The organism is Streptosporangium sp. NPDC000095 (genome assembly GCF_042899335.1).
GTDB lineage: Bacteria > Actinomycetota > Actinomycetes > Streptosporangiales > Streptosporangiaceae > Streptosporangium.
The window spans coordinates 414,725-472,395 of record NZ_JBIAZS010000005.1 but is presented as its reverse complement, the minus strand read 5'-3'; the positions used below and the strand labels follow the sequence as shown (position 1 = coordinate 472,395).

Here is a 57,671-nt window from a genome sequence, read left to right as displayed (position 1 = left end):
CACCCATCCAGAAGACGAACCAGTTGGGGCCCAGACAGAGAGCGACCCCCGCGACGGTGAAGCCCAGCAGGATCACGGTCACCGCGAGCCAGGACGACGCCCTTCCCCCGTGGCCCCCCGAGCCCTTGTGGAGCGCGGGACCGCCGTCGCCCCCCTGACCCTCGTGGGTCCCGCCACCTGCCGGACGTGTGTCCTCCGCCATCACGACTCCTCCTCCCAGGCAGTGACCAGGCATGGCGACGCGCCCGCGCGAATCCCTCGCGGACGCGGCAAAGAGCGACATACCCTATGAAGCTGGTCGTACTCTCTCAAAGAAGCGGGCAAGGAACTCCCAGGGCCACAAGAGCGTCTTTGAGGGTGGCTGTGTCTGGTGGCGGAACCGCCTACGATGGCAGCGGAGAACCATGTCTCGTCCTCAGCCGGGCCGGTCCGGCCGCGGAAGACCTGCGAGGAGCTTTACCTAAAGTGCCAGCCTTTCTCGATAGAATTCTTCGCGCCGGCGAAGGCAAGCTTCTGCGTAAGCTCAAGCGGATCGCCGACCAGGTCAACTCCATCGAAGACGACTTCACGAGCTTGACCGACGCCGAATTGCGCGCGCTCACCGACGACTACAAGCAGCGTTACGCCGAGGGTGAATCCCTTGACGACCTGCTTCCCGAGGCGTTCGCCACCGTTCGTGAGGCGTCCAGGCGGGTTCTGGGCAAGCGTCACTTCGACGTGCAGATCATGGGCGGGGCCAACCTGCACATGGGCAACATCTCGGAGATGCGCACCGGTGAGGGCAAGACCCTCACCTGTACGCTGCCCACCTACCTCAACGCCATCTCGGGCAAGGGCGTCCACGTCATCACGGTCAACGACTACCTGGCCAAGCGTGACGGCGACGAGATGGGCCGTATCCACCGCTTCCTCGGCCTCGAAGTCGGCGTGATCCTGGCCAACATGCCGGCCGACGAGCGTCGCAAGCAGTACAACGCCGACATCACGTACGGCACGAACAACGAGTTCGGCTTCGACTACCTGCGCGACAACATGGCGTGGTCGCTCGAGGAGTGCGTCCAGCGCGGCCACCACTTCGCCGTCGTCGACGAGGTCGACTCCATCCTCATCGACGAGGCCAGGACGCCGCTGATCATCTCCGGCCCCGGCGAGCAGTCCGGCAAGTGGTACGCCGAGTTCGCCAAGATCGTCCCCCGGCTCCGCAGGGGCACCGAGGGCAAGGACGGCGAGGAGAACACCGGCGACTACGCCGTCGACGAGAAGAAGCGCACGGTCGGCATCTTCGAGTCCGGCGTGGAGAAGGTCGAAGACTGGCTCGGCATCGAAAACCTCTACAAGCCCGAGCACACCCACCTGGTCGGCTTCCTCAACAACGCGTTGAAGGCCAAGGAGCTCTACAAGAAGGACAAGGACTACATCGTCGTCGACGGCGAGGTCCTGATCGTCGACGAGTTCACCGGTCGAGTCCTGCACGGACGCCGCTACAACGAGGGCATGCACCAGGCCATCGAGGCGAAGGAAGGCGTCAAGATCAAGGACGAGAACCAGACTCTCGCCACGATCACGCTGCAGAACTACTTCCGCCTCTACGAGACCCTCTCCGGCATGACCGGCACCGCGGCGACCGAGGCCAACGAGTTCCACCAGACCTACAAGCTCGGCGTCGTCCCGATCCCGACGAACCGGCCGATGATCCGCAAGGACCAGGCCGACGTGGTCTACAAGACCGAGGACGCCAAGTTCCTGGCGAGCGTCGAGGACATCAAGGAGCGCTACGAGCGGGGCCAGCCGGTGCTGGTCGGCACCACGAGCGTCGCCAAGTCCGAGCGCCTCGCCAAGGAGCTCAAGCGCAAGGGCGTCAAGCACGAGGTCCTCAACGCCAAGAACCACGCCCGTGAGGCGGCCATCATCGCCGAGGCGGGCCGCAAGCACGCCGTCACCGTGGCGACCAACATGGCCGGTCGAGGCACCGACATCATGCTCGGCGGCAACCCCGACTTCCGCGCCGACCTGGAGCTGCGCAGCCGGGGTCTCGACCCGGTCGAGACCCCGGAGGAGTACGACAAGGCCTGGGGCGAGGCGCTGGAGAAGGCCAAGGCGGCCGTGCAGGCCGAGCACGACGAGGTCACCGAGCTCGGCGGCCTCTACGTCCTGGGCACCGAGCGGCACGAGTCGCGGCGCATCGACAACCAGCTCCGCGGCCGTTCCGGCCGTCAGGGCGACCCGGGCGAGTCGCGTTTCTACCTCTCGCTCGAAGACGACCTCATGCGCCTGTTCAACTCGGCGAGGGTCGAGATGATCATGACGCGTCTCAACATCCCCGACGACGTCCCGATCGAGTCCGGCATCGTCTCCAAGGCCATCGCCTCCGCCCAGCACCAGGTCGAGCAGCAGAACTTCGAGATCCGTAAGAACGTTCTGAAGTACGACGAGGTCATGAACCGGCAGCGCAAGGTGATCTACGCCGAGCGTCACCGGGTGCTGGAGGGCGCGGACCTGCACGAGCAGATCCGCGGCTTCGTCAACGACGTGATCGACGAGTACATCGCGGGCGCCACCGCCGAGGGCTTCGCCGAGGAGTGGGACCTCGACAAGCTGTGGAAGGCCCTCGGCCAGCTGTACCCCATCAGCATCACCGCCGAGCAGCTCATCGAGGAGGCCGGGGGACGCGAGGAGCTGACCGCCCAGTTCCTCGACGAGCGGATCAAGGCCGACGCGATGGCCGCCTACGACCGTCGCGAAGAGGAGATCAACGCCCAGGCCATGGACCCGGAGGCGATGCGGGTGCTGGAGCGCCGCGTCATCCTGTCGGTCCTCGACCGCAAGTGGCGCGAGCACCTCTACGAGATGGACTATCTCCAGGAGGGCATCGGCCTGCGGGCGATGGCCCAGCGCGACCCGCTGATCGAGTATCAGCGTGAGGGCTTCGAGATGTTCTCCCAGATGCTTGAGGGCATCAAGGAGGAGTCGGTCGGCTACCTGTTCAACCTTGAGGTCGAGGTCCAGAGCAACCCGATCGTCGAGGAGCACGACCACTCCGAGGACGCCGCGCTCGCGGAGACCCGCTCGATCATCGCCCGTGGCCTGCGCGGCCCGCAGCGTCCCGCCGAGCTGGAGTACACGGCTCCCGGCGAGAGTGGCGAGGTGGAGCACACCCGGGTCAGCACCAAGGCACAGCGCGACGCGTACGGCAACGTGGAGCGCAACGCCCCGTGCCCCTGCGGCTCCGGCAAGAAGTACAAGCGCTGTCACGGAGACCCCAAGAACGTCGAGGTCTGACCGTCGCCGGAGGGCCCGCACCACCACGGTGCGGGCCCTCCGGCGCGTCCGGATCTCCTCCGTTCCGGCGCTCTGGGCGGAGCGCGGCGGGCCGGGGGCGGTGGCCGCACGGATTCCGGCAACGAGCGGTCACGGGCGTGGCGGGCTCCGCGTGGGAGCGGCCGGCCACGATTTCCTGGAACGAGCGACGCGTGCGGCGGACTCTGTCGCGAGCGGGCCGGTCAGGGGGTCGTCGGCTTCACGGCCTTCACGGCCTTCGGGGACGAGCTGCGGACGCGGCGGTGGGCCTGGGCGTCGCGGGCCCTCGGCGCGGGACGCGGTCGGGGGCCGTCTCGAACTCGGTGCACAGCCAGCGCACGCCCCTGCGTTCCAGCCGCAACGCCAGGACGCGCGAGCGGTCGCCGCAGTCGACCACGACGCACATCTCCACGATCCCGTCCTCGGGCTGGGAGACGTGGACCCTGCCGACCCGGGGCGGGCGCGCACTGTCGATGACCTTCCCACTCCTGGCCAGCTCGGCCTGGACCCTGCCGGTCAGGTGACAGGAGACGCTCGCCGGAGGGCGCCTTCCGGACAGGATCTCGGCGACGGCCTGCGCGAGGGCCCGCAGTCTCCGCTCGTCGGGGACCGCGCCGGGCGGGCCCCAGACCAGCGGTTTCCCGGTCGAGGAGCCAGGCTCTCGGGGATCGAGGGCGAGAGCGAGAGTGCCCTGCACGTACGGCGGTACGGCCGGGGCGTTCCCGGTGGGGCGGTCGTCGTCGTAGGGCGGTTCCGCGGCGGGGGAGGGGGCGATTCTGGGGAGTGCTGCCGGGCGTCGTGGGGGCGGCATGAGGGCTCCGATGTGCTGGTCCGGGGGCGGGGAAATCAACACATCAGGGAGTTTTCGGCCCGCTGTGCAGATACGCGGCCCGCCAACTTCCCGGAAATCGCGGTCGCTTCGTCCTGTTGGGCGGAGAAGGTCGCCTCAGGTTGGAGCGGTCGTTTCCGGTTGAGGCGGGTTGTGGCCAGAGCCGTGATCGCCGACGGACGGCCGAAACCACTCGGCGCACCTCTCAGGAGAGGGGCGGTCCGCTCTCCGCGTCTCCCCGGGCCCGGCCGGTGTTCGTGTTTTCCTGAGCCCGGTCGGTGTCCGCGTTTCCCCGTGCCGGATCGTCATCCGCCCGGCTTCGCGCCCGGCCGGTGTTCGTGTCTCCCAGCGTCCGGCCACCGTCCGCGCCTCCCCGCACCGGGGCGGAGGACTCCCCGGAGTCGACGTCGGGTTCGGGCTCGCGGCCGGGGGTCATGATGTTCAGTCTTCTGATCAGGAAGGTGAAAACGGTGTAGTAGATCACCGCGTAGAACAGCCCCATCACGATGATGATCGGTATCCCCCGGGCGTTGGGCGCGGTCCCGTAAAGACCGAGGTCGATCAATCCGGAGGAGAAGCTGAAGGCGAGTTTGGCGCCCAGGGCGGAGGCGACGGCCATGGAGATGCCGGTGAGTACGATATGGATCACGAACAGGACCGGCGCCACGAAGATGAAGGCGAACTCGATCGGTTCGGTGATCCCGGTGAGGAACGCGGTGAGCGCCGCGGAGATCATGATCGAGCCGACCGCGGTGCGGCGGTGCGGTGGCGCGGCCCGCCAGATGGCGATCGCGGCGGCGGGCAGGCCGAACATGAGGACCGGGTAGAAGCCGGCCTCGAAGCCGCCGTAGCCGACGGCGCCGTTGTTGAAGCAGATCAGGTCCCCGGCGAGCTTCTTGCCGTCGACCACGCACTCGGGCACCTGGGTCCAGATCACGTTGTTGACGATGTGGTGCATGCCGAGGGGGAGCAGGGCGCGGTTGATCATGCCGTAGATCCCGGCGCCGAGCTCGCTGTTGGAGGCGAGCCAGGCCCCCGAGGCGCGGACCCAGCCGCCCAGCAACGGCCAGACGAAGCCGAAGAGCACGCCGATCACGAGCCCGGCGAAGGCGGTGAGGATCGGCACCAGGCGACGCCCGCCGAAGAAGGCGAGCCAGGTCGGCAGCTTGGTGCGGTAGTAGCGCTGCCAGAGCAGGGCCGAGACCAGGCCCATCACGATCCCCCCGAGCACCCGGGTCGGGTTCTGCGCGCCGAGGTTCAGCACCGTGTCGGGGACGCCGGGGTCGCTCCTGTCGAACACCTCCGTGGTGATGGGCCCCCGCAGATCGGCGTCGAAGAGGATGAAGAACATGTTCATGCTCACGGCGTGGAAGACCAGGTAGCCGACGAGTGCCGCCAGGGCGGTGGAGCCGTCGGCCTTGCGGGCGAACCCGATGGCGACGCCGATCGCGAACAGGATGGGCAGGTTGTCGAACAGGGCGCCGCCCGCGGTGCCGACGACCCGGGCCACGTCGTCGAGCAGCGCGCTGTCGGTCCGGCCGAGGAGGTCGTCCTGCCCGAGCCTGAACAGCAGACCCGCGGCCGGCAGGACCGCGATCGGCAGCATCAGGGACCGTCCCAGGCGCTGGAGCACGCTCATCGCCGCGGACCCGCGCGGGTGGGCGGCGGGCGGACCCGCGTCCGCCGGGAGAGGGCTCATCGGGCTTTCCTCCAGAGGCTGGAAGGGAGGAGGGCGGCGAAGGGGCGGTGGGCGGGGGGTGACGGTGGCGGTACGGGCACGGCGGATGGGACGTTGTCGGAGGGCGAGGTCGGCGGTGGACGGGACGTGCGCGGGAAGTCGAGGCCGGTAACCGGTCTCGGATGTGGCCGAGAAGCGGGATCGGTGGCGGGTCTCGGCTGTGGCCGAGAAGCGTGGTCAGCTGCGGCGGGTCGGTATCTCCAGGATCGTACGGAGCTGGTAGCGGTCGGCGCGATAGGTGGACACCCCGAGTTCCGCGCAGACACCTCCCGCGAAGGAGCGTCGCTGGAGTAGCAGCACGGCCCCGCCGCGCGGCAGCTTCAGCAGGTCGGCGTCACCGGGATCGGCGATGCCGCCGTCGATGGTGAGCTCTCCGGCGTCGAGCACCAGGCCGTAGCGGGTCTCCAGAAGGGCGTAGAGGGAGCGGCCCGTCAGGTCGTGGGTGTCGAGGTCGGGCGCGAGGGAGACGGGAATGTGGGCCCGCTCGATGCACATGGGCTCGTCGGCCGCGGTCCGCAGCCGTTCGATGAAGTGAACCTCGTCGCCCGGCTGGATGCCGAGTTCCCGCGCCAGGTGCGCGCTCGCCCTGACCACCCGCCGGTCCAGGTCGCGGGAGCCGGGTTCCATGCCCCTGGCGCGCATCTCGTCGCTGAAGGAGGTGAGCCGCAGGGACATCTCGATCTTGGGGCGGGCCACGAAGGTGCCCTTGCCCGCCACCCGCTGCAGCCTGCCCTCGGAGACGAGGTGGTCCACGGCCTGCCGCACGGTCATGCGGGACAGTCCGAAGCGCTGGCAGAGCTCGCGTTCCGACGGGATCGCCGTGCCGATCGCCAGCTCGTTGTTCTCGATGAGATCGAGCAGGATCTCCCGGAGCTGGAAGTATTTGGGCACCGGGCTGTCCGGATCGATCCGGGCCACAGGATCCTCCCCCCTCGATCTGAGATGCCTCATGAGTTATGGTTCGTACTGGTCTAGTCCGGACTAGACCACAGGCCGGAAAAGGGTGTCAACGTACGGACCGGAGACGGATCGGTAACGGCCCGGTCTCGTCCGTCCGAACCGAAGGATGAGCGCGAGATGACGACCAAGATGCGCAGCGAGATCGCCGAGCAGCCCGCCGCGCTGCGAGCCACGCTCGACGCACTTCTCCCCAGGGTCGGGGAGGTGGAGCGGCTCGCCGGGCAGACCCGCCAGCTGCTGTTCATCGCCCGCGGCACCTCCGACAACGCCGCGGTCTACGGCCGCTATCTCGCCGAGACGCACACGGGCAGGCTCTCCACGCTCGCCGCTCCCTCGATCGCCACGACCTACCGGCGCAGGCTGGACCTCGACGGTGTGCTGGCCGTCGCCCTCTCCCAGTCGGGCAGGACCGAGGAGATCGTCGAGACCCTCGCCTGGGCGAAGGACTGCGGCGCCAGGACCGTGGCCATCACCAACGGCGGCGAGCAGACCCCCCTCGCGCAGGCCGCCGACCTCGCCCTGTGCACGGTCGCGGGCGAGGAGAAGGCCGTCCCCGCCACCAAGACCTACACCACCGCGCTCGCCGCGCTCGCCGTGCTCGCCCTCGGGCTCGGCGCGGACGTCGACGCCGCCGATCTGCGGCGGGTTCCGGACGCGGTCGAGAAGCTGATCGGTGACCCGGGCGACCTGGAGGCGATCGTCGAGGGCCTGGCAGACAAGCCGGGTGTCGTGGTCTCCGGCCGGGGTCTGGCCTTCTCCACCGCGCTGGAGGTGGCGCTCAAGCTCAAGGAGGCCTGCTACCTGCACGCGATGGGCCTGTCGTACGCCGACCTTCTGCACGGCCCGATCGCCGTGGTCGACTCCGACACCCCGGCCATCCTGGTCGCGGCGGGCGAGGGCCCGACCCTGGCGGGCACCGTGGCGCTCGCGGAGAGGGTGACCGGCGCGGGCGCCTCGGCGTACACGGTCGGCGGCGGCAATGCGCTCTCCTCGGTCGCCACCGCCGCGCTGAACGGCCCCGACCTTCCCGAGTGGGTCGCGCCGCTGGGCCTCATCGTCCCAGGTCAGCTGCTCACCGAGGCGCTCGCGCGCAGGCTGGGGATCGACCCCGACTCCCCCCGAGGTCTCAACAAGGTGACCCAGACCGACTGATCGTGACATGTCCTTTAGCCTGGTCATAGCCTTGGGGACAGGGTGATCACATCTGGAGGCGACATGGCGGCCGACGCCGACGCGATCATCGCTGGACTCGGTGGGGCGGACAACATCATCGAGATCGAACCGTGCATCACCCGGCTCCGCACCGAGGTGCGCGACGCCTCCAGGGTCGACCAGGCCGCCCTGCGGGCGGCCGGCGTGCACGGTGTGATGGCGGCGGGCAACGTCGTCCAGGTGGTGGTGGGCCCCGAGGCCGACACGATCGCCAGCGACATCGAGGACATCATCGGCTGAACACGACCGACATGGACATGGGCACGAGCCGATCAGGGCAGGGGAGGACGCTCTCACGGCGGGGGTGTGCCCGAACGGCCCGAGTGGTACGGGCGACGCGGGTGGCAGGGGCGGCAGGGTCAGGGATGGGCCGCCCTCGCGGGCGGCGGCAGGCCGAGGGGGGAACGGTGACCACAGTTCTGGCACCGGTCGCGGGGGTGGCCGTGCGGCTCGGCTCGGTGCCCGACCCGGTTTTCTCCGAAGGACTGGTCGGGCCCGGTGTGGCGATCGAGCCGGACAGGGTGCCCGGCAGGGTGCTCTCTCCCATCGCGGGCACCATCGTCAAGCTGCACCCGCACGCGTTCGTGGTCGTCGGCGACGACGGCCGGGGGGTCCTCGTCCACCTCGGCATCGACACGGTCGAACTCAGGGGCGAGGGCTTCGAGACACTGGCCGCCGAGGGTGACCGGGTGAGCGCGGGGCAGCCGGTGGTGGCGTGGGATCCGGCCGGGATCGAGGCCGGCGGGCGCTGCCCGATCTGCCCGGTCGTGGCGCTCGACGCCGCCGCGAGTGCCGTCACCGGCCTCGTCACGGGGGCCGTCGACGCCGGGGACGACCTTTTCGAGTGGGACGATCCGGTCTGAGAGCTCGCGGAAGCGACCACGAGACACTGGCCGTGCGACACCGGGCGAAGCCGAGAGTGGGGACGAGAAGTGGCGACGACAGCGAGACCGCCCGTGAAGGCGGCACTCTTCGATCTCGACGGAACGCTGATCAACACCGAGCGGCGGAGCATGGCGATGTGGTCGATGCTGCTCGACAGCCACGGGGTGGTCCACGACGAGATCGTGCTGCGCGGATTCATGGGACGGCGTGGGCGCGACGTCCTGACGGAGCGCGCCCATCTCTTCCCCGGTAAGCGGATCGACGACCTGATCGAGGAGGTCTTCTCCTTCCAGGACCATCCCGGCCTGCCCGGCATCGTGCCGGTGCCCGGCGCCGCCGAACTGGTCCGCAGGGTCGCGGCGCACGGTTCGCCGGTCGCGGTCGTCACCTCCGCCGACCGTGACTGGGCGGAGGAACGGCTCGCGCAGGTCGGTGTCCGCGACCTGCTGGAGACGATCGTGTCCGCCCACGACGTGATCGTGGGCAAGCCCGACCCCGAGGGATTCCTCCTGGCCGCCGCACGCCTGTCGGTCGATCCGGCACACTGTGTGGCGTTCGAGGATTCCATTGCCGGGATCACGGCGGCGAAGGCGGCGGGCATGGCGTGCGTGGGCATAGCGACCACGCACGCGGGCACCGAGCTGGCCGGGGCCGATCTCGTGGTCACCGACCTGACGGGGGTCGCCTGGCCCCTGTCGCCCAACGATCTCGCGGTCTAGACCGCGAGAGGACTCTCGGGAGGAACACGTGGCCGAGCGCCAAGTCATCGTCAAGTCGGAGGTCGGCCTGCACGCCAGACCCGCCGCGACGTTCGTCCAGACGGCCGCCAAGGCGTCCCTGGACGTCACCGTCGCCAAGGGGGGCGGCGAGCCGGTGAACGCGAAGAGCATCCTGGGGGTCCTCTCGCTCGACGTCAGGGAGGGCGACACCGTGGTGATCAGGGCGGAGGGTGAGGGGGCCGACGAGCTCGTCGACCGGCTGGCCGACATCGCGTCGGCGCCGTGAGCACACTCACCGGGGTGGGGGTCAGCCCCGGGGTCGGTGTCGGCCCCGCCCACGTGCTCGCGTACGAGGCGACCGTCCCCGCCCCTGACTCCCGGCACGGCGGGGACGCCGGGGACGCCGAGGCGGAGCTGGCCAGGGCCGGGCGGGCGCTGGAGCGGGTCGCCGCCGACCTGGAGGAGCGGGGGGTCCGCGTCGGAGGCGAGGCGAGGGAGATCCTCCAGGCGCAGGCCATGATGGCGCGCGACCCCGGCCTGGCCGACGGGGTGGCGAGGCTGGTCGAGGCGGGTACCTCCGCGGCCCGCGCGGTCTACGAGGCGTTCGGCCACTATCGCGACCTGCTCGCCGCGGCCGGGGGATACCTCGGCGCGCGCGTCGCGGACCTGGACGACATCAGGGACCGTGTCGTCGCGGTGATCGAGGGCAGGTCGATGCCCGGCGTGCCCACCGGCACCGGGCAGCCGTACGTCCTCGTCGCCCGTGACCTGGCGCCCGCCGACACGGCGCTGCTGTCTCCCGACGTGGTGGCGGCCTTCGTCACCGAGCAGGGCGGACCCACCGGCCACACCGCGATCCTCGCCCGCGCCCTGGGGGTGCCGGCCGTGGTGGCCTGCCAGGGGGTGACCTCGATCGTTCCGGGGACGCCGCTGCTGGTCGACGGTGCCTCGGGCCTCGTACGGCCCGAGCCCTCCGACGACGAGGTCCTCCGGGCGCGCGAGGCCGCCGCCGCGCGGAAGGCGGGACAGGCGTCCGCCAAGGGGCCGGGCAGGACCGCCGACGGGCACGCCGTGCCGCTGCTCGCCAACATCGGCGGGCCGCGCGACGTGGCCGCCGCGCTGGAGCACGGGGCCGAGGGGGTCGGACTGTACCGGACCGAGTTCCTCTTCCTCGACCGGGCCGAGGCGCCCTCAGAGCAGGAGCAGGAGGCCGCCTACCTGGAGGTGCTGGACGCCTTCCCCGGCGGCGGGGTGGTCGTGCGGACCCTCGACGCGGGAGCCGACAAGCCCCTCGCCTTCCTGCCACCGGGAGCGCACGAGCCCAACCCGGCGCTGGGGGAGCGCGGGGTGCGGCTGTTCAGGACGCACCCGGAGATCATGGACACCCAGCTCGCCGCGCTGGCCGCGGCGGCCTCCCGTTCGTCGGCGAGGCTCCAGGTGATGGCGCCGATGGTGGCCACCGCCGAGGAGGCCGCCTGGTTCGCCGACGCCTGCGACGCGGCGGGGCTGCCGTCGGCGGGCGTGATGATCGAGATCCCGTCGGCGGCCCTGCGCGCCGCCGACCTGGCGGTCCGTGCTGCTTTCTTCTCCATCGGCACCAACGACCTCGCCCAGTACGCCCTCGCCGCCGATCGGCAGCTGGGCGCGCTGGCCGGGCTCCAGGAGGCATGGCAGCCCGCGCTGCTCGACCTGGTCGCCCTCGCCGCGGCGGGTGCCGCCGAGCGCGGGAGGCCGTGCGGGGTCTGCGGTGAGGCCGCGGCCGATCCCGCCCTCGCCTGTGTCTTCGTCGGGCTCGGGGTGACCTCGCTGTCGATGTCCGCCCCGTCGCTGCCCGCCGTGCGGGCCGCTCTGGCGCGCCACACGCGGCAACAGTGCCACCTCGCCGCCGTCGCGGCGCGGGCCGCCTCCTCCGCGGGCGAGGCGCGCGCCGAGGCGCGCTCGCACCTGCCCGGCCTCGCCGATCTCGGCCTCTGACGTGGGTGGATCCCCTTCACAGGTGGCGAGGACCCGGCGGGTGAGGGGCGTGGGGCCGGTGGTGACCGGGTGGATGCGGAGGCAGTGGTGCGCAAGCCCGGATAGCGTAAGCGGCATGGCTCGGTGGACACGTGTGGCGGGTATCGCAGTGATCGCGACGATGATGGCGGGATGCGCCGAGGCGGGGATGGCCGCTCCGCCCACCTCGGGTGCCACCCGGGCAGACGAGACCCCCGCGAACGCCGACGCGGCGGCACCCACCGGCACGACCGCTGTGACCCCCGGGGTACCCGAGACCGCTGTGACTCCCGATCCCTCCGCTCCCCCCGCGGCCTCCGCGACGGCGGAGGCGCCGGGCGTGGAGGGCGTGCTCGCCGCGATGAGCGTGGAGGAGAAGGTCGGCCAGCTGTTCATGCCCGTGCTCTACGGCCCGTCGGCCGACACGGCGTCGGGGGAGAACCAGGCGAGGTTCGGCGTGGACACCCCGGCGAAGATGGTCGCCCGCTATCGCCCCGGCGGGGTGATCCTCTTTCCCTGGGCGGGCAACGTGAAGAATGTGCGGCAGGTCGTGGCGTTGACCAACGGGCTGCAGAAGGCGTCCCCCGAGATCCCGCTCCTGATCGGCATCGACCAGGAGAACGGCAAGGTATCCCGCCTCGCCCCCCTGGTCACCCCCCTGCCCGGGGCCTCGGTCATCGGCGCGACCGGCGACGTCTCGCTGGCCCGCCGGGCCGCCAAGGTGACGGGCACCGAACTGCGCGCCCTGGGCGTGAACCTCGACTTCGCGCCCGTCGCCGACGTCAACCTCAACCCGCGCAACCCGGTGATCGGCCCGCGCGCGTACGGCTCCGACCCGAAGAAGGTGGCGCCGATGGTCGCCGCCGCCGTACAGGGCTTCCACGACGCGGGAATCGGGGCGACGGCGAAGCACTTTCCCGGTCACGGTGACACCGCCGTCGACAGCCACACCGGGCTGCCGGTGATCAAGCACTCCCGGTCCCAGTGGAACAGACTGGACGCTCCGCCGTTCGCCGCGGCGATCGGCAAGGACGTCGACGCGATCATGAGCGCGCACGTCGTGATGCCGAAGCTCGACCCCTCGGGGGACCCAGCCACCCTCTCCAAGCCGATCCTGACCGGGCTGCTCCGCGAGAAGCTCGGCTTCGACGGGGTCGTCTCGACCGACGCGCTGGACATGGCGGGGGTACGCAAGAAGTACCGCGACGGGGATGTCGCGGTACGGGCGATCCAGGCGGGGGTGGACCTGCTGCTCATGCCGCCGGACTACCGCGAGGCCCATCGGGCGCTGCTCGCGGCCGTGGCGTCCGGAAAGATCTCCGAGGCGCGGCTCGACCAGTCCGTCCGGCGACTGCTGAAGCTGAAGGCCGCTCGCGGCCTGCTGAACAAGGCGCCGGTCGCCGACCCCGCCAAGGCCGAGCGGGTGCTTCGCTCGGCCGAGCATCTCAAGGTCGCCCGGCTCATCGCCTCACGGGGCCGCTGAGCGGGACCCCGGGGCTCCGTGCCGTCAGGGGTGGATCAGGCGACCTGAAGGTTGCCGGTCCTGGCCAGCGAGACGACGAGCGACTGGATGATGCGCGTGAGCAGGGCCTCGATCAGCATGACGGCGGCCTTCGCGATCACGGTGGAGATGAATCCGGACATAGTAACCTCACAGGGAGAAAGGGGTCTTAAGGCGATAATTCATACCAAAGGAGTCTAAGTCACCAGTCACGAGGTTACCGTTTGGTGAACGTTCGGTGACGAACCCCGCCTCGACGCCTGGAAGGCCACCCCGGCCGCCGTCGTGGCGGCCGCGCTCCCCAGGGCGACCGTCCACCCCACCGGCCCCAGGTAGCGGCAGTCGAAGAACCGGCAGAGCCACGGGAGCGAGACCGACGCCCCCAGAACGCCGAGGGAGAGCAGCGAGGCGAGAACGACCATGCGATCCCGGCTGCCCATCGCCAGGGTCTGCAGCAGCTGCGACGCCACGAGCGCGACCAGCCCCATCGAGTTCGCCCGCCCGCGCGTACCGGTCACCCTGCCGATCGCCCAGGCCAGACCCGCCGCGCTCGCCGTGGTGGCGGCACGCAGGTAGATGTCGCGGGTCAGGGAGGCCCCCAGCGAGGCCTCGGGCCCCTCGTCGAGCAGCTTCTCCGGGCTGGTGGCCGTCGGCGGCCTGGAGGCCACCGCCATCGCGGGCAGCATGTCGGTGAGCAGGTTGACCAGCAGCAGCTGCCGGGCGTTCAGCACGTTTCCGCCGCTGACCAGGCTGGACCCGACCGCGAAGACGATCTCGCCGATGTTGCCGCCGAGCAGGATGCTCAGGGCGTCGCGGACCGAGCTCCACATCGCCCTGCCCTCGATGATCGCGTCGACGATCGTCTCGATGCGGTCGTCGGTCACCACGATGTCGGCCGCCGCCCGCGCCGCCGGGGTGGCGCGGGAGCCGAGGGCGATCCCCACGTCCGCGACCCGGATCGCGGGGGCGTCGTTGGCGCCGTCGCCGGTGACCGCGACCACCTTGCCGGTCCGGCGCAGGCAGCCGACGATCCGCGCCTTGTGCGCCGGAGTGGTCCTGGCGAAGACCGTCACCTCGGGCAGCGCCTCCACCAGGGCGTCGTCGTCCATCTCGTCCAGCTCGGGCCCCGTCATCACCTGCCCGCCGTTCAGCACGTTCAGCTCGACGCCGATCGCCTCGGCCGTGCTCGGATGATCGCCCGTGATCATGACAACGCGTACGCCCGCCCGGGTGAGGCGGCCGACGCTCTCCGCGGCCGTGGGCCGCACGGGGTCGGCGAGGCCGAGGAACCCGAGAAAGCACAGCTCCTGGATGCGGGACTCGTCGAGATCACGACGGCTGGAGGCGGGGCGCTCCGCGACCGCGAGCACCCGATAGCCCTGCCGGGCGAGCTGGTCGAGCTCTTTTTCGATCTCCGCCACGAGATGGTCCGCGAGGGGGACCACCTGGCCGTCACGAAGTATGGAGGTGCACCGGGTGATCATGATCTCCGGAGCGCCCTTGACGCTCAGCAGCGGGCCGGAGTCACCCTTGCCGAGTACGGCGTGGTAGCCGCGCCCCGGCTCGAAGGGGATCTCGTCGATCCGCTCCCAGCTCCCGGCCCCCTTCTCGGTCACGCCCAGCTGCTCGGCCCCCTTGAACACGGCACGGTCGGTGGGATGCGCGACGGAACGCCCCTCGCCATGCTTGGGGCAGGCGCGTACCCCCGCGGTCACGACGTACCTCAGCTCGGGCGTCAGGTCCTCCAGAGTGCGTGCCTCCTGCAGGTCGGAGACGCACCGCAGGCTGATGCGCCCCTCGGTGAGGGTTCCCGTCTTGTCGAAACACAGGACGTTCACCCGGCCGAGGGCCTCGATCGTGGAGGGATTGGGCACCAGGGTCCTGCGGGTCGACAGCCGCCGCGCGGAGGCGAGCTCCGCGACCGAGGCGACGAACGGCAGCCCTTCGGGTACGGCGGCGACGGCGAGGCTCACCGCCGGCGCGAGCGCCTGCGCCACGGGGCTGCCGCGCAACAGGTCGGTGGCGAGCAGGACGACGCCGGATCCGACCGCGACGGGAAGGACCCGCCGGCTCAGCTCCCGCAGCCGCAACCGCACGCCCGAGGCCGGGGGCTGCTCCGCGGCGAGCCTGGCGGTCCTCGCCGCCTCGGTCGACTCACCCGCGGCGACCACCACGGCGAGCCCGCTTCCGGCCGCCACCGTCGTCCCCTGGTAGACCATCGAGGTCCGGTCGGCGACGGCGGGCGCGTTGACGGGCTCCGGTGACTTGGTGACGAGCTGCGACTCGCCGGTCAGGGCGGCCTCGTCGATCTCCAGGCCCACCGCCTTGAGTACGCGGCAGTCGGCCGGCACGGTGTCACCCGCGCGCAGCTCGACCACATCGCCGGGTACGAGGTCCTCGACGGTCGCCTTCACCCGCTCGTGGGAGCGAGCGGCGCTCGCCTTCTCCTGAGGGCCGGGATCGGAAGGTGGAGCCGATCTCGCCCGCTTGCCCGGTGTGAGGTCCTTGGCGGTCACGTTCGCCTGATCCTGGGGGCGGCGCAGCCGTACGGGAATCGCCACCGTCTCGGTCAGGCGGTGCAGTGCCCGGTCGGCCCTGTATCGCTGGCTCCCTCCGATGAGAGCGTTGGCGAGCACGACCGTGCCGATCATCACCGAGTCGGAGACCGAGCCGACCATGGCCGACAGGCCCGCCCCGGCCGCCAGGACGGGGGTGAGCGGGTTGGCCAGCTCCTCGGCGGACACGTGGAGCAGCGAATCGGGGCCCTTCGGCTCTCCCGATCCCGTGGTCGACCTGCGCCGCCTGGCCTCGGCCTCACTGATCCCCTCGGCCGACGAGCCCAGCAGGGCCAGGACCTCCTTGGCGGGCATCGCGTGCCAGGGGGTCGTGTCGATCAGGACCGGCGGCTTCTCCCGTCCGGCCTGCCAGCCCGCCCACCCGCCCGCGACGAGGGCGGCCATTGACGTGCAACTGCTCGCGAACTGCGCCTTGCTCTGGGAGTTCTCCGCCGGTCCGAGGGTCGTCAGCACGCCTCCGGCGACGGTTCCCGCGGTGGTGAGCCACACGCAGCGTTCGCTCGTCCTCCTCGCGGGCCCCAGGCAACTCAGGAGCAGGTGAACCTCCTCAAGCTCGGCGATCACGTCCGCGTCCCAGGGCACCCGGCCCGAGCGGCGCAGCACACCGATCCCCAGGTCGGCCTGGGCGAGCGCGGCCATGCGGCGCTCCGACACCACGGCGACCCCGTGACCCGCCGCCTGGAGGGCGCGGACCGACCGGGCGAGCCGGGGACCGCCCGGCACGATCTCGTCGATGCCGAGCCGCAGGCCGAGTTCCGTGTCGTCTCCCGCGAGCGCCACGGCGCACGCACCCCCGGCCGCGGCGACGATCGCGTCGGCGAGCGGGTCGACCCGCGGCGCCATGCCGACAAGGGCGACGGGAACGCCCTTCCTCGTCACGTGAACGGCCCGGATCCCCCGGACCTCCCAGTCCCTGGCCTCCTCCGTGACGAGCCCGGCGGGACCCTCGAGGGGTTCGGCCTTCCACGTGTCGCGCTCCCTCCGCGCGCCGGGGTCGTCGACGTCGATCAGGGTGAGCAACCGCGCACGCAGCACGTCGAGCCCCTCGCCGTTCGCGGAGTCCGCGTCACCGAGGGGGATGATGCGGTCGATCTCCCACGAACCGGTGCCGAGCACGTCGGCGTCGAGGATGACCGTGTCGATGCCGTCCATGCGGCGCAGGGCGCGATTGTGGAGGACGACCGCGCCGCGTCTCGCCAGGGCGCGCCCGATCGCGACCGCGAAGAACTCGCGGCCCAGTTTCGCGGCCTTGGGCGTCGTCGCGGTGAGCATGGCGACGGCACGCGCGTGGCCGTCGCCGAGAAGGTACGTCAGCCCGGAGGCGCCGGCCGCCACCGGGCTTCCGACGCGTTCGAACCGATCCACCGGGCTGTGGGCCATGGGCGCGGGACGCCGCCTCCTCGCGGTGCGGATGTGGCGGTAGGAGCCCTTTCTCGACGCCAGTTCGTGCTGACGCGCCTCCCAGGCCCGCCGCGTGTCGCGCGCCTCGGCGTAGCGGCCCGCGGCGGTGATCGACTGGACGAGCATCTCCACCCGGCGCAGCGCCAGGGTGTGGGTGACGATGTTCGCCGTCGCGAACAGGTTGACGGTGGCCGGACCGCCGATGCGGCGTTCCACCTCGTGGCGGACTCTCGGGGTGGACTCGGCCAGACCCAGCAGGGCGGGAAAGATCGGCGGGATCGACGGTGCGCGCACCGCCTGCCCGGCGAACGCCACACCCGCCCCGATCAGGTTCGCGCCGAGCCGGATGCCGGCCCGGGTGTGCCGCTCCACCAGCCTGGCGGTATGGTGCTCCGCCAGCCTGGAGGCGACGAATTTCAGCGCCGGAGACGAGGTCTCGCCGGACTCGGTGTCCTCTTCCTCCTCTTCGGCTTCATCCTCTTCCTCTTCGGCTTCTTCGGCTTCCTCTTCCAGGTCGTCGGTCAGATCGTCGCCCGCACCCTCGTCGTCGAGGGCGTCGATGATCGCCATCAGCCTCTCCAGGTCGACCAGGCCCGTGTCACACCCCACGAAGACGGAGCCGAGGACACCGTTGACCTCCGCTCGCTCGACCCCCTCCAGCTTCAGCAGGGCCTTCTCCAGCCGCCGGGCCTTGGAGTCGCTCCCCGGAGCGCCGATCACACGCAGATCGACATGGAGCCCTCCGGAACAGACACGCCTCCCACGCGAATGTGGCAGGGCGTTTCTGACCGCGCCGGGTACGACCTTGATCGCACCGGGCACGACGCTCCAGAGGGTTTCCGCGGGAACGGACAGCAGGCGGGGCACGAACATTCAGATCTCCAGCAGACAAGATGACGGGGCCGATCAGGCCTTTGTTGACGCGTGGCCTGATCGGCCCCATCGCTGCGACTACTTGGACGACTTCCCGGAGGTCGACCCTTTCGAGCGAGAGGCGGACGGCGTCGCCCGGGACGCGGAGCTCGCGGTGCGAGAGGTGGACGCCGACGCGCGAGCCCGCGAAGTGGGCGTCGCGGCCCGTCGCGACGTGGACTTCGTGGTCCGCGACGCCGGCTTGGTGGTCCGCGACGCCGGCTTGGTGGTCCGCGACGCCGGCTTGGTGGTCCGTGCCGCGGGCTTCGCGGCCCGGGACGCGGGCTTCGCGGTCCGTGAGCGCGAGGTGGACGTGCCGGCCCGGGAAGCGCCGCTCGTGGTTCGTGAGGTGGTGCTTCCCGCACGGCTCGCGGTGGTGCGGGTCCGTGAGGTGGGGCTCGTGGCCCGGGACGCGGCGCCGGTCGCGCGGGACGCGGCGCCCGCCGCGCGTGAGGCGGCACCGGTCGCCCGTGAGGCGGCGGCGCCGGTCGCGCGGGTCGCGGCGCCCGCCGCGCGTGAGGTGGTGCTTTTCGCACGGGATGTGGGTTTCGTGGCCCGTGAGGCGGTGCCCCCTGTACGGCTCGCGGTGGTGCGGGTCCGTGAGGTGGGGCTCGTGGCCCGGGACGCGGCGCCCGCCGCGCGTGAGGCGGCGCCGGTCGCGCGTGAGGCGGCGCCGGTCGCCCGTGAGGCGGTGCGGGTCGCGCGTGAGGCGGCGGTGCCCGCCGCGCGGGTCGCGGTACCGGCTGCCCGGGACGCGGCGCTCGCGGTGCGCGACGCGGCGGTGCCCGCGGCTCGGGAGACGGTGCTCGCGGTCTTGGAGGCGGTGCGTGACGCGGACGCCGCCGTACGGGAGGGCGTGGTCCGTGCCGTGGGCTTCGCGGTCCGTGAACGTGAGGTGGACGTGCCGGCCCGTGTCCGGGACGTGGTGCCTCCCGTGCGAGAACGGGATGTGGCACCGGTGGTCCGGGTCCGGGATGTCGCCCTCGTCGTCGGGGACGTGGCGCCGCCGGGCGAGGCGGCGGATGTCGAGGGTCTGGAGACCGGGCTCGGCGCCCCGTTCTTCCTGCGTGCACGTTGCGCGATCAGCGTTCCGACCCCGATGGCCGCCGCTACCGGCCATTCGAGCAATCCAGCCACCGCGAGCGCGCCGAGCCCTCCGTAGTAGGCGATGCGCTCGGCCGGCGGGAGGAAGGACTTGGCCGTGTCCACGGCCTGTCCCGCCTCCTGCCTGCTGACATGCGGCAAGTGAACATGCGGAGGCCGCAGCTGCACGGTCATCATCGGAAGTTTGAGCGTTAACGATTTGCCGTCCTGTTTCCCGCCTGCCTTGGCATGCGTGGTGGACGGCGCGGATGTGGTCGGTCGCTGTGCCGTACGGGCGCGCGACCGGCTCGCCTGAGCTACTGCCATGATCCCTCCTCATGGGAACCGAGGGAAGCTGCAAATGGAGCCCGCAGGAGGTCGATCATGCCTTCTACGTGCGGTTATATGGCCTGAGTGCCATTCTCGTAATCTTCCTCGTATTGAGACCGTGAAACGCGTAACGGTCGTTGAATCGGATGTTAGGGGAGGAATCTCCGGACCGTCGGGTCGCGCCCTGTCTGTTTAGGGATGTTTTGGGAGGTATGCGACCCGGGCTCGCGGCAGGCCACGGTTCGTGAACCACGGGCGGATCGCCGAAGACGCGCGTCGCGTGGACCCACCCGTACACCGCCGAGAGCGAGACGTCGTCGGACGATCCCGTGCCACCACGGACCCGGACGGCGCGGTCGACGGCCTCGCGCGCCCTCCTCGGAGCGACGACCTCGACAGAGGCGGCCGCCCGTGTCCACCGGTCCGCGCCTAACCTGGAAACCGTTCCGGCAAGGAGGAAAGATGCTGAAGGGCGTGCTGATCGACTGGGGCGGTGTGCTCACCGTCGATCTCACCGAGGCGGTCGCCGAGTGGATCGTCGCGGAGAGACTCGACGAGGCCCACTACCGCGAGGTGATGCGTGAACTCATCGTCCACGCGTACGAGAACACGGAGAACGGCGAGAACACCATCCACGCCCTGGAGCGCGGAGAGATCTCCGGCCTGGACTTCGAACGTGACCTGGCGGCCAGACTGATCACGACGGACGGCGTGCCGCCGGCCGCCGAGGGGTTGCTGAACAGGATGTTCTCCCGCTTCCACCGGGTCGAGCCGATGTACGAGATGCTCCGTGAGGCCCGCGCGGCGGGGCTGCGCACCTGCCTGCTCTCCAACTCCTGGGCGAACGAGTATCCCCGCGAGGGCTGGGACGACTTCTTCGACGAGGTCGTCATCTCGGGGGAGATCGGCATGCGCAAGCCCGAGCCCAGGATCTTCGAGCACGCGCTCGGCAGGATCGGCCTGGCCGGGGAGGAGTGTGTGTTCGTCGACGACGTCAAGGCCAACATCGAGGCCGCCCGGCGGCTCGGCATCGTCGGCGTGCACCACCGCGACCCCGAGGTGACCATCGCCGAGTTGGAGACCCTGTTCCAGGTCTCGCTGCGCTGACCTGTCCCGCTCACCTCTCACCCTGTTCACCCTGTCACCCTGTCACCGTGCCCGATGCCGGGCCGTCGGTCGCCGCCCCCGGATCGTGCCGCTCCGCGCGGGTGGTAACACCGGGGGGCGCCGATGCTGGCACACTCGATGCGTGAATCGGCGCCGAACGGTGCCGATGTCGGAGAGACAGATCGAGGCATGGATGCGCGTCTATCTGCCGTGTACGCTTCCGGCGCTGGCCCGCGTGGTCACCGTGGGGGAGTTGGGTCCGGCCCCGCTGACCGGCTACGCGGTGACCCCCGCGTTGACCGAGTGGTACGCCTCGGGTGACACCGAGGAACTCGAGTACGTCGCCCTGACCGAGGCGGCCAGGCATTCCCTGCGGATGCTCGCCGCCGACCGCGCCGACGGGGTGGAGGTCGCCGCGCGGCGGGTGGTCGTCGCCGTCGACGTGCCGGAGGGCGACGTGAGCGCGAGCACCGACCTGGAGGAGCGCGCCCGGGTGCGGCTCGCCGCCGTGGTCCCGCTGAAGCTGGTCGCCGCGGTCCACGTGGACGACCTGCCCGCGGTGAAGGACGTCGAGGCCGCTCTCGCCGCGCTGCCCGCGGCCGATCGCGGCGACGACGACGCCCGCTTCACCGTGGACGGCGCCGAGGCGAACGAACTCCTGTGGTACGCCACCCAGGAGATCCCCGACCTGGTCGGCTGATGGGAGCCACCGGGTCGGCTGATCGGGCGGATTCGGTGCCTGACAGCCGCCGGTGGGTGAGCACCCTCTTCGGCTGGACCGATGTTCGAGTCCTGAGGTCGGACCGTGCCCTCGCCGGTGGTCAGGGGCCTTGATCACTGATGGATGTCGTGCCCGATCTGGTGGCGCGAGACCGGTCCGGCAGCGTGGCGTCCGGAGTCTCGTGTCCTCTCCTCCCGCGGGCCGAGCGCGGAGGAGATTCCCTCGGCCGGCCCTGTCGTGAGCACCTCGGACCGGGCCTCGGACCGGGCCTCGGACCGGGGCGCCGAGAGGGCCGTATCCCCTGCCGCGGCGCCGATCCGACGGGAAATTTCGCTATCCTGGAGGGCAATATGAGACACATTGTTTGGGATTGGAACGGCACGCTGTTTCACGACATCGACGCCGTCGTCGGTGCGACGAACGCGGTGTTCGAGCCCTACGGGCGTTCCTACGATGCCGACAGCTTCCGCGCGGTCTACACGCGCCCGATCTGGACCGCCTACGAGCGCATGCTCGGCCGTGCCCTTGAGGACGGCGAGTGGGAGAGGCTCGACCTCGGCTTCCACGAGAACTACCACAGGCTGATGCTGGAGTGCGGGCTCGCCGCCGACGCCCTCTCCACCCTGCGGAGCTGGGAGCGCGCGGGGGGCAAGCAGTCTCTGCTGTCCATGTGGGCGCACGAACGGCTGGTTCCCAAGATCGCGGAGTTCGGGATCGACCACCACTTCACCCGGATCGACGGCCTGCGCGGTGTCCCCGGCGGGCACAAGGCCGAATCCATGGTGGCCCACCTCGCCGCCCTCGGCGTCGACCCGGCCGATGTCCTCGTCATCGGCGACAGCCTGGACGACGCGCACGCCGCTCAGCACGTCGGGGCACGCGCGGTCCTCTACACCGGTGGCATGACCAGCCGGGCCGATCTGATGGCCTTCGGCGTCCCGGTCGTCGACACCCTGGAGAACGCGCTCGACCACGCCTGAGGGCAGTGAGGGCGCCGACACGGGCACCGAGGGCGCCGACACGGGCACCGAGGGCACCGACGGACGCTGAGGGCGCTGACACGACCTCACGAGAACCGGCGAACGGATCCTTTCGGTATCGAAGGCGGTCACCGCACGCCCGGGGCCTTACCCTGGGCATCCACCCCCATTCCGGGAGGCCCCCGATCAACCGCCTCGTTCTCTGGAACATCGACCTCACGCTGGTCGACGTGTCGATCGTCACCCGTGAGGCATACGCGGAGGCGTTCCGCGCCGTCACCGGAAGGCCCCTGGTCAAACTGACCCAGGCCAACGGGCGTCCCGACTCGGAGATCGTGTTCGAGATGCTCGCCATCAACGGGATCCTCGCCGAGGACGACCACCTCCCCCGGTTCCTCGACGCGCTCGCCGACTCCTTCGGAGCCCGGCGCAGGCGCCTGGCCAAGGAGGGCAGGATGATGTCGGGCGCCCGCGACGCCCTGAAGGCCGTGGCGAGGCTCGACGGCGTGGTCCAGTCGGTGCTCACCGGCACGATCAAGAGCAACGCGGCGCACAAGCTGACCGCGTTCGGCCTCGACAGGCACATCGACTTCGAGATCGGCGGTTACGGTGAGGAGGTATATCCCAAGGCGACCCTCCTGCAGGTCGCGCAGGGACGGGCCAAGCGGAAGTACGGGGCGACCTTCGACGGGCGTAACACGGTGCTGGTCGGCGACTCGGCCAGGGATGTCCAGGCCGCCAGGATCGCCGGGGCCGCGATGATCGGGGTCGCCTCGGGGCGTTCCCTCCCGGCCGAACTGCACGAGGCGGGAGCCGACGTGGTCCTGCCCGACCTCTCCAACCCCTCCGAGGTCGTCGCCGCCGTCGCCGGTCTCACCTCTCCGGCCCGGCGTGCCGGCCACTTCCCCGCGGACCGCTGACCTCCGGCTCCCGGCGGCGGCCAACGGCCGTACGAGGGCGAATCACACGGAGTCCGTCGCTGTCCGGAGCTGTCCGGAGCTGTCCGGAGCTGCCCTTCGTCACCGGTCGGCCCCACATGCCCGGCGGCGATCCATGTCCCCGGCCCGATGCCGCTCGTTCCCTTCGGAAGGTCCGTACGTGGGTGTCCCACACCGGGGGGCCGGAGGGTGTGTGGTCCCGGGGGATGACATTCGGGTGGGGCACCGAGAGGATGGAGTCATGGTTGAGGAAGGTGCGCCGCTCTGGGAGCCGTCCCCGGAGATCGTGAGAAACGCCAAGGTCACCCGCTACGCGGAATGGCTGGGCCGGTCCGGTGACTACGAGTCCCTGTGGCGGTGGTCGGTCGACGCGCCTGAGGAGTTCTGGACGTCGATCTGGGACTACTTCGGGGTGGTGGGGGAGCGCGGCGACGGGCCCGTCATGTCGGGGGAGATGCCCGGCACCGAGTGGTTCGCCGGGTCGACGCTGAACTACGCGGCGAACGCGCTGCGCGGGGCCGCGTCCGACCCCGGGCGGCTCGCGGTGGTCTCCCGCGACGAGGCGGGCGGACGCCGGGCGCTCACCCTGGGAGAACTCGCCGAGGAGGTGGCGCGGGTCCGTACGGGGCTCGCCGCGCTGGGTGTCGGGCGCGGTGACCGGGTGGCGGCCTACCTGCCGAACGTCCCCGAGGCGCTGATCGCCTTCCTCGCGACCGTCTCCCTGGGCGCCGTCTGGTCCTCCTGCTCGCCCGACTTCGGCGCGCCCAGCGTGATCGACCGTTTCACCCAGATCGAGCCGAAGGTGCTCATCGCGGTGGACGGCTACGACTACAACGGCAGGCGCTTCGACCGGAGCGCGGTCGTCCAGGACATCGCCGCCAAGCTGCCGACCCTGGTGGCGCGGGTGCGCGTCCCGGCCCAGGACGCGCTCGGCGCCGACACCTCCGGTACGGCACAGCAGGCGGCCGTGACCGGTGACGGCGTCCGTACGGTGAGCTGGGCGGAGGTACGCGCCGTCGCGGGACCGCTCGACTTCGAGCCGGTGCCGTTCGGGCACCCGCTCTGGATCGTCTACTCCTCGGGCACCACCGGGTTGCCCAAGCCGATCGTGCACGGTCACGGCGGCGTGGTGCTCGAGCACCTCAAGGCGCTCTCCTTCCACCAGGACCTGGGCGAGGGCGACGTCTTCTTCTGGTACACCACGACCGGCTGGATGATGTGGAACTACCTCGTCGGCGGCCTGCTGGTCGGTTCGGCGGTGGTGCTCTACGACGGGGCGGCGACCTACCCGGAGACCGGCGCGCTCTGGCGGCTCGCCGCGGAGGAGGGGGTCACCTACTTCGGTACGGGGGCTCCGTACGTGATCGCGTCCATGAAGGCCGGCCTGGAGCCGTCCGGTCTCGACCGGCTGCGTGGCCTCGGCTCCACCGGCTCGCCGCTGCCGCCCGAGGGGTTCGCCTGGGCGCACGACGTGATGCCGGAGGTCCAGCTCGGCTCGTTCTCCGGCGGCACCGACGTGTGCACCGGTTTCGTGGGCGCCGTACCGCTGCTCCCGGTCCGCGCGGGGGTGATCCCGTGCCGCTGCCTGGGGGCGAGGGTCGAGTCCTTCGACCCGTCGGGCGCGTCGGTGGTCGGCGAGGTGGGCGAGCTGGTGCTGACCCTGCCGATGCCGTCGATGCCGGTGATGTTCTGGAACGACCCCGAGGGGTCCCGCTACCGCGACAGCTACTTCTCCGAGTATCCGGGCGTCTGGCGGCACGGCGACTGGATCAAGATCCTTCCCGATGGCGGCTGCGTGATCTACGGCCGCTCCGACTCGACCCTGAACCGGGGCGGTGTCCGGATGGGCACCAGCGAGTTCTACCGCGTGGTGGAGCGCTTCGAGGAGATCACCGACAGCCTGGTGATCGACACCGGCCAGCTCGGTCAGGAGGGTCGCCTGCTGCTGTACGTCACCATGGCCGAGGGGGCACCCCTGGACGACGATCTGGTCGGGCGCCTGCGCAGGGAGCTGAGGGAAGGTCTCTCACCGCGCCACGTGCCGAACGAGATCATCGAGGTTCCCGGCATCCCCCGTACCCTCAGCGGTAAGAAGCTGGAGGTCCCCATCCGTAAGATCCTCCTCGGCGCGGCGCCGGAGCAGGCCGCCAACCTCGACGCGATGGCCAACCCCGAGGTCCTGTCCCACTTCGTACCGGGAGCCGACATCACCCGGCACTGACCTCCCAGGAATCGCGGGCACGCGGCGCCGACCGCCCCCGGAGCCACGCGGCGTCGACCGTTCGGGGACCGGTGCCACGCGGCACCGACCTCCCGGGAGCGGCCTCCCGGCACCGGCCTCCCGGGAGCGGTGTCACCCGGCACCGGCCGTCCCCCGGGAGTGGCGTCACGCCGCTCTGGCCTCCCGAGGAGCGGTGTCACGCCGCTCTGGCTCCCAGGAAGCCGCTCTGGCCCCCGGGAAGCGGTGTCGCGCGGCACCGCTTCCCGGGGAGCGGCGTCGCACGACGGCGGCCGCCCCTCGGGAGCGGTGTCACGCGGCCTTCGGGGGTCAGATCCCCTGGGGAAGGCGGAACAGGCGGCCCGGGTCACGGGCGGCCTTGACCTGGGCGAGCCTGGTGGCGTTGCCCCCGTAGTAGGCGGCGCGCCAGCCGCCGAGCTCAGGGTCGACGTAGTTGACGTACGCGTGGTCGCCGAAGTGGGGCCGCATCGCCGCACGCGCGGTCCTGGTCCAGACCCTCGCGCCGAGGCGGTGGGCGTAGTACTGCACGCTGTAGAGGGCGGTCCGGTGCGGGAAGGCCGTGGCGTCGGGGCGGACCCTGGCGACGGCGCCGCCGAGGGCGTCCAGCAGCACGGTGTGCTCGCCGGGGCGGGCGACCTGGGCGACGAGGGCCTTGGCCCCGGCCTCGGAGAGCGGGCGGTAGGCCATGTGCGACTTGGCGGTGAAGTTGCCCCTGGACAGCCGCCCGCCCCGGGCCTGTCCGGGCAGGGTGGCGGGCAGGCGGCACTCGGCGACCGAACGCGAGGCGCAGCCCGCCATGATGAGCATCGCCTGGCGGTAGGAGGTCTGGGTGACGGAACTCGACGACGGCGACCCGGCCGCGCCGGCGAGCCGGTCGAGCAGCCGTTCGCAGCCGGCCTTGCCGCCGAGGTAGAGCCCGACGACCTCCACGTCCGTCCCGCCGTTGCGGCTCAGGTGCATCCCCGACCACATGGCGTCGGGAGCCGAGGGAGCCCACGCCTGCCAGGCGCGCAGGGCCTTCACCGCCTTCGACCACGGCCAGTGCAGGAAGAACACCGTGACCTCGCGGGTGGGGTGGGTGCGGAACTCGAAGGAGACCGCCACGCCGAGGTTGCCCCCGCCGCCGCCCCGCGAGGCCCAGTACAGGTCGGCGTTGTGGTTCGCGTCGCAGGTCAGCAGCCGTCCGTCGGCCGTGACGATCTGGACCGACTCCATCACGTCGCAGGTCAGCCCGTACTTCCTGGAGACCACGCCGATGCCGCCGCCCAGGGTCAGCCCGCTCACCCCGACCGTCGCGCAGGTGCCCGCGGGGACGCTGACCCCGCTCGCGGCCAGCTTGTCGTAGAGGTCGATCAGCTTGGCACCCGCCCCGACGGTCGCGCGCCCCGAGGAGTGGGCGACCTTGTTCATCCGGGACACGTCGAGGACGAGACCGTTCCCGGTGGACCAGCCCGCGTAGGAGTGGCCGCCGGAGCGTACGGCGAGCGGCAGTTTCAACCGGCGCGCGAAGCCGACGCACTCGGCGACGTCGGAGGGGTTGGCGCAGAGGGCCACCCCCGCGGGCCGGATCGCGTCGAAGGTGGGGTTGAACAGCTTCCTGGCGCCGGGGTACGCGGCGTCGCCGGGCCGGATGAGCTTGCCGTCCAGCCCTTCGGCGAGCGCCCGCCAGTCGGCGGGCCGTGGCGCGCCCGCGGCGCCCCTGGCGGTGGTGTCGGCCTGGGCGCCGTTCATGCCGACGGCGCCCAGGGGGGATAAGCCCTGAGCGCCCAGCGTGAGGGCGGCGAGGCCGCCGGTTCGAAGGAATGCCCGCCTGTCCGGGGGGGTCGGCATGTTCTTACTCCCGAGAATCGGTGTCACCTGCCTGATAAGGACGGCCACACCGCCCTTCAGGTTGATCACGTTCGCATCACGTCCCCTGAACCACGCGCAGTGCGAGGGCCGGGCACATCTCGACGGCCCTGCGGGCCATCCGCCGGAACTGGGCGGGTACGGTGTCGCGGCTGAACACCGGGTAGCCGTGCTCGTCGAGGCGGACGAGGTCGGGGGCGAGTTGCGCGCACAGGCTGTGGCCCTGGCAGCGGGTCCAGTCCACGGTGAGCTTCACCTCCGGCTCGTTCTCCTGCGGGGGCAGGGGGAGCACACCGTGCACCGGGCGCCCGCAGCCGCCGCGCAGCAGGTGCTCCTCGATGTCCTCGGGGAAGGCGTCCAGCGCCGACAGTACGAACCTGGACGTTCCGTCGGGGTGGAAGCACGCTCCCCTGCCCTTCACGCTCGCGGACCTGCTCCGCAACTCGTCCAGGGCGGAGGCGGACCCGTTCACGAGCTCGGCCATCGACTGCGCGACGTCCGGGAGGCCGAGGCGGCAGGGGCCGCACTGCCCCGACGACTGGGCGGCGAGGTATCTCGCGACCCTGACCGTCTCGCCCAGCGGGCAGGTCTCCCCGCCGAGCGGCACGATGATCCCGGCGCCGAGCTGGCCGCCCGCCTCCGCGATGCCCTGACGGGAGACGGTCGCCACGGCCGCGGCGTCCGCGTGCAGCCACGCGCCGTGGTAGCCGCCGACCAGCACCCCGTCGCCGGTCGAGGCCTGGCAGGCGTCCAGGACCGCGTACAGCGGGGTGCCGGTCGCGACCTCGACCACGGCGGGGGCCTTGGCCGAGCCGCCCACGGTGAGCAGGACCGTCCCCGGCTCGCGTGCCGTGCCGACGTCGGCGTACCGTTCCGCGCCCAGGGTGGCGAGGACCGCGAGCTGGGCGTACGTCTCGGCGTTGGACAGCAGGGTGGGCAGCCCGTTCACGCCGCTCTCCACGGCCCGCACCTTGCGGCCGGGCGGCTCGCCGACCTGGCCGTTCACCGAACGGACCAGGGCGCCGCCCTCGCCGGAGATGAACCTCTCGACGATGCCGACCACCCGGACCCGGTCACTGATGCCCCGCTCCTCGACCGCGGCGGCCACGGACGACTGGCCCATGCCGCCCTCGACGGTCGCGATCACGACCTGCTTGGCGCCGATCGCGTCCGCCGCGAGGAGCGCGCCCTCGATGACCAGGTGGGGGGTCCTGGTGAGCAGCATCGTGTCCTTGCTGCTCGCGGGCTCGCCCTCGGCCGCGTTGACCAGGACGATCTTGTCGGCCTTCTTGTCCATCACCGCGCGGACCTTGCGGGCGAAGGGGAACGCGGCCCCGCCGCGCCCGCGCATGTCCACCTCGTCGGCGAGCGCCGCGAGCTCCTCACCGGACATGCTCGGCGCGGTGCCGTGCATGTCGCGGTGTTCCGCGAGGTCCATCCTGCGGCAGTCGTCGAGTCCGGCGGTCAGCCTGGCCGGCCCCAGCCGGCGAACGGGTGGGACACGGTAGGGAATCATCCGACATCTCCGATACGGCGAAGCTCCGGCTGCTCCTCACGGACGATGCGCGGGATGCGGCCGACGATGCTCGTGGGCGGGGTGAGGCTGGTGGGCGAGGTCGTCTCCGCCGCGGCCGGCACCGCGGCGGGCACCGCCACCGGTGCCTCCTCGGGTACGAAGATCGGCTTGGGCTGCAGTTCGGAGATCACCCGGATCAGCAGGGCGGCTCCCACCGCGACCAGGCAGACCACGTAGCTCCAGGTCACCCACTCGGCGGGCGCGCGGCCCGCGGTCAGCCCGTGCAGGACCGCCATCGGCCACGCCAGGTAGGCGGAGCCGTGCAGCATGCGCCAGAGCCACGGCCTGCTGTTCTCCGCGAACCTGGCACGGGCCACCCCGGTGAGGAAGACGAGGATCATCAGGTCGGAGGCGATGGCGCCGAAGCCGACGTACAGGCCCTGGCCGCTCGCCGAGAGCGGGATCACGACGGAGGGAAGAGATGTCCTGCTTTCGATGATCTTCATCGTAACGTGGATGGCGAGGAAGCCCATGCCGGCCATGGCGGTGGCCCGGTGGGCGAGCTGCGACCGGATCCTGCCCAGGACGGGCAGCACGATCCGGTCGGCGGAGAGCAGGCCGAGCGCCACGGTCACGGTGAGCGACACGAGGGCGATCACGCCGGAGAAGAACGAGAAGACGCCGCGGACGGCGGCGGCCACCTCCATGCCGGGCGCCGTACGCCCGAGCATCAGGAGGCCGACCACGGAGACCGTGATCGTGACACCGAGGCCGATCCTGGCGGGCCTCTGGTCGAGGCTGATCCCGGCCTCGGACCGGGTGTGCCTCGGAGTCCGTCTGTTACCCACCTGTTGCTCCTGTCTGCGAAGCGGCTCGGACGACGGCTGCGTCCGAGGGGGATGGACTCTGATATCGCGAGATGCCGCCCCCCGTCTCCGCGGGGTGTGGAAGAGGCGCGGAGACGGGGAGCGGCGGTCCCGGGAGGGGTTCCGTCAGCAGCGACGGTTCCTGTTGATGCAGTCGACCGCGAACCTCATCAGCCGGTCGGGCATCACGTTGGCGAAGTCGGCGTGGTCGGTGACGGGGTTGTGCCGTTGCTCGGGGAAGGCGTCCAGCGCGAAGGACGCGGTGCGCGGTGTGGCGTAGAACAGGCTCATCCGCAGCTGCGGGATCGCCCTGGTGCCGGACGGGCAGGCGCCGTTCGCGTCGGGGAACACCACGTGCGTGCGGTGGTTGGCGCTGTCGTTGTTCTGGCCGTCCCAGCAGCTGGGGAAGTCCAGGATCCGGACGAGCAGGCTGCCGCGCGGGCAGAGCGGGTACTTGGTGGTGATCCGGTTGGTGAACCCGGTGCAGGTCCACTTGGCGAGGGCGTTCGCGCCGCCGTTGGTGGCGGCCTTGGCGTCGCCGGTGAGCATCCTGATGAAGCGCGGCATCGGGCTCACCCTGGAGACCGGGTTCCCGCGGAACTGCAGGCTCACCTGGCGGGCCCGCATGATGGTGCCGACGTTGCCGTCCGGGTCGTTCGCGTTGGCGTCGCTCGTACGGTCGCGAAGGACCGGCCAGAAGTAGGTCGAGCGGTCGTTGAACGCGCACGTGGTGCCCGCGGCGGCCAGTGACTGGTCCGTGGAGAAGGCGTCGGTCGACAGGTTGCCGACGTAGTCGTGGATGTGGTGGGCGCCGTTGGACACGCCGGGGGCCACGATGAAGTTGTCGGAGTTGTGGTGGCCGTTCCTGTTCGTGCCGCACCGGGAGGTGAAGACGCCGCCGGAGCCGCCGCGCCGGGTCCGGACGTCCTGGAAGTTGCGCGGGACTCGCCGGATGTCGATGAAGTCCTCGGGGAACGGCCCGAGGTCGGCGCACTCGGCCTCCTCGCCGCCGGGCGGGGGAGCGGAGGTCTCATCGGGTGCCGGGTTCGCGGGCGGGGCGTCGGTCGGCGGAGTGTCGACGGGGGGCTGGGCGGGGTTCTGCGTGGGCGCCTGGTTCGGCCGGCGGCGGGCATTGGCGTCGCTGCCGTCGTTACCGTCGCCGCCCAGGGTCTGTGCCTCCTGGTCGGCGAACTCGTCGGGGGTGGCGGGGTCGGTGGGGGAGGCCGGGATGAGGCTTCCGCCCGCGGGAGGCGCGTCGGCGGGCTGGTCCTGAGGGAGCTGATCCTGAGCGGGCTGGTTCTGGGCCGGCTGGTCTTGAGCGGGCTGGTCCTGGGGTGGAGCGTCCTGTGGAAGTTGGTCCTGGGCCGGCTGGTCCTGCGGAGGAGCGTCCTGCGCGGGCTGGTTCTGGTTCTGGCCCTGATCCTGTTGGTTCTGATTCTGGTTCTGCTGCCCCTGGTCCTGCTGACTTCGCTGGTTCTGCTGGTTCTGGTTCTGTTGCTCGGCGGGGTCGCAGTGATCACCGTAGGCGGGGGTCGTGACCGCCACCGTGAACGTGACGGTGGTGAGCGTGCCGGCGGCCAGTACCAGCGCCGACAGGGAGGCCATCGAGCGTTTCATGATCTTCAAGCGATTTCTCTCCTCACAGGTGTGTCGAGAGCGGAGGCGGGCGGCGGCGGTGCGGGCATCGGAGGCTCGGGCAGGTCCGAGTAGTCGACCAACCCGGTGCTCTCCAGCAGGGTCATGTGCTTCATGACCACCTCGACCGCCCGCTGGGCGAATGTCCTGACCAGGTCGTTGCGGGTGCCGGCTCGTACGCCGGCGACCACCCCGAAGACCTTTCCGTGGGCCTGCCGCAGCAGCCGGGCGAACAGGAGGTCGTACTCGGCGCCCGCCTTCACCGCCGTCAGCTGCGCCATCCAGGACTGCTGGTCGGCGTTGGCCTGGTCGGGCAGCGGCACGTTCAGTTTGGCCGCGAGGGCGCGGACCTCCTCGTCGAGCTTGAGGTGGTCGGTCATCAGATGCATGCCGACCTCCTTCACCCGCTTGCTCGCCGCCCGCTGCTGGGCCTGCTGGCCGCTGGGAATCTCCCAGAGCCCGGCCAGGCGGACCTTGACCAGCAGGTCGCGATCGGCCGGACCCAGAGGGCCCTGAGGGGTCTGGACCCAGCTCTGATCGGCGAGTGCACCGCCGCCGGGAGGGGTGATCAGGACGACCGCCACGGCGGCGACCGCGATGAAGACCCCGAACAGCAGGGGTTCGCCGTTCTTGAAGCGGCGGAACAGTGATCTGAACATGGCCCGGCCCCGCTCTCAGATACCGGCCGCCACCGGGGCCTTCTCGGCGCCCGGCGCGGTGACGAACGTGCCGCCCGGCCCGTGAGGGGCCGGGTGCGTGAGGAGGAGGACAGTTCCGACCGGCCACGGGATGTGCCGCACCGCCATGTCGTTTCCTTTCCCCGGGGCCCGCCGATGCGGGCGCACTTGGTGGGAGGTACGCGGCACTGCCCGGGGTGGTTCAGCAGAAGTGATGAGATAGTTAGAAATGACTGGAGTTGCCAGAGATGCAGACGGGACGGATAACGAAGGTGTAAAGATGTGCCCGTGCGTCAACTCGACAGTCGGTTCGAGAGCGCGGACACCGATGTCCTCCTGGTAGAAGATCTGTACCGGGAGTTCGGTGTACCCCTGCTCCGCCATGTGCGTAAGGCCACCGGTAACGATCTGCAGTGGGCAGAGGACGTCGTCCAGGAGACGCTCGTCCGTGCCTGGCGTAACGCAGGAAGGTTGCAACGAGAGCCCGGTCTTCTGTGGGCCTGGCTCCTGACCGTCGCCCGTCGTATCGTCATCGACGGGCGCCGTAGACGAGGCACCCGACCACAGGAGGTCGAACCCGCCGACGCGAACGCCGTGCCCGTTCCCGACGGGGCCGATCGCGCGCTGGAGGCGATGGTTGTCGCCGAGGCGCTGCGAGAACTGTCCCCAGAACACCGCGAAGTCATCGAGCACACTTACCTGCGGGACCGTACGATTAACGAGGCGGCGGAAATCCTCGGGATACCGCCGGGTACGGTCAAGTCCCGGCTCTACTACGGGATCCGGGCTCTCCGAAAGGTCTTGAAGGAGAGAGGTGTCGCGAGCTGATGTTGCCCTCCCCGCATCATGACGTGGCGGCGTACGCGCTCGGGGTGCTCGACGAAGAGGATCACGAGACGTTCCAACGCCATCTCATGACCTGCGAGGAGTGCCAGGTCGAGCTCCGGGAACTCACCGAGGTTCCCGGACTTCTCGATGCGGTGAAGCGGGACCGCTCCAATTCCCTGGACGATGACCGCACGCCACATTGACGTTTAGCTGCTTTTGGGGTGATATCAGGAACGGTGGTACGTCCCGGTCAACGAGGATCGGGACAGACGGCCACTGGAGGTGTCGTGCCGCGGGCCATGCCCGATGGGCGGAGCGCGGGTCGGTCGACCCCGATCGCCGGGCGAGGCGTCCGGGGCGAGGCCAGACTCGCCCGGCTGCGCCGTAGCCGTTCCGAGGCGACCCTGTGGAATGATTGCCCCACCGCCACCTCGTGGGGAGAACCCGCCGTCTCCGACCAGGAGCCCTTCCGTTCCCCGTTGGCAGCGGCGAGAGACCGCGGTTCCCATGACGAGCCGTGGCGCCTGGCTGCGATCCCGATCACCCGTGAAGAGACGATCACCCCGTGGTGGGCGTTTCGTGCCCCCGCTGCCGGGGAGCTGAATGTGGCCGGAAACGGGCGGCAGGGCGAGGGCGGCGAGGACATGGCATCCCCGAGGGCGCGGGCGACATCACTTTCTCTCCGCCGGGCACCATTTCCGCGGAGCTTATGAGATTCCATCCTGGAGTCTCACCCAACCATGCAAAACCCCTCACAAAGGAGTGAGAGCGACATGCCGCTCGACGAGGCCAAGGACGAGCTGCTGAGGAGTGCCGCGGAGACGTGCGCGCGCACACCGAGCAGTGATCACGTGAGCGTGGAGGAGGCGCTCGCCTTCCTACGGCTCTACTACCGGCATGTCGCCCCCGAGGATCTGCTCGGCCGCGACCTGGTCGACGTGTACGGCCCGGCGATGGTCCAGCGGCGGCTCGCCGAGCAACGCCCCCAGGGCCGCGCCCTGGTGCGCGCCTACACCCCCACCCCCGAGGAGCAGGGCTGGGCCCGCGGGTCCTCCGTCGTGGAGATCGTCACCGACGACATGCCCTTCCTCGTCGACTCGGTGACCATGGAGCTCAACCGGCACGGCGTCGGCATCCATCTGGTCGTCCACCCGCAGATGCGCGTGCGCAGGGACATGACGGGCAAGCTGCTCGGCCGCGACGAGGAGAACGTCACCGGGCAGGTGCTCGCCGAGTCCTGGATGCACTTCGAGATCGACAGGCAGAACGACGAGGCCGCGCTCAAGGCGATCGAGACCGACCTGCAGCGCGTCCTGGAGGACGTGCGCGGCGCCGTCGAGGACTTCGCCAAGATGCGGGCGCTCGCCCTGCGGACCGCCGAGGACGTCTCCGTCAACCCGCCGCCCCTCGACCCGGCGGGGGTGGAGGACAGCCTGGAGCTGCTGCGCTGGCTCGCCGACGGGCACTTCACCTTCCTCGGCTACCGCGAGTACCGCCTGGAGGAGGGCGAGGAGGGCGACAGGCTGCACCCGATTCCCGGGACGGGGCTGGGCATCCTCCGCGGCGACAGCGCAGACTCGGGCAGCTTCGCCGCGCTCCCGCCCGACCTGCGCGCCAAGGCCCGCGAGAAGCAGCAGATGCTGATCGTCACCAAGGCCAACAGCCGCGCCACCGTCCACCGCTCCGCCTACCTCGACTACGTGGGCGTCAAGCTCTTCGACGCCTCGGGCGAGGTCGTCGGCGAGCGGCGCTTCCTCGGCCTCTTCACCCACGTGGCCTACAGCGAGTCGATCTCGCGCGTCCCGGTGCTCCGGCGCAAGCTGGCCGAGGTGCTCGTGCTCGCCGGGCTGACCGCCGACAGCCACGACGGCAAGGATCTCATCGAGATCCTGGAGACCTTCCCCAGGGACGAGCTCTTCCAGACCTCGGTGGATCAGCTGCTGCCGATCGCCCTCGGCGTGCTCAGGCTCCGCGAGCGCAAACAGGTCAAGGTCTTCCTGCGCCCGGACGACTACGGCCGCTACGTCTCGTGCCTGGTCTACCTGCCGCGCGACCGCTACACCACCAAGATCCGTATCAAGCTGCAGGACATCCTGCTCAGGACGCTCGGCGCCACCACCTTCGACTACAGCGCGATGATCGGAGAGTCGGCACTCGCCAGGCTGCACGTGGTCGTGCGCGGTGAGCGTGGCAGGCCGCTGCGCGTCGACACGGTGAACGTCGAGGAGCTGGAGGCGAGGCTCGCCGCGGCCACCAGGTCCTGGGAGGACGACCTGGCCTCCGCGATCACCGAGCTGTGCCCCGAGGGCGAGGTTTCCAAGCTCGTCCGCCGCTACGTCCAGGCGTTCCCCGAGGGCTACAAGGCCGACTTCCCGGCCCGGATGGCGGTCGCCGACCTGCGCCGCCTGGAGGATCTCGCCGCCTCCTCGGACGAGATCGAGATGAACCTCTACGAGCCGCACGACGCGACGGAGGGCGAGCGCCGCTTCAAGCTCTACCGCCTCGGCGCGCCGGTCTACCTCTCGCACGTGCTGCCGCTGCTCCAGCGGATGGGCGTGGAGGTGGTCGACGAACGGCCGTACGAGGTCGACCGCGACGGGGACCCGGCGACCAAGGACGCCTGGATCTACGACTTCGGCCTGCGCTACACGCCCTCGCCCGAGGTCGACAGGGATGAGTTCAAGCGGCTCTTCCAGGACGCGTTCGGCGCGTTATGGGCAGGGCGGGTGGAGAACGACGGGTTCAACGGCCTCGTCCTGGCCGCCGGGCTCACCTGGGAACAGGTCGAGATCCTGCGCGTGTACGCCAGGTATCTGCGCCAGGCGGGCACCGCGTTCAGCCAGGAGTACATCGAGCGGGTGCTGACGGGCAACGTGCGGCTCGCCCGGCTGCTGGTGCGCCTGTTCGAGGCGAGGCTGAACCCGCGGCGCCCGGCCGAGGTCCGCTCCGACCTGTCCGAGGCGCTGCGCGAGGAGATCCTCGCGGCCCTGGACGACGTGGCCTCGCTGGACGAGGACCGGATCCTGCGGGCCTACCTGGAGATGATCGGGGCCACCCTGCGGACCAACTACTTCCAGCGGGTCGACGGCGAGCGCAAGCCGTACATCAGCCTGAAGCTCGACTCGCCGTCGATCAGCGTGCTGCCGCTGCCCCGGCCCGCGTACGAGGTGTTCGTCTACTCGCCCAGGGTCGAGGGCGTGCACCTGCGCTTCGGCAAGGTCGCGCGGGGCGGGCTGCGCTGGTCGGACCGGATGGAGGACTTCCGTACGGAGGTGCTCGGGCTGGTGAAGGCGCAGATGGTGAAAAACACCGTCATCGTCCCCACCGGCTCCAAGGGTGGCTTCGTCGTGAAAAATCCGCCGAAGTCAGGGTTGCGGGAGGACACCCTGGTCGAGGGCATCGCCTGCTACCGGATGTTCATCTCCGGCCTGCTCGACCTCACCGACAACCTCGTCGACGGCGAGGTGGTCCCGCCCGCCGACGTCGTCAGGCACGACGGCGACGACACCTACCTGGTGGTCGCCGCCGACAAGGGCACCGCGACGTTCTCCGACATCGCCAACGCGGTGGCCAAGGAGTACGGCTTCTGGCTGGGCGACGCCTTCGCCTCCGGCGGCTCGATCGGCTACGACCACAAGGCGATGGGCATCACCGCGAGGGGCGCCTGGGAGTCGGTCAAGTACCACTTCCGCACCACCGGCGTGGACATCCAGAACACCGACTTCACCGTCGCCGGAATCGGCGACATGTCCGGTGACGTGTTCGGCAACGGCATGCTGCTCTCCCGGCACATCCGGCTGGTCGCCGCGTTCGACCACCGGCACATCTTCATCGACCCCCGGCCCGACGTCGCGGTGAGCTACGCCGAGCGCGCCCGGCTCTTCGCGCTGCCCCGCAGCTCCTGGGAGGACTACGACGCCTCGCTCATCTCCGCGGGAGGCGGGGTCTGGCCCCGTACGGCCAAGTCGATCCCCGTCTCCGCGCAGACGCGCGCCGCGCTCGGCATCGACGCCGACGTGACGTCGCTCGCCCCGGCCGACCTGATCAGCGCCATCCTGCGGGCCCCGGTCGACCTGCTGTGGAACGGCGGCATCGGCACCTACGTCAGGGCGTCGAGCGAGTCCAACGCCGACGTCGGCGACAAGGCCAACGACGGCCTGCGGGTCACCGCCGGCGAGCTGCGGTGCAAGGTGATCGGCGAGGGCGGCAACCTGGGCTTCACCCAGCTCGCCCGGATAGAGTTCGCGCTCAACGGCGGCCTGGTCAACACCGACTTCATCGACAACTCCGCCGGGGTGGACACCTCCGACCACGAGGTCAACATCAAGATCCTGCTGGACCGGGCCGTCCGCGACGGGGAGCTCACCGACAAACAGCGCAACCAGCTCTTCCTCGACATGACCGACGAGGTGGCCGAGCTCGTCCTGCGCGACAACTACGACCAGAACGTGGTGCTCGCCGCCGCCCGCGAGCAGGCCCCCGACATGCTGCACGTCCACTCGCGTCAGCTGCGCAGGCTGGAGCGGGCCGGGCTGCTCAACCGGGAGCTGGAGTTCCTGCCGTCGGACAAGATGCTCGCCGAGCGGCGTCAGGCCAGGCTCGGGCTGACCGCGCCGGAGTTCTCGGTGCTGCTCGCCTACACCAAGCTGGTGACCGACGCCGAGATCCTCGCCTCCGACCTGCCCGACGACCCCTACCTCGCCTCCTGGCTGGTGTCCTATTTCCCCTCCGCGCTGCGCGACGCCCGGATCCGCACCTACATGGACACCCACCCGCTGCGCAGGGAGATCATCACCACCGGGGTGGTGAACGACCTGGTCAACTCCAGCGGGACCACCTTCCTGTTCCGCATCGGCGAGGAGAGCGGCGCGTCCACCCCCGACATCGCCCGCGCCTACCTGGTCACGCGCGAGGTCTTCGACATGCCCAACCTCTGGCGCCAGATCGAGGAGCTGGACAACAAGGTCGACACCCCCACCCAGATCGCGATGGAGCTGGAGGCCCGCAAGCTCGTCGAGCGGGGCACCCGCTGGTTGCTGGGCAACCGGCGCCCGCCGCTGGACCTCGCCTCCACCGTCGGCTTCTTCGCCAAGGGGATGAACGGCCTGCTGCCGCACCTGCCCAAGCTGCTGACCGGGGTCGACCTGTCCGCGTTCGAGGAGCGGCGTGACGGCTTCGTCTCCCGGGGCGTCCCGGCCGAGCTGGCCGAGCGCGTCGCGGCGATGGTGCCCGCCTACTCCACGTTCGACCTGGTCGAGGTGGCCGCACGCACCGGCCGTCCCGTGCACGACGTCGCCGAGGTCTACTTCGACGTCGCCGACCGGCTCCAGCTCTCCAGGCTGCGCGAGCGCGTCGTCGCGCTGCCCAGGGACAGCCGCTGGAACTCCATGGCGCGGGCCGCACTCCGTGACGACCTCTACGCCGCGCACGCCGCGCTCACCCACGGCGTCCTGACGCACAGCACCCCCGGACTGTCGCCGGAGGAGCGGCTGGCACGCTGGACCGAGGCGAACTCGGCGGCGGTCTCACGGGCGCGGCAGACCCTGTCGGAGATCTGGGAGAGCGACAACTTCGACCTCGCGACCCTCTCGGTGGCACTGCGCGCGATCCGCACGCTGGTGGCCACCATCAACCTCCCGCACACCGGCGCCTGACCCGCCCGACGCCCGGCCGGGCCTCCTTTCATCGGGGTCCGGTCAGGCGGCGCGCCACATGGTAGGCGCGTCGCCCGGTATGACGGGTCCGGTTTCCCGCGGCACGGGCCGGTGCGCGGCCGGTCCGTGCCGCGGGCTCCGTACGAACTCGGTGAACCTCGCACGGCTCACACGGGAGGGGGAACCTAGCTCACGATGACCTTGGTGAGACCGCCGAGATAGCCGATCACCTTGGCCGCGTGGCCGCTGTCCTTGGCCGGGACCGTGCTCACGTACAGCTGCGTCTCCACCGTGCGCAGCTCCTTGAGGATGAACCGCTCCTTCGTCAGCTTCCTGGCCTCGGGCGGGATACGGGTGTCCGACCCGCACGGGGTGACCTTGATCGACCGCGTCGTCGTCCTGATGAGGGAGTACAGGACGAGAGCGCCCCCGTCGGCGGTGCGCAGCGCGTGAACCGGGTAGTCGCTCGCCGCGAAGATCGAGTCGTAGCCCAGGCAGTTGTTCTTCTCCTCCGCGCGCCTCCTGGTGATCTCGTCGGCGAGCCCCGTGGTGTGCGGGCCCTCCTCGATCAGCCCCGTCGCGAACCCCCGCTCGCCCTCCTCCGCCGAGGTCGCGTGCAGCGGGGCCATCAGGCGCGGGCTGATCGCCACCGTCGCGTCCTCCTCGCCCAGCGCCGTCGCGTACCCCTCGGTGTCCGTGACGATCTCCGGGGGCCGGACGCCCTCGTCGAGCAGGGAGGTCGAGCTGACCCGCCAGTCCTCACCGCCCTGCCGCATCAGGGTGAGCACGGCGGTGCGCACCTCGCCCGAGGACTCCTCGCGGTCCACGAACGCGGCGAACCAGAGCGGACCCTGCTGGTTGCGCGGGACGAGCAGCCGGGGAGTGCCCCACGTGTAGTGGGGAATGTCCTCGGCGGAGCCGCTGAAGGCCGCGATGGTGAGGGCCTCCTGCCCGTCGCGGGTCTGCTCCAGCATGAGCCTGCGGTCGGCGTCCAGGTGCGGCGTCGCCGCTCCCAGCACCCCGTCGGCGCCCACGACGCCCGCGAGAGCCCTCTTCGCCTCGGCGAGCGTGACCGGGGGCGGCGAGGGGGTGGCCGTGGGACGGGCGGTCGGCGTGACGGCGTCGGCCGAAGGGCTCCGCTCGGGCCGGCCGTCGCCGGAACCCGAACACGCCGCGGTCGCGATGATCAACGCCAGCGCGAGTGCGAGCACACCCCGTCGCCCGTTTTCGCGCACGTACGCCTCCCGATACTCCCCGATGCGGGCCATGCTAGCCATGGTGGGGGAGCCTGCCGTACACGATGGGGTTCGGAGGTCGCGTACCCTTTACAGACGTGGCACTCATCGATCCGGCAGAACAGATCAACGAGCTTACCGGGACGCTGAACAGCATCCAGGACGTGCTCGACCTTGGCGCGATGCGCAAGCAGATCGAGGAGCTGGAGGATCAGGCCGCCGCCCCCGACCTGTGGAACGACCAGGAACGCGCGCAGAAGGTCACCAGCAGGCTCTCCTATCTCCAGGGCGAGATCAACAGGATCGAGTCGCTGGAGCAGCGGCTGGACGACCTCTCCGTCCTGTACGAACTCGCCGCCGACGAGGGAGACGACGACACGCGGGAGGAGGCCGACCGCGAGCTGGAGTCCCTGCGGGGCGACATCGGCGCCCTGGAGGTCCGCACCCTCCTGTCCGGGGAGTACGACGCCCGCGAGGCGGTCGTCACGATCCAGTCACAGGCGGGCGGTGTGGACGCGGCCGACTGGGCCCAGATGCTCCAGCGGATGTACCTACGGTGGGCCGAGCGCAAGGGCTACCCGACCGACATCTACGAGACCTCCTACGCGGAGGAGGCGGGCATCAAGTCGACGACCTTCACCGTCAAGGCCCCCTACGCGTACGGCACGCTGCGCGGCGAGCACGGCACCCACCGGCTGGTCCGCATCAGCCCGTTCGACAACCAGGGGCGCAGGCAGACCTCGTTCGCGGGCGTCGACGTGGTGCCGGTCGTCGAGACGACCGACCACATCGACATCAACGAGGACGACCTGCGCGTCGACGTCTACCGCTCCTCGGGTCCCGGCGGCCAGGGCGTCAACACGACCGACTCCGCGGTCCGCCTCACCCACCTGCCCACGGGCATCGTGGTCTCCTGCCAGAACGAGCGCTCGCAGCTGCAGAACAAGGCGACCGCGATGGCGGTCCTGCAGGCCAAGCTGCTGGAGCGCAAGCGTCAGGAGGAGAAGGCGGCGCTGAACGAGATCCGGGGCGAGTCGACCACGTCGTGGGGCACCCAGATCCGTAACTACGTGCTCCACCCGTACCAGATCGTGAAGGACCTGCGGACGGGCGCCGAGGACGGCAACCCGGGCGGGGTGCTCGACGGCGACCTGGACGGCTTCATCGAGGCCGAGATCCGCTGGACCCGACGCCAGGAGTCGGGCGCCGACGACTAGGACGTCCTTCTCCCGTCCCTGGGAGCCGGACACGGGCGGAAACCCTCGTCCCGGGGAATGGACGAGCGGGAACGGCTGCTCGCCGACATCCGGGGCCCTCGTTTCCGAAGGATGAATGCCCGCGGGAACTCCCGGTGAGCCGGGAGCCGGCGGAAAGACCGTGTTCCGGCCCCGGGCATGTCGGAGTCCTCACTCACGGGCGCCGCTGAGCGCCCGTGAGGCGGGTTTTCCACGCGAGACGGGAAAACCGCCTCGGAAGGGCGTGTCAGGCGCCGCTGAGGTGCTTCAGGGCCAGGGTGAGGAAGAAGAGCGCGATCAGCACCAGCGACAGGAGTGCGGGGGTCATGCCCCCGAAGGTGTGCTGGTGCATCCGCTCGCGATACGCGCGGCAGCGGGGGCAGCGGCCTTCGGCCACGGGGTGGGCGCACCCCGCGCAGACCAGGTCTTCACAGCTCATGATGTCCTCCCTCGTCGAGGTCAGAACTACTTTATGCGGTCGTTACCGGGCGCCGAATCGTTTTGTTTCCGTTATGGGCTTTCCATGTCAGTCTTCCCCCTAGACTGGGCTCCGGCCAACCGGAACGTCGATCGAGAGCAAAGACCGGCGCCCCCCGGCCGGCGAGAGGCGGAAGTGGCCCTCTGCCACTCCTGCGACCGTCCTAACCCCTAGACTGGCATGCCGTGATGCGCCCGTGATCCATTTTGATAATGTCACCAAGGTCTACGCGAACCAGAACCGGCCCGCGCTGGACCACGTCAGCGTCGATGTCGACAAGGGCGAGTTCGTGTTCCTCGTCGGCCCCTCGGGGTCCGGGAAGTCGACCTTTCTCCGCCTGGTCCTGAAGGAGGAGCGCCCGAACTCGGGCGCGATCCACGTGGCCGGCAAGGACCTCGCCCGACTGTCCAACTTCAAGATTCCACACCTGCGCCGCCGGATCGGATGTGTCTTCCAGGACTTCCGGCTGCTCCCGAACAAGAACGTGTACGAGAACGTCGCGTTCGCCCTGGAGGTCATCGGCAAGCCCCGGCGTTTCATCCGTAAGGTGGTCCCGGAGGTCGTCGAGCTCGTCGGCCTTGAGGGCAAGGCACACCGGATGCCCGACGAGTTGTCCGGTGGCGAGCAGCAGCGGGTCGCGATGGCCCGCGCGTTCGTCAACCGGCCGATGATCCTGCTGGCCGACGAGCCGACCGGAAACATCGACCCCGCGACGAGCATCGGCATCATGAAGGTGCTCGACCGGATCAACCGGACCGGCACCACGGTCGTCATGGCCACGCACGACGCGGCCATCGTCGACTCCATGCGCAAGCGGGTGGTGGAACTGGAGGACGGCAAGATCGTCCGTGACCAGTCGCGAGGCGTGTACGGCCAGGCGTACTGACACCAGGACCGGATAGAGCGACAGGAAGAGCATGCGGGCAAACTTCATCTTCTCCGAGGTCTGGATCGGCCTCCGCCGCAACCTCACGATGACCATCGCGGTCATCGTGACCGTGGCGATCGGCATGGCGTTGCTGGGCGTCGGTCTGATGATCAACTCCCAGATCTCCAGCATGAAGGACTTCTGGGCGGACAAGGTCGAGGTCTCGGTCTTCCTGTGCAAGAAGGACGACCCCTTCCCGCAGTGCAAGGGCAGCGGTGGCGTGAACGCCCAGGAGCGGGCCGCGCTGAAGGGGGACATCGAGGCCATGCCCCAGGTCGAGAAGGTCGACGTGGAGGACGCGGCCCAGGCCTACAAGAACTTCCGGGCACAGAACGCCAACAACACCGTGCTGCTCTCCGCCATCCAGGTCGAGGACATGCCCGAGTCGCTGCGGGTCAAGCTCAAGGACCCCGACGCCTACGCGGCGGTGATCGAGGCGGTCAAGGGCGCCCCCGGGGTCTCCAACGTGGTGAACCAGCGGGAGCTGCTGGAGAAGTTCTTCGGGCTGCTGGAGAAGCTCCGCTGGGCGGCCCTGGTGGTGGCGATCATCCTGGTCTTCGCGGCCACGCTGCTGATCGGCAACACCGTGCGGCTCTCGGCGTACAACCGCAGGCGTGAGACCGGCATCATGCGGCTGGTGGGGGCCTCCAACCTCTACATCCAGCTGCCCTTCGTGATGGAGGGCGTCATCGCCGGTCTGATCGGCGGTGTGATGGCCGCGATACTGCTGATCATCAGCAAGGTCTTCCTCTTCGACGGGGTGCAGCTCTACCTCTCTCCCAACAGCCAGCTGTCCTGGGAGACGGTCGCCTCGGTGATCAGTATCACCATGATCTTCGGCGTGCTCATCTGTGTTCTGGCGTCCTTCGTCACGCTCCGCCGCTACCTGCGGGTGTGACGGCTCCGGTGTCCTCGTACGCCCCGCGGGCGCGGCGCGTCCGCACCTCGCTCCGGGCCTCGCCCGCGCTCGCGGGCGCGGCTCGACACTCCGGTCACCGGTAGGCTCCAGACATGCCACGTGAGACCGGGCGGAAGGTAATCGCTCAGAACAAGCGTGCCTGGCACGACTACCACATCGAGGACACCTACGAGGCCGGCCTCGTGCTCCAGGGCACGGAGGTCAAGTCGCTGCGGCTCGGCCGTGCCTCCCTCCTCGACGGGTACGCCGTCATCAAGGACGGCGAGGCCTGGCTGATCAACGTCCACATTCCCGAATACACCATGGGGACCTGGACCAACCACGCCGCGCGCCGAACCCGCAAGCTCCTGCTCCACCGCAAGGAGATCGACAAGCTGGTCTCCAAGACCAAGGAGGGCGGGCTCACCCTGGTGCCGCTCGCCATCTACTTCAAGGACGGCAGGGCCAAGATAGAGATCGGCCTCGCCAAGGGAAAGAAAGACTGGGACAAGCGGCAGACGCTGGCCGAGAACCAGGCCAAGCGGGAGATGGCGCGCGCGCTCAGGCACAGGAACAGGTGATCGTGAGGGGCAAGGCCCGGCGAGCCACCGCCGCGGCGCTCGCGCTGGCGGTGACGACTCCCATGTTGTCCGCGTGCTTCGAGGAGCCCTCGGCTCACGAGGCGGTGCGCGACTTCCTGATCGGCTGGCAGACGGGCGACTACGCCGCCGCGGCCAGGCGCACGGACGGCGACGAGAAGGTGGTGAGCCGGGCGCTGGAGGACGCCAAGCTCCAGCTCGACGCGGCCTCGTTCCGTTTCGACGTCACGAGCATGCGGCGCGCGGCGGACGAGGTCGAGGCCGACTTCGACGCCGAGGTCGACCTGGGGGAGAACAACCCCCTGTGGGAGTACGAGGGCGTGCTGCCGCTCCACCTGGTCGACGGCCGGTGGAAGGTGCGCTGGTCGCCCAGCGTCCTGCACCCCCAGCTGCGCGAGGGGGAGCGGTTCGCCGTGAAGGTCACCCCCGAGGGGCGTCAGCCGATCCTCGACCGCAACGGTGACCCGCTGCAGGAGAAGGCCGTCCTGCACGTGGCGAGTGTGGTCCCGGCCACCCTGAAGAGCGGTCAGGCGGACGAGCTCTGCGCGAAACTCTCCAAGATCACAGGCTTTCCCCAGGACCGCCTGCTGAGCCGGATCCGCTCCGCGCCGCCCAACCTCCAGGTCCCCCTGGTCACCTTCGGCCGTACGAAGTTCGGGCAGTTGCGCGCGCAGCTGGAGGCGATCCCCGGGATCACCCTCTCCGCGCAGGAGCAGGCGGTCGCCCCCGCCTCGCCCACCCAGATCGTCGGCACCGTCACCGCGGTCACCCCGGAGAGCGAGCAGCAGCTCGGCGGCCCGCAGCGGGCCGGGGACACGGTCGGCAGGGCCGGTCTGCAGAAGGCGTACCAGGAGCATCTGACCGGTTCGACCGACACACGTGTGATCATCGTCGATCTCAAGACGCTCAAGGTGACCGAGCTCAAGAAGTGGCGGCCCGACCGCTCCACCTCGTCCGTGCAGACCACGCTCGACCGTTCCCACCAGAAGGCGGCCGACAGCGCGCTGCTCGGCGGCGGGGCTCCCGGCATGCTGGTCGCGGTCCAGGCCTCGACCGGCGACATCCTGGCGGTGTCCAGCACCGAGCAGTACGACCAGGAGAAGCATGCCCTCGCGGGGAGGTTCCCTGCGGGGACCGCCTTCTCGATCATGACCGTCGGGGGCATGCTCAAGGCGAAGATCGACCCCAAGCAGAAGATGGCCTGCCCGGCCGACAGGTCCGTCGGGGGGGCCGCGTTCCACCAGGAGGGCGCGCCCGCGGGGAGCTCGCCGAGCATCCAGGCCAACTTCGCCACCGGCTGCGTGACCGCGCTCGCCGCGCTGGCCCGCAGGATCGACGGCGCGGAGCTGGCGGCCGACGCCGCGAAGTTCGGCATCGGGGCGCCGTGGACGCTCCCGCTGAGGTCGTTCAGCGGCTCCATGAAACCGCTGAAGAACGACGCGGCCACGGCCAAGGCGATCGCCGGGCAGAACGTCCTGGTCAGCCCGCTGTCCATGGCGCTGGTCGCGGGAGCCGTCTCCTCGGGCACCTGGCGCCCGCCGGTCCTGGTCACCGAGCCCGAGGTCGCCGACTCCACACCCGACGCCAAGCCGTCCAAGGCGCCGGACCCGGTCAAGCTGGACGACAAGACGGTCGAGACCCTCCGCACCTTCATGCGCAGTGGAGTGACGGTGGGCTCCGCGCGTGCCGCCGCGGCACCCGGCGACCCCGTCCACGGCATCACCGCCGTCGCCTCGCAGAAACGCAGGCCGCTCGCCTGGTTCGTGGGGTGGCAGGGGGACGTCGCCGTCGCGGTGCTGACGCAGAGCTCGGACGCCACGGCCGGGGCGGCCGTCGCGGGGAGGTTCTTCCAGGGGCTTCACGCGGGGTTGTGACGTTCCGCACTGTTTTTTTCACCCTGAGCAACCATGGGGTGTCTTGTTTGCGTCCTTCTAAGTGACCGGGCTCCGCTTGGGGGGTTGCGGACCCGGTCGCAATGATGGGACAGGGCCTCATCTCGGGGGAAGCCCTGCCGTCAGGACCGGCTCGACCCTGCCGGTCAACCCCGGGGACGCTCGCGATTCGCGGGTGTCCCCGGGGTTTCGGCGTTCGGGGCTCCGCTGGTTCACGCAGGCGCCGCGCGGGAATTCGATTCGCGTCGGCCGTGTTGTAGGAGGTATCTTCGGATGGCTCGACCCCACGGGGTCGCGTTGAAAACTCAACAGGGGGTGACTGGTTTCGACTTTGGCTTTTCAAGCCAGGTGAAGCGGGTCGAGGACTGCGGACATAACCTCGTTAACACTGTGACCGCGACCAACAAGTGCCAATAAGACGCACTCCGAAGTCAGCCAGGGCAACCTGGCACTCGCCGCCTAAGCAGCGAGTGACTTCTGCCGGCCCGGGAGCGCCTCCGGCCCGGATCCGGCATCGCTAGGAGGCTCAACCGATCGACCCGGCCACGGGGAAGATCGGGAAATCTTACAGTGGCTGAGCCCGTCGGCGACTTGCCTGCGTGATTGCCGGGGCTGAGAAAAGCACAGCAGGCTGCACCCGGAGAAGCCCTGTCTTGGAGTTGAAGGACGCGGGTTCGATTCCCGCCACCTCCACCCCCGTTCCGCGCCGACCGCGCGGAACAGATCGCCGAAGGGCGGTCGAGTCGGCCCAGCGCCGCCTCGGCCGCCCTTCGTCTTTTCCTGGCCGCAGCGGGGTCGCTTTTTCGGAAGCCTTCGTCGCCGGGTGAACTCGCCTTCCGGTCGTGACGCCGCCCCGTGGTTCTCGCGGCTAGATGGTGAGCGCGGACTCGATGCGCCTGAGGTGGTGCCTGGCCAGGGCGAGGTTGGAGCGGTCGCGGTCGAGCACCAGGTAGAGGAAGGTGTGGCCGGCACTGTCGGACAGCAGCCTGATGATGTGATACTGCCTGGCCAGCGTGATGAGAATGTCCTCGACGGAGTCGTTGATGTTCAGCGCGGCCATGGTCCGCACCTTGGCCCGGACGACCTCGGTGTTGCCCGCGGCGGCGACTTCCAGATCGAGGTCGCGGCCTCCACCGATCGTGCCGAGAGACATGCCGCTTTCGTAGTCGACCAGCGCCGCGCCGACCGCGCCGTCGATCGCCATGGTCTCCTTGAGGGCGGTTTCGATGTTCATGATCTTCTTTCCCGGGCGAGCGACCGCCCCCCGGCGCCTCGCCGAGGAGGGGACTTATCGGACATACAGATGGGGCAGTTTGTGGCTGTCGATACGTAAAGTACACTTAACTACTACCGTTAGTGAAGTGCAATATGGTCTAGTAGCGGATGAACAGCTCATTAGGGGAGATATCCGGAGTTCGTGGTAGGGGCATGGCCTGTGCCGTCCCACGGAGTCAGGGGTGTCGTGCCGCATCCGGGCGTCTCCCGGCTCGTCCGGAGTGCACGGGCGCCGGGGCCGCGTCGTCTCCCGTCCGAGCGCCCGTGAAAGAGCCGAGGGAGACATCCGGTGGTGAAGACCGGCCCACATTCCGTACGTGAACGACTCACCCTCAGCGAGCAGAACCAGAGGTGACCCTGTGCCGTCGTCGGCCGCCATCCAGCCGATGCCGTCTCGTGGAGCGGCCGGCCGCTCCCCTTCCCCGAACGGGATGACGGCGTGACCGCCGGGGAGCCGGAGATCCTGGGCGAGATCGGAAGATGCCTGCAGCAACTCTCCCGCGAGCGGTTCTCCGGCGTGCTCCGCGTCGAAGGAGGCCCGGGAGGAGCGCTGTGGGTGCGGGACGGCCTCGTGGTGGCCGCCACGACCCCGGCGGCCCCCGGCCCCGAATCGCTGCTGCTGCGCTCGGGCAGGGTGTCGGAGAAGGACTGGACCGACGCGTACACGACCGGTGCCCCCGCCGACCGGCTCGCCGCCGAACTCGCCGAGCGCGGCGTCATCGGCGAGGCGGGTCTGGAGGCGGTGTGCCTGGCCGCGCTCTTCGACGCGGTGTTCGCCATGGTCCTGTACGGCGTCGAGTCGTGCGCCGCCGAACCGGTGGGCTCCGGCGACCGCCGGCCGCTGCTGCCCGTCCTGCCGGGGATCGGGCACGAACGGCTGGCACGGGAGACCGCGCGCCGCATGGGATACGTGGAGACCTGGCGACGGCTGGGCCTGTCCATGCGCGTCAGGCCCGTGCCCCCGGCCGTCTCCGTTCCCACGCTGCTCGGCGCCGACCGCATCCGCCGCGCCGTCCTGGACCGGGCGAACGGGCGCCGGACGCCGCGGGACATCGCCTTCGTCCTGGGCAAGGGCCTGTTCGCGGTGATGAGCGAGATCGCGAGGATGGTCGAGGAAGGGGTGCTCGACCTCGGCGGTTCCCCGGCGGGAGAGGTGACGCCCGCTCCCGAGCCCGCGGCGGAGGATCCGGACGAGAGTCCGGCTCCCGGGCTGCCGCGCCGCCATCCGGGCACCAGCAAGGTCAACGAGATACTGGCCGCCGCAGGGGGAGGGCCGATCCCCTCCCAGCCCCTCCTCGCCCTGCGGTCCCTGCCCTCGCTTCCGCCTTCCTGGGAACCGGAGGGCGATTGACCTCCTTCCCACGGTCGAAGCCAGGGGACTCCGACCCTCACGGGTCGGGTTTCCTGCTTCATCGCCGTTTGCCCGCCAGGAGGAAAACTCTCCCCTTTGAGGTCTTACCTCGGCTCCACAGGCGTTTTCCCTCTCCGCCGGCCCGGCGGCGAGGGTGGTGCGGGTCATACGTGCGGCGGCTTGGTCGTCGCCACCGCACGCACATGCTGACAACCCGTGCGGTGTCTTGCCGCGTTTTCTTCCCACGCCTGAAGGCGGGGCGCTCCACGTTGAAAGGAACACGATGACCAGGCAAGCGGTGCTCGCCGAGCTGAAGATCCTGCGCGATCAGGTGGCCGGCGTGATGGAGACGGCCGTCGCGTCCGTGGACGGGCTGCTCGTCGCGGCCGACAGCGAGGGGCCGAGGCCGGAGGTGCTGGCGGCGCTGGCCGCCGCCACGCTCGGCCTGGGCAAGCGGACGGGCTACGAAGTGGGCATGGGGGAGCTTCGTGAGGTGGTGACCCGCTGCCGCAGCGGGTACATCGTCGTCTACGCCGTGCGTCAGGAGGCGCTGCTCGTCGTGCTCGCCGACGAGGGATTGGACGTCTCCCGGTTGCACGTGGAGTCCCGGCCCACGGTCGAGCGGCTGGGCGCGCTCCTCGTCGCCACCTGACCAGGACTCCACCCGCCACCAGGACTCCACCCGCGACCGGGATCCCGCTCACCGCCGGAGGCGCACCCGCGACCGGGTCTCTCGTCCGGGAACCGGGTCGCACCCGCGACCGGGATCCCGTCGGCGAGCGGAGTCGTACCCGCGACCGGGATCCGGTCGTTCAGGACACGTCGACCCAGTCGAGGGTGCGCTCGACCGCCTTCTTCCAGTGCGCGTAGCCGTCGGCCCGCTGCTCGTCCGACCACTGGGGCTCCCAGCGGCGGCCCTCCTGCCAGTTCTGCTTGAGCTCGTCGGTCGACTTCCAGAAGCCGACGGCGAGTCCCGCCGCGTACGCGGCACCCAGGGCCGTCGTCTCCGCCACGACGGGCCGGGAGACGGGCACGCCGAGTATGTCGGCCTGGATCTGCATGCACAGGTCGTTGGCGGTGACGCCGCCGTCGACGCGCAGAACGTCGAGGGCGACCCCTGAGTCCTGTCGCATCGCCTCGACCACGTCGCGGCTCTGGTAGCAGATGGACTCCAGGGTGGCCCGCGCGAGGTGGGCGTTGTTGTTGAAGCGCGACAGGCCGACGATGGCGCCCCGGGCGTCGGATCGCCAGTACGGGGCGAAGAGGCCGGAGAAGGCGGGGACGAAGTAGACGCCGCCGTTGTCCTCGACCTGCCGGGCGAGCGCCTCGCTCTGCGACGCCCCCGAGATGATGCCGAGCTGGTCGCGCAGCCACTGCACCGCGGAGCCGGTCACCGCGATGGAGCCCTCGAGCGCGTACACCGGAGGCTCCTCGCCGAAGCGGTAGCAGACGGTGGTGAGCAGGCCGTTCTGGGATCGCACCAGCTCGGTGCCGGTGTTGAGCAGCAGGAAGTTGCCGGTCCCGTAGGTGTTCTTGGCCTCGCCGACGCCGAAGCAGACCTGTCCGACGGTGGCGGCCTGCTGGTCGCCGAGGTCGCCGGAGAGCGGGACCTCGCCTCCCAGCGGGCCTCTCGCCAGGGTGGTGCCGTACAGGCCGGGGTGGGAGGAGGGGGCGATGGCCGGCAGCATCCGGCGGGGGATGCCGAAGAACGACAGCAGCTCGTCGTCCCAGTCGAGGGTCTCCAGGTCCATCAGCATCGTGCGGCTGGCGTTCGTCGGGTCGGTGACGTGCACGCCGCCGTCGGGGCCGCCGGTCAGGTTCCACAGCAGCCACGAGTCGGTGTTGCCGAAGATCGCGTCCCCGGCCTCGGCCGCCTCGCGCACCCCCTGGACGTTCTCCAGGATCCACTGGACCTTGCCGCCGGAGAAGTACGTCGCCGGGGGCAGGCCCGCCTTGTGACGGATGACGTCGCCCCTGCCGTCGCGGTCCAGGGCCGAGGCGATCCGGTCGGTACGGGTGTCCTGCCAGACGATCGCGTTGTGGTACGGGCGCCCGGTTCTGCGGTTCCAGACCACCGCGGTCTCGCGCTGGTTGGTGACGCCGAGCGCGGCGAGGTCGGAGGCGGAGAGTCCCGCCCTGTTCATCGCGGTCTCGATCACCGCCCTCGTGCGCTCCCAGATCTCCGTGGGGTTGTGCTCGACCCACCCGGCCCGCGGCAGGATCTGCTCGTGTTCGAGCTGGTGGCGACCTATCTCGTTACCGCCGTGATCGAAGATCATGAAGCGGGTGCTCGTCGTTCCCTGGTCGATGGCTCCGACGAAGTCAGGCATGGATGGTGCCTCCTCTGTGAGACTCTCCGGGAGATCTGCCGCTCTCCCCATAACGGTTCTCGGCCGTGGTCGTCGTCCCGCTCCTGTTCAGGCGGTGTCGGATTTCTCGTCGGACGGCATCCGTCCCACCTCGGGCTCGGCCTCCTCGGGAGGAAGGAACCTGGAGATCAGGACCTGGTACAGGAACGCCCCGATCAGCCCTCCGATCACCGGCGCCACGATCGGCACCCAGAAGTAGAGTTGGCCGTACTGATCCTGCCAGGCGGTCTCATACCCGGTGAGGTACGAGGCAAGCCGGGGCCCGAAGTCGCGGGCGGGGTTGATGGCGTACCCCGCGTTGGTGCCCCAGGCCATGCCGATGGCCACGACGATCAGGCCGATCACGAAGGGGGCGAGGTTGGCCATCGGCGCCGAGTTGCGCGCGTCGGAGACGGCGAGGATGAGCAGGAGCAGGATCGCGGTGCCGATCACCTGGTCGCGGAAGGCGCCCCAGGTGCCGATGGGCAGGGTCCCGTTGCCCGGCAGGGTCGAGAAGACGCCCTGGGTCTTGATCGTGAGCCCCGGGTCGGCCTTCTGCAGCACCTCGCTGTAGTTGAAGCGGACGATGAGCGCCGCCACGAACGCGCCCGCGGTCTGTGCCAGGGCGTAGGGCAGGACCTTGCGCCAGGAGAAGCCCTTGAAGGCGGCGAGGGCGACGGTGACGGCCGGGTTGAGGTGGGCTCCGCTGGTGCGTGCCGCGACGTAGACGCCCAGGGTCACTCCGAGTCCCCATGCCCACGCGATGCTGTCGTGGTCGCCGATCTCGGCCGCCGCGACCTGGGCCACCACCCCCACCCCGAACAGGATAAGGATCATGGTGCCCACGAACTCGGCTGCCATCTCGCCAAGAAGACCCCGGTTTTTCAGGCGTTCTGCCATATTTCCCCCTCACGGCGCCGCTCCGGATGCTCGGACGGTAGGCACGAATTCCAGGGCGGTCAACGATTTCGTGACGAGATTGTTGATTTTTGGTCAAAAATCTAAGTAATTGGCAACGCCACCGAAACATGCCCTTATGTCCCTACCTGCGATGTAACCGTCGAGTAAGAATCCCGTCCCCTTCCGGGATTCCGCGTGAGGACGTCCTCTTCTCCGGGCCGCCCAGTGCCGCCCAGTGCCGTCCGGTGTCTCCAGGCGCCCTCCCGGCGCAGCCAAGAGCCGCTCGGGCGGGAACCTTTGCCGGGTGCGGAGGTCAACTCGCAGGTCAGAGGGGGATGAGAAGCGTATCTTCAGTGCGCTTGGAGGAATTCGATGGGCCGTCTCAGAATGTGCAGGGCCGGTGTGGCCGTCGTCGCGACGGGAGCCGTGCTGGCCGGATGCGGATCGACGGGGCCGGATGAGAATGACGAACAGAAGGCCAGGGTGGCGGCTGCGGCGAAGGCGTCGGCCGCCGCGGCCTCGCAGGCCAACCTCCTCAAGGCCAAGACGGAGGCCGCCGCCAAGGTCAAGGCCAACGAGCTCGGGCAGGTGCCCGTCCTCATGTATCACCGGATCGTCGACAAACCCTCCACCCAAGACGATCGCACCCCCAAGCAGTTCCGTACCGAGTTGGAGCGGCTCGCCAAGGAGGACTACGTCGCGATCACCGCGGCCGAGTTCGTCACCGGGCGCATCGACATCCCGGCGGGCAAGCATCCCGTCGTCCTCACCTTCGACGACTCCTCGCCCTCGCAGTTCGATCTGGACGGGATGGGCCTGCCCAAGCCGAACACCGCCGTCGCGATCCTCCAGGAGGTCGCCAAGGCACACCCGGGCTTCCGAGGGGTTGGAACGTTCTATGTGACGCGCGACATGTTCGGCAAGGCGACGCCCGAGGAGGGGGCGCAGATGCTCCTCTGGCTCGCCGAGAAGGGCTTCGACATCGGCAACCACACCCGCGACCATCTCAACCTGAGGGGCAAGCCGAAGAAGGAGGTGAACACGGAGGTGGCGGCGGGCCACCGGCTCATCACCGACCTGATCAAGGTGCCGCCGGTCACGCTCGCCCTGCCGTACGGCAACCAGCCCGACGGCAAGGAGTGGGGACGCAAGGGCTCCTCGGGCGACGTCTCCTACGACTACGGCGGCGTCTTCCTGGCCGGTTACACCCCGGCGATGTCACCGTTCAACAAGAAGTTCGACCCGCTCGGCATCCCGCGCATCCGCTCGATGGACAAGAAGGGCGACTGCGCGAAGTTCTGCTCCGTGGCCTGGCTCGACTGGCTGAAGGCGAACGCCGACGAACGCTACACCTCCGACGGCGACGTGAAGACGGTCGCCTTCCCCAAGTTCAAGGCCCCCTTCGTGGCCAAGTCCTTCACCGACCGCGTCCTGCCCTACTGACCCGGCCCGGCCTGACCGGAAACGGTTTGAGTCAGCCCGGATTGACCTGAATCATCCCGAACTGATCTGAACCTGCCGAGGATCGGTCCTGGCCTACCGATCCTCGGCCGGACGGTCGATGTCTCTTCGGTGCGCCCCGAGGTGGCCGAGCAGGACCCGAGCAGGACCCGAGCGTGTCCCGAGGTTTCCCGCGGGGCACCGGGATCAGCCGGGGAGTTCTTCGAGGGGAACCGTCACGGTGGTCGTCGAGCCGTTGGGGTGCAGGGTCTCCACCTTCGCGTCGTCGCCGGGCCTGAGCTGCGCGAGGACCGTCGCCAGCTCCTGGGTCGACGGGGTGGGGGTGCCGTTGACCGAGACGATCAGATCTCCGGCCTTGAGGCCCGCCCTCTCCGCGCCGCTGTTCCTCTGTACCCGTACGACGCTGACGCCCGCGGGCTCCCCGTTCATGTCGATCACGGTCTGTACGACGACGCCGAGCGCGGCCCTGCGGGTGTTGGTGACCTTGCCGTCCCTGATGATCTGCGTGGCGACGTCCTTGGCGGTGTTGGCCGGGATCGCGAAGCCGATGCCGGGGGCCTGGGCGTTGCCGAGTTCGGGGTTGACGGCGGTCAGGGTCGGCACGCCGACGACCTCGCCCCTGAGGTTGACCAGGGCGCCGCCGCTGTTGCCCGGATTGATGGGGGCGGATGTCTGGATGGCCCCGGTGATCGTCGCGCCCGGCGAGCCCTCGCCCCCGGGTTCGGTGATCGTGCGGCCCAGCGCCGAGACGATCCCGTCGGTGACGCTGCCCGACAGGCCCAGCGGGTTGCCCATCGCCATCACGATCTCACCGACGCGCAGCCTGGAGGAGTCGCCGAAGACGGCGGGCCTCAGCCCGGCCGGGTCCTCCACCTTGATCACGGCCAGGTCGCCCAGCTCGAAGGAGTCGATCAGCCTCGCCGTACGCGGGGCGCCGCCGCTGGCGAGCGTGACCTCGAAACGCTTGGAGCTCCCGACCACGTGGGCGTTGGTGATGATGTGCCCGGCGTCGTCGTAGACGATCCCCGAGCCGAGGCCGTTGTCGGTGGTGATCTGCACGATGGACGGCAGCACCTTGGCGATCGTCCGCTCGTACGCGGTCTCCAGGGCGTCCGGGACGTACGTGGGCGCGGGAGAGCCCGGCGGGGATGCCTCGGCGGAGGTGCTCGCCGGCGCGCCGGGTGTGGGGGCGCCGGGTGAGCCGGCCATCCCGGATGTTCGCAGTTCCGGGCCCTGGCCGCAGCCCGCGAGTGTCACGGCGGCGGCCAGTAGCGCGACGCCTGTCTTTGATCCCCCCATGCAAGGGTATTTGCCCAGCTCAGAGAGGAAGATACGCCTTGTGAGGGTTGTCGCGGCGGAGCTCGCCCGATCGTGAGCGCGTCGACCTCTCGCGCACCCCATGCCGGGACCAGCGGAGTGACATTCTGTTCATGCGGCGGGAAAGGCGGTCACCTGGGCGGATGTGCCTCCCGTAGCCGAAGCGTAATAAACGACGATGCGTCGAATCTTTCCGGGGTGACATAACCTGGCGCGTATGGCGGACGTCGGCGGCAATTCCTCCGGGCGCTCTCATGAGAGATACATCCCCTCATACGAGGCGCCCACGGCTCCCATACCCGCCATACCCGCCGAAGACGGCTCGATCATCAGCCCTCGGGTGCCCCGGCGGTTTCCCATCGGCGACGGCGAGGAGACCGTTCTGGTCTCCGGGCCTCCTGGATCGTTCCCTCACCCTCCATCCTCGCCGGGTACGGCGTCGGGTGACGGGCGGGACGAGCCTGAGAAGGACGCCGACCGGGTGCGTGAGTCAGGCGGTCTCGGCACGATCCCGGTCAGGCAGGTAGGCGGCTCCGCGGGGCTCTGGCGCCCTGATCGGACCGGCATGCCCGGCCGGACGGGTGGAGGGGCACTGGCGGGTGCGGCCGGAGGGCGAAGCACGGCGGGGCAGGGCGACCGGCTCGGCAGCGGGCAGGACGGTGGACAGAGCGACGGGCAGGGCACGGCGGCCGGATGGCCCGGCGCGGCGCGGCGGCCCGGCGTGTTCGCGGAGTCCGGCGGGCAGGACCGGCCGGAGGCGCAGAGCGGGCCGCAGGCGCGGGGTGGGACCAAGAGGTCCGGCGGCCTGCTGATGCGGATCGGCGACATCCCGATCCGGTTGGCCTACAGCCTGGGTGCCGCCGTCCTCACCGGTGTCATCGTGGCCCTGATCTTCGTCCTGTTCTCCGGTGACCAGCCCAAGGACCCGGCGGGGGTCGGCAGGGCGGTGATGCCCGCCGCGAAGCCATCGCCGACCGTCTCGCCGATCACACTGCCGGCCCTGCCGGGCGCGACCGCCCTGCAGGTCCTGCCGGGCACGCCGAGTACGGTGCTGGGCGCGGTGACCGACACGAGGTCCGCGCTCACCTACGCCAGCCTGGGAACGCCGTGGGAGAGCAAGGCCGTGCCGTCGTTCTCGGTCGGCCAGCAGGTCGGCGCGACCCGTCTGCCGCGCACGGTCATCGCCTCGGGGCCACTGCCCGGCGCCACCCCGGCCAAGGCGCTCAAGAGCGACGCCGACTACCGCAGGGCGGCGCTGAACGCGGTGAGGTGGACGATCCGCGGCCACCACCCCGCGGGGAGCAAGGTCGTCTGGACCGCCTCGCAGCGGCCCGCCGGAGGCAAGGGATGGCTGCTCGCCTACAGGGTCACCTATGAGGTCAACGGCAAGAAGCGCACCTCGCAGGCGGCGCTCGCCGTGATCGACGTCGGCCGTCGCAAGCCCTCGATGCTCTTCGTGACCGTGCCCGACGGGCGCAAGCGGCTCTGGGCCGACATCGCTCCGCTGATGGCGAGCGTCCGCGCCCTCTGACCTCTTCCGCGTCCGTCCGGCCCCGGCTCACGGGGGAGGCCGACGGGCGGGCACAGAACGGGTGTCCTCCACGCGGCGGGTCGGGGGGCGGGAGCCTCGGCGTGCGGGATTCTCTCCGGTTGTCCACGGCGCGAGATCGCGTGCCCGGAAGGTGATCTCGCGCGTTGTGATGGAAGTACCTTCTAGAATATGGTTCTGGCATTGAATCCTGTCTGGAGGCTGTCATGGCGATCGGATTGAGTGAGGAGCACGAGGCGCTCCGGGAGTCGGTGACCAGGTGGGCGGAGCGCAACATCCCGTCCGGGACCGTGCGCGCCGCCGTCGCGGCGGAGGGTGAGGAACGCCCCGGTTTCTGGGCAGGACTGGCCGACCAGGGCCTGCTCGGCCTGCACATCCCCGAGGAGCACGGCGGCAGCGGTTACGGCCTGCTGGAGACCGTCGTCGCCGTCGAGGCCCTCGGCGAGCGCGTCGCCCCAGGCCCGTACGTCCCCACGGTGCTGGCCGGCGCCGTGATCCTCGCCTCCGACGGCAAGGCGCAGGCCGAGCTCCTGCCCGGTCTCGCCGACGGCACGCTGACCGGTGCGGTCGCGCTGGGCGCCTCCATCACCGGCACCCGCGCGAAGGACGGCACCCTCACGATCGGCGGCGTCGCCGAGCCGGTCCTGGGCGGCGCGTCGGCCGACGTCCTGGTGCTCCCGGTGAGCACCGACCGAGGCGAGGAGTGGGTCGCGGTGGACGCCTCCGCGGCGACCGTCACCCCGGTCAGGTCGCTCGACCTCACCCGGGGGGTGGCCAAGGTCGAGCTGGACGCGGTCACCGTACCGGCGGGGCGGATCCTCGACCGGCTGCGGGGCTCGCAGGTCCTGGATCTGGCCGCGATCCTGTTCGGCGCGGAGGCCGCGGGCGTCGCGTCGTGGTGCGTGACCGCCGCCGCCGAGTACGCCAAGGTGCGCGTGCAGTTCGGCCGCCCGATCGGGCAGTTCCAGGGGGTCAAGCACAAGGCGTCCCGGATGCTCGTCGCCCTGGAGCAGGCCCGCGCGACCGTGTGGGACGCCGTCCGTGCCGCCGAGGTGACGGGCGGCACCGAGGTGTCGGCCGACGAACGGGCGTACGCCGCCGCGATCGCCGGTGTGGTCGCCCCCGACGCGGCCGTGCTCTGCGCCAAGGACGCCATCCAGATCTTCGGCGGCATCGGTTACACCTACGAGCACGACGCCCACCTGTACTACCGGCGCGCGCTCACCCTGCGCGCCCTGCTCGGCTCCTCGGGGGAGTGGGCGGAGAAGGTCGCGGAGCTGGCACTGAACGGCGTGAGCCGGGAGCTGGAGATCGAGCTGCCCGACGAGGCCGCCGAGCTGCGCGAGAGCATCCGGACCGAGATCGCCGGGATCGCCGCGCTGGAGGGCCAGGAGCAGAAGCGGGCACTGGCGAGCGCCGGATACGTCATGCCGCACCTGGCCAGGCCCTGGGGGCGCGACGCCAAGCCGCTGGAGCAGGTCCTCATCTTCCAGGAGCTCAAGGCCGCGAAGGTCAGGCTGCCCCAGATGATCATCGGTGCCTGGGTGGTGCCCTCGATCGTCACATACGGCACCCCCGAGCAGCAGGAGCGCTTCCTGCCGCCCACGCTGAGCGGCGAGATGATCTGGTGTCAGCTCTTCTCCGAGCCCGGTGCGGGCTCCGACCTGGCGAACGTGCAGATGAAGGCCGAGAAGGTCGAGGGCGGCTGGCGGCTCAACGGTCAGAAGATCTGGACCTCGGTGGCGCACTTCGCCGAGTGGG

General features: G+C 70.3%; 45 protein-coding genes and 1 other RNA gene (2 of these 46 running past the window's edge). 28 read left to right on the top strand and 18 right to left on the bottom strand.

Translation table 11 applies throughout. The features are described 5' to 3' along the window. Nucleotides 1-202: the 5' portion of an HGxxPAAW family protein gene (locus ACFY3V_RS15155; RefSeq protein ID WP_362906266.1), read on the bottom strand. Its footprint begins 113 nt before the window's first position; 202 of the gene's 315 nt are visible here — the first part of the coding sequence; its start codon is at nucleotides 200-202; its stop codon lies beyond the left edge, outside the window. A gap of 263 nt (nucleotides 203-465) precedes the next feature. On the opposite strand from ACFY3V_RS15155, the gene secA reads away from it, so the two are divergent. Continuing rightward, complete coding sequence (gene secA / locus ACFY3V_RS15150) at nucleotides 466-3,279, top strand: preprotein translocase subunit SecA (protein WP_350946503.1); 2,814 nt, start codon at nucleotides 466-468, stop codon at nucleotides 3,277-3,279. A gap of 247 nt (nucleotides 3,280-3,526) precedes the next feature. Here the strand turns inward: secA and ACFY3V_RS15145 are convergent, their stop codons facing one another. The 3 genes from ACFY3V_RS15145 to ACFY3V_RS15135 all read right to left on the bottom strand — a co-directional run bounded on the left by ACFY3V_RS15145 (nucleotide 3,527) and on the right by ACFY3V_RS15135 (nucleotide 6,815). After that, a complete protein-coding gene (locus ACFY3V_RS15145; protein ID WP_389773634.1) occupies nucleotides 3,527-4,108 on the bottom strand; it encodes an Rv3235 family protein in 582 nt (193 codons plus the stop codon). 223 nt (nucleotides 4,109-4,331) lie between these two features. Then, nucleotides 4,332-5,825, bottom strand: coding sequence for a PTS transporter subunit EIIC (locus ACFY3V_RS15140; RefSeq protein WP_389773631.1), 1,494 nt, complete (start codon nucleotides 5,823-5,825; stop codon nucleotides 4,332-4,334). Between the two features lie 216 nt (nucleotides 5,826-6,041). Beyond that, nucleotides 6,042-6,815, bottom strand: coding sequence for a GntR family transcriptional regulator (locus tag ACFY3V_RS15135; RefSeq protein WP_389773628.1), 774 nt, complete (start codon nucleotides 6,813-6,815; stop codon nucleotides 6,042-6,044). A gap of 126 nt (nucleotides 6,816-6,941) precedes the next feature. On the opposite strand from ACFY3V_RS15135, the gene ACFY3V_RS15130 reads away from it, so the two are divergent. From ACFY3V_RS15130 to ACFY3V_RS15100, 7 genes are all read left to right on the top strand, one after another. Further along, nucleotides 6,942-7,976 (top strand): SIS domain-containing protein, encoded by a 1,035-nt coding sequence (locus ACFY3V_RS15130; RefSeq protein WP_362906275.1) that lies wholly within the window; start codon nucleotides 6,942-6,944, stop codon nucleotides 7,974-7,976. Nucleotides 7,977-8,039: 63 nt separating this feature from the next. Further along, on the top strand, nucleotides 8,040-8,276 hold the full coding sequence (locus ACFY3V_RS15125; RefSeq protein WP_350946508.1) for a glucose PTS transporter subunit EIIB: 237 nt from the start codon (nucleotides 8,040-8,042) through the stop codon (nucleotides 8,274-8,276). 167 nt (nucleotides 8,277-8,443) lie between these two features. Further along, nucleotides 8,444-8,899, top strand: coding sequence for a PTS glucose transporter subunit IIA (locus tag ACFY3V_RS15120; protein WP_362906277.1), 456 nt, complete (start codon nucleotides 8,444-8,446; stop codon nucleotides 8,897-8,899). 93 nt (nucleotides 8,900-8,992) lie between these two features. Next, nucleotides 8,993-9,640, top strand: coding sequence for an HAD family phosphatase (locus ACFY3V_RS15115; protein ID WP_350946510.1), 648 nt, complete (start codon nucleotides 8,993-8,995; stop codon nucleotides 9,638-9,640). Nucleotides 9,641-9,668: 28 nt separating this feature from the next. Further along, nucleotides 9,669-9,926, top strand: coding sequence for an HPr family phosphocarrier protein (locus tag ACFY3V_RS15110; RefSeq protein WP_350946511.1), 258 nt, complete (start codon nucleotides 9,669-9,671; stop codon nucleotides 9,924-9,926). Then, a complete protein-coding gene (gene ptsP, locus ACFY3V_RS15105) occupies nucleotides 9,923-11,614 on the top strand; it encodes a phosphoenolpyruvate--protein phosphotransferase (RefSeq protein WP_362906279.1) in 1,692 nt (563 codons plus the stop codon). The genes ACFY3V_RS15110 and ptsP overlap by 4 nt, the downstream gene beginning before the upstream one ends. Nucleotides 11,615-11,729: 115 nt before the next feature. Then, the gene (locus ACFY3V_RS15100) at nucleotides 11,730-13,115 is read left to right on the top strand and encodes a glycoside hydrolase family 3 protein (RefSeq protein ID WP_389773621.1); all 1,386 of its coding nucleotides are present in this window, start codon (nucleotides 11,730-11,732) and stop codon (nucleotides 13,113-13,115) included. A 35-nt stretch (nucleotides 13,116-13,150) separates the two neighbouring features. On the opposite strand, the gene ACFY3V_RS15095 is transcribed toward ACFY3V_RS15100, so the two are convergent. Further along, nucleotides 13,151-13,276, bottom strand: coding sequence for a hypothetical protein (locus ACFY3V_RS15095; RefSeq protein ID WP_350946514.1), 126 nt, complete (start codon nucleotides 13,274-13,276; stop codon nucleotides 13,151-13,153). A gap of 66 nt (nucleotides 13,277-13,342) precedes the next feature. After that, nucleotides 13,343-17,983, bottom strand: coding sequence for an HAD-IC family P-type ATPase (locus ACFY3V_RS15090; protein ID WP_389773616.1), 4,641 nt, complete (start codon nucleotides 17,981-17,983; stop codon nucleotides 13,343-13,345). Between the two features lie 82 nt (nucleotides 17,984-18,065). Between ACFY3V_RS15090 and ACFY3V_RS15085 the strand changes: the two genes are divergently transcribed. From ACFY3V_RS15085 to ACFY3V_RS15060, 6 genes are all read left to right on the top strand, one after another. Next, nucleotides 18,066-19,184 (top strand): hypothetical protein, encoded by a 1,119-nt coding sequence (locus tag ACFY3V_RS15085; protein WP_389773613.1) that lies wholly within the window; start codon nucleotides 18,066-18,068, stop codon nucleotides 19,182-19,184. A gap of 713 nt (nucleotides 19,185-19,897) precedes the next feature. Further along, complete coding sequence (locus ACFY3V_RS15080) at nucleotides 19,898-20,542, top strand: HAD family phosphatase (RefSeq protein WP_362906287.1); 645 nt, start codon at nucleotides 19,898-19,900, stop codon at nucleotides 20,540-20,542. A gap of 193 nt (nucleotides 20,543-20,735) precedes the next feature. Further along, nucleotides 20,736-21,242 carry a DUF6912 family protein gene (locus ACFY3V_RS15075; RefSeq protein ID WP_362906312.1) on the top strand — a complete coding sequence of 169 codons (507 nt, stop codon included), beginning with the start codon at nucleotides 20,736-20,738 and terminating at the stop codon, nucleotides 21,240-21,242. 371 nt (nucleotides 21,243-21,613) lie between these two features. After that, on the top strand, nucleotides 21,614-22,243 hold the full coding sequence (locus tag ACFY3V_RS15070; protein WP_362906289.1) for an HAD hydrolase-like protein: 630 nt from the start codon (nucleotides 21,614-21,616) through the stop codon (nucleotides 22,241-22,243). A 185-nt stretch (nucleotides 22,244-22,428) separates the two neighbouring features. Further along, nucleotides 22,429-23,163, top strand: a complete 735-nt coding sequence (locus ACFY3V_RS15065) for an HAD family hydrolase (RefSeq protein WP_389773686.1) — start codon at nucleotides 22,429-22,431, stop codon at nucleotides 23,161-23,163. Between the two features lie 259 nt (nucleotides 23,164-23,422). Continuing rightward, entirely contained in the window at nucleotides 23,423-25,402 is a 1,980-nt protein-coding gene (locus tag ACFY3V_RS15060; protein WP_389773608.1) for an acetoacetate--CoA ligase, read from the top strand. 327 nt (nucleotides 25,403-25,729) lie between these two features. Here ACFY3V_RS15060 and ACFY3V_RS15055 read toward each other — a convergent pair whose 3' ends face one another. From ACFY3V_RS15055 to ACFY3V_RS15030, 6 genes are all read right to left on the bottom strand, one after another. Next, entirely contained in the window at nucleotides 25,730-27,151 is a 1,422-nt protein-coding gene (locus ACFY3V_RS15055) for an FAD-binding oxidoreductase (RefSeq protein ID WP_389773605.1), read from the bottom strand. 175 nt (nucleotides 27,152-27,326) lie between these two features. Continuing rightward, nucleotides 27,327-28,784: an NADH-ubiquinone oxidoreductase-F iron-sulfur binding region domain-containing protein gene (locus ACFY3V_RS15050; RefSeq protein ID WP_362906295.1), complete on the bottom strand. Its 1,458-nt coding sequence runs from the start codon at nucleotides 28,782-28,784 to the stop codon at nucleotides 27,327-27,329. Further along, a complete protein-coding gene (locus tag ACFY3V_RS15045) occupies nucleotides 28,781-29,632 on the bottom strand; it encodes a hypothetical protein (protein ID WP_389773602.1) in 852 nt (283 codons plus the stop codon). The genes ACFY3V_RS15050 and ACFY3V_RS15045 overlap by 4 nt, the downstream gene beginning before the upstream one ends. Before the next feature lie 144 nt (nucleotides 29,633-29,776). Further along, complete coding sequence (locus ACFY3V_RS15040; protein WP_389773683.1) at nucleotides 29,777-31,267, bottom strand: DUF1996 domain-containing protein; 1,491 nt, start codon at nucleotides 31,265-31,267, stop codon at nucleotides 29,777-29,779. Nucleotides 31,268-31,272: 5 nt separating this feature from the next. Then, entirely contained in the window at nucleotides 31,273-31,944 is a 672-nt protein-coding gene (locus ACFY3V_RS15035; RefSeq protein WP_350946523.1) for a DUF4142 domain-containing protein, read from the bottom strand. 15 nt (nucleotides 31,945-31,959) lie between these two features. Then, nucleotides 31,960-32,091 carry a hypothetical protein gene (locus tag ACFY3V_RS15030; RefSeq protein ID WP_350946524.1) on the bottom strand — a complete coding sequence of 44 codons (132 nt, stop codon included), beginning with the start codon at nucleotides 32,089-32,091 and terminating at the stop codon, nucleotides 31,960-31,962. Nucleotides 32,092-32,250: 159 nt separating this feature from the next. On the opposite strand from ACFY3V_RS15030, the gene ACFY3V_RS15025 reads away from it, so the two are divergent. The 3 genes from ACFY3V_RS15025 to ACFY3V_RS15015 all read left to right on the top strand — a co-directional run bounded on the left by ACFY3V_RS15025 (nucleotide 32,251) and on the right by ACFY3V_RS15015 (nucleotide 38,444). After that, nucleotides 32,251-32,790 carry a sigma-70 family RNA polymerase sigma factor gene (locus ACFY3V_RS15025; protein WP_350946525.1) on the top strand — a complete coding sequence of 180 codons (540 nt, stop codon included), beginning with the start codon at nucleotides 32,251-32,253 and terminating at the stop codon, nucleotides 32,788-32,790. A gap of 23 nt (nucleotides 32,791-32,813) precedes the next feature. Then, complete coding sequence (locus ACFY3V_RS15020; protein WP_362906301.1) at nucleotides 32,814-32,993, top strand: zf-HC2 domain-containing protein; 180 nt, start codon at nucleotides 32,814-32,816, stop codon at nucleotides 32,991-32,993. A 570-nt stretch (nucleotides 32,994-33,563) separates the two neighbouring features. After that, complete coding sequence (locus ACFY3V_RS15015) at nucleotides 33,564-38,444, top strand: NAD-glutamate dehydrogenase (protein ID WP_389773597.1); 4,881 nt, start codon at nucleotides 33,564-33,566, stop codon at nucleotides 38,442-38,444. A gap of 185 nt (nucleotides 38,445-38,629) precedes the next feature. Here the strand turns inward: ACFY3V_RS15015 and ACFY3V_RS15010 are convergent, their stop codons facing one another. Next, nucleotides 38,630-39,712, bottom strand: a complete 1,083-nt coding sequence (locus ACFY3V_RS15010) for a hypothetical protein (protein ID WP_389773594.1) — start codon at nucleotides 39,710-39,712, stop codon at nucleotides 38,630-38,632. Nucleotides 39,713-39,777: 65 nt separating this feature from the next. On the opposite strand from ACFY3V_RS15010, the gene prfB reads away from it, so the two are divergent. Beyond that, a complete protein-coding gene (gene prfB, locus ACFY3V_RS15005; RefSeq protein ID WP_350946529.1) occupies nucleotides 39,778-40,896 on the top strand; it encodes a peptide chain release factor 2 in 1,119 nt (372 codons plus the stop codon). 265 nt (nucleotides 40,897-41,161) lie between these two features. Here prfB and ACFY3V_RS15000 read toward each other — a convergent pair whose 3' ends face one another. Next, on the bottom strand, nucleotides 41,162-41,353 hold the full coding sequence (locus ACFY3V_RS15000; protein ID WP_362504082.1) for a hypothetical protein: 192 nt from the start codon (nucleotides 41,351-41,353) through the stop codon (nucleotides 41,162-41,164). A gap of 235 nt (nucleotides 41,354-41,588) precedes the next feature. On the opposite strand from ACFY3V_RS15000, the gene ftsE reads away from it, so the two are divergent. The 5 genes from ftsE (at nucleotide 41,589) to ssrA (ending at nucleotide 46,405) form a co-directional block, all read left to right on the top strand. After that, nucleotides 41,589-42,278 (top strand): cell division ATP-binding protein FtsE, encoded by a 690-nt coding sequence (ftsE, locus tag ACFY3V_RS14995; RefSeq protein ID WP_012888192.1) that lies wholly within the window; start codon nucleotides 41,589-41,591, stop codon nucleotides 42,276-42,278. Between the two features lie 31 nt (nucleotides 42,279-42,309). After that, a complete protein-coding gene (gene ftsX / locus ACFY3V_RS14990) occupies nucleotides 42,310-43,218 on the top strand; it encodes a permease-like cell division protein FtsX (protein ID WP_350946531.1) in 909 nt (302 codons plus the stop codon). Nucleotides 43,219-43,331: 113 nt separating this feature from the next. Beyond that, nucleotides 43,332-43,799, top strand: coding sequence for an SsrA-binding protein SmpB (gene smpB / locus ACFY3V_RS14985; protein WP_344922291.1), 468 nt, complete (start codon nucleotides 43,332-43,334; stop codon nucleotides 43,797-43,799). Nucleotides 43,800-43,801: 2 nt separating this feature from the next. Further along, a complete protein-coding gene (locus ACFY3V_RS14980; protein ID WP_362906305.1) occupies nucleotides 43,802-45,691 on the top strand; it encodes a penicillin-binding transpeptidase domain-containing protein in 1,890 nt (629 codons plus the stop codon). Between the two features lie 329 nt (nucleotides 45,692-46,020). Then, nucleotides 46,021-46,405, top strand: a transfer-messenger RNA (tmRNA) gene (gene ssrA / locus ACFY3V_RS14975). Between the two features lie 172 nt (nucleotides 46,406-46,577). Here the strand turns inward: ssrA and ACFY3V_RS14970 are convergent. Then, nucleotides 46,578-46,943 (bottom strand): hypothetical protein, encoded by a 366-nt coding sequence (locus tag ACFY3V_RS14970; protein WP_389773587.1) that lies wholly within the window; start codon nucleotides 46,941-46,943, stop codon nucleotides 46,578-46,580. Between the two features lie 480 nt (nucleotides 46,944-47,423). Here ACFY3V_RS14970 and ACFY3V_RS14965 point away from each other — a divergent pair, with 480 nt between their 5' ends. Together ACFY3V_RS14965 and ACFY3V_RS14960 are read left to right on the top strand one after the other, a co-directional pair. Then, nucleotides 47,424-48,335 (top strand): DUF4388 domain-containing protein, encoded by a 912-nt coding sequence (locus ACFY3V_RS14965; protein WP_362905220.1) that lies wholly within the window; start codon nucleotides 47,424-47,426, stop codon nucleotides 48,333-48,335. A gap of 283 nt (nucleotides 48,336-48,618) precedes the next feature. Further along, nucleotides 48,619-48,987 (top strand): roadblock/LC7 domain-containing protein, encoded by a 369-nt coding sequence (locus ACFY3V_RS14960; protein WP_350946534.1) that lies wholly within the window; start codon nucleotides 48,619-48,621, stop codon nucleotides 48,985-48,987. A 160-nt stretch (nucleotides 48,988-49,147) separates the two neighbouring features. Here ACFY3V_RS14960 and glpK read toward each other — a convergent pair whose 3' ends face one another. Beyond that, nucleotides 49,148-50,665 (bottom strand): glycerol kinase GlpK, encoded by a 1,518-nt coding sequence (gene glpK / locus ACFY3V_RS14955; RefSeq protein ID WP_362905218.1) that lies wholly within the window; start codon nucleotides 50,663-50,665, stop codon nucleotides 49,148-49,150. A gap of 87 nt (nucleotides 50,666-50,752) precedes the next feature. Further along, nucleotides 50,753-51,583 carry an MIP/aquaporin family protein gene (locus ACFY3V_RS14950; RefSeq protein WP_389773582.1) on the bottom strand — a complete coding sequence of 277 codons (831 nt, stop codon included), beginning with the start codon at nucleotides 51,581-51,583 and terminating at the stop codon, nucleotides 50,753-50,755. A 372-nt stretch (nucleotides 51,584-51,955) separates the two neighbouring features. On the opposite strand from ACFY3V_RS14950, the gene ACFY3V_RS14945 reads away from it, so the two are divergent. Continuing rightward, nucleotides 51,956-53,026: a polysaccharide deacetylase family protein gene (locus ACFY3V_RS14945; protein ID WP_350946537.1), complete on the top strand. Its 1,071-nt coding sequence runs from the start codon at nucleotides 51,956-51,958 to the stop codon at nucleotides 53,024-53,026. A gap of 204 nt (nucleotides 53,027-53,230) precedes the next feature. On the opposite strand, the gene ACFY3V_RS14940 is transcribed toward ACFY3V_RS14945, so the two are convergent. Next, a complete protein-coding gene (locus ACFY3V_RS14940; RefSeq protein ID WP_362905212.1) occupies nucleotides 53,231-54,343 on the bottom strand; it encodes a trypsin-like peptidase domain-containing protein in 1,113 nt (370 codons plus the stop codon). A 499-nt stretch (nucleotides 54,344-54,842) separates the two neighbouring features. Between ACFY3V_RS14940 and ACFY3V_RS14935 the strand changes: the two genes are divergently transcribed. Next, complete coding sequence (locus ACFY3V_RS14935) at nucleotides 54,843-55,892, top strand: hypothetical protein (RefSeq protein WP_389773579.1); 1,050 nt, start codon at nucleotides 54,843-54,845, stop codon at nucleotides 55,890-55,892. A gap of 224 nt (nucleotides 55,893-56,116) precedes the next feature. Further along, on the top strand, nucleotides 56,117-57,671 hold the 5' portion of the coding sequence (locus tag ACFY3V_RS14930) for an acyl-CoA dehydrogenase (protein ID WP_389773576.1). It continues 671 nt past the right edge of the window; 1,555 of the gene's 2,226 nt are visible here — the first part of the coding sequence; its start codon is at nucleotides 56,117-56,119; the stop codon falls past the right edge of the window.

What these genes read in the sequence shown, in the direction of transcription:
- ACFY3V_RS15145 (WP_389773634.1), bottom strand. Translation starts at nt 4,108, where the DNA reads ATGCCGCCCCCACGACGCCCGGCAGCACTCCCCAGAATCGCCCCCTCC.
- ACFY3V_RS15140 (WP_389773631.1), bottom strand. Translation starts at nt 5,825, where the DNA reads ATGAGCCCTCTCCCGGCGGACGCGGGTCCGCCCGCCGCCCACCCGCGC.
- ACFY3V_RS15135 (WP_389773628.1), bottom strand. Translation starts at nt 6,815, where the DNA reads ATGAGGCATCTCAGATCGAGGGGGGAGGATCCTGTGGCCCGGATCGAT.
- ACFY3V_RS15130 (WP_362906275.1), top strand. Translation starts at nt 6,942, where the DNA reads ATGACGACCAAGATGCGCAGCGAGATCGCCGAGCAGCCCGCCGCGCTG.
- ACFY3V_RS15125 (WP_350946508.1), top strand. Translation starts at nt 8,040, where the DNA reads ATGGCGGCCGACGCCGACGCGATCATCGCTGGACTCGGTGGGGCGGAC.
- ACFY3V_RS15100 (WP_389773621.1), top strand. Translation starts at nt 11,730, where the DNA reads ATGGCTCGGTGGACACGTGTGGCGGGTATCGCAGTGATCGCGACGATG.
- ACFY3V_RS15095 (WP_350946514.1), bottom strand. Translation starts at nt 13,276, where the DNA reads ATGTCCGGATTCATCTCCACCGTGATCGCGAAGGCCGCCGTCATGCTG.
- ACFY3V_RS15090 (WP_389773616.1), bottom strand. Translation starts at nt 17,983, where the DNA reads ATGTTCGTGCCCCGCCTGCTGTCCGTTCCCGCGGAAACCCTCTGGAGC.
- ACFY3V_RS15080 (WP_362906287.1), top strand. Translation starts at nt 19,898, where the DNA reads ATGCTGAAGGGCGTGCTGATCGACTGGGGCGGTGTGCTCACCGTCGAT.
- ACFY3V_RS15075 (WP_362906312.1), top strand. Translation starts at nt 20,736, where the DNA reads ATGCGCGTCTATCTGCCGTGTACGCTTCCGGCGCTGGCCCGCGTGGTC.
- ACFY3V_RS15070 (WP_362906289.1), top strand. Translation starts at nt 21,614, where the DNA reads ATGAGACACATTGTTTGGGATTGGAACGGCACGCTGTTTCACGACATC.
- ACFY3V_RS15060 (WP_389773608.1), top strand. Translation starts at nt 23,423, where the DNA reads ATGGTTGAGGAAGGTGCGCCGCTCTGGGAGCCGTCCCCGGAGATCGTG.
- ACFY3V_RS15055 (WP_389773605.1), bottom strand. Translation starts at nt 27,151, where the DNA reads ATGAACGGCGCCCAGGCCGACACCACCGCCAGGGGCGCCGCGGGCGCG.
- ACFY3V_RS15050 (WP_362906295.1), bottom strand. Translation starts at nt 28,784, where the DNA reads ATGATTCCCTACCGTGTCCCACCCGTTCGCCGGCTGGGGCCGGCCAGG.
- ACFY3V_RS15040 (WP_389773683.1), bottom strand. Translation starts at nt 31,267, where the DNA reads ATGAAACGCTCGATGGCCTCCCTGTCGGCGCTGGTACTGGCCGCCGGC.
- ACFY3V_RS15035 (WP_350946523.1), bottom strand. Translation starts at nt 31,944, where the DNA reads ATGTTCAGATCACTGTTCCGCCGCTTCAAGAACGGCGAACCCCTGCTG.
- ACFY3V_RS15030 (WP_350946524.1), bottom strand. Translation starts at nt 32,091, where the DNA reads ATGGCGGTGCGGCACATCCCGTGGCCGGTCGGAACTGTCCTCCTCCTC.
- ACFY3V_RS15015 (WP_389773597.1), top strand. Translation starts at nt 33,564, where the DNA reads ATGCCGCTCGACGAGGCCAAGGACGAGCTGCTGAGGAGTGCCGCGGAG.
- ACFY3V_RS15010 (WP_389773594.1), bottom strand. Translation starts at nt 39,712, where the DNA reads ATGGCCCGCATCGGGGAGTATCGGGAGGCGTACGTGCGCGAAAACGGG.
- ACFY3V_RS15000 (WP_362504082.1), bottom strand. Translation starts at nt 41,353, where the DNA reads ATGAGCTGTGAAGACCTGGTCTGCGCGGGGTGCGCCCACCCCGTGGCC.
- ftsX (WP_350946531.1), top strand. Translation starts at nt 42,310, where the DNA reads ATGCGGGCAAACTTCATCTTCTCCGAGGTCTGGATCGGCCTCCGCCGC.
- smpB (WP_344922291.1), top strand. Translation starts at nt 43,332, where the DNA reads ATGCCACGTGAGACCGGGCGGAAGGTAATCGCTCAGAACAAGCGTGCC.
- ACFY3V_RS14970 (WP_389773587.1), bottom strand. Translation starts at nt 46,943, where the DNA reads ATGAACATCGAAACCGCCCTCAAGGAGACCATGGCGATCGACGGCGCG.
- ACFY3V_RS14960 (WP_350946534.1), top strand. Translation starts at nt 48,619, where the DNA reads ATGACCAGGCAAGCGGTGCTCGCCGAGCTGAAGATCCTGCGCGATCAG.
- glpK (WP_362905218.1), bottom strand. Translation starts at nt 50,665, where the DNA reads ATGCCTGACTTCGTCGGAGCCATCGACCAGGGAACGACGAGCACCCGC.
- ACFY3V_RS14950 (WP_389773582.1), bottom strand. Translation starts at nt 51,583, where the DNA reads ATGGCAGAACGCCTGAAAAACCGGGGTCTTCTTGGCGAGATGGCAGCC.
- ACFY3V_RS14945 (WP_350946537.1), top strand. Translation starts at nt 51,956, where the DNA reads ATGGGCCGTCTCAGAATGTGCAGGGCCGGTGTGGCCGTCGTCGCGACG.
- ACFY3V_RS14940 (WP_362905212.1), bottom strand. Translation starts at nt 54,343, where the DNA reads ATGGGGGGATCAAAGACAGGCGTCGCGCTACTGGCCGCCGCCGTGACA.